At 70.6% G+C, this 54,546-nt stretch carries 60 protein-coding genes (2 of these 60 only partly in view); 38 read left to right on the plus strand and 22 right to left on the minus strand.

What is annotated here, in order from left to right; genetic code table 11:
- Together IEY88_RS23800 and IEY88_RS23805 are read right to left on the minus strand one after the other, a co-directional pair.
- On the minus strand, positions 1 to 266 hold the 5' end (the start) of the coding sequence (locus tag IEY88_RS23800) for a phosphatase PAP2 family protein (protein ID WP_229693679.1). The gene continues 565 nt to the left of window position 1, outside the view; the window shows 266 of its 831 coding nt (coding positions 1-266); the start codon lies at positions 264 to 266; its stop codon lies off the left edge, out of view.
- Positions 267 to 481: 215 nt separating this feature from the next.
- A complete protein-coding gene (locus tag IEY88_RS23805; RefSeq protein ID WP_189157013.1) occupies positions 482 to 871 on the minus strand; it encodes a hypothetical protein in 390 nt (129 codons plus the stop codon).
- 95 nt (positions 872 to 966) lie between these two features.
- Here IEY88_RS23805 and IEY88_RS23810 point away from each other — a divergent pair, with 95 nt between their 5' ends.
- The gene (locus IEY88_RS23810; protein WP_189157014.1) at positions 967 to 1,791 is read left to right on the plus strand and encodes a class II glutamine amidotransferase; all 825 of its coding nucleotides are present in this window, start codon (positions 967 to 969) and stop codon (positions 1,789 to 1,791) included.
- An 87-nt stretch (positions 1,792 to 1,878) separates the two neighbouring features.
- On the plus strand, positions 1,879 to 2,457 hold the full coding sequence (locus IEY88_RS23815) for a DUF4360 domain-containing protein (RefSeq protein WP_189157015.1): 579 nt from the start codon (positions 1,879 to 1,881) through the stop codon (positions 2,455 to 2,457).
- Here the strand turns inward: IEY88_RS23815 and IEY88_RS23820 are convergent.
- Positions 2,402 to 3,685: a glycosyltransferase 87 family protein gene (locus IEY88_RS23820; RefSeq protein ID WP_229693724.1), complete on the minus strand. Its 1,284-nt coding sequence runs from the start codon at positions 3,683 to 3,685 to the stop codon at positions 2,402 to 2,404. The two genes, IEY88_RS23815 and IEY88_RS23820, sit on opposite strands and share 56 nt — an antisense overlap.
- 104 nt (positions 3,686 to 3,789) lie before the next feature.
- Here IEY88_RS23820 and IEY88_RS23825 point away from each other — a divergent pair, with 104 nt between their 5' ends.
- From IEY88_RS23825 to IEY88_RS23835, 3 genes are read left to right on the plus strand one after another with little or no spacing between them, the layout of a single operon-like run.
- On the plus strand, positions 3,790 to 4,830 hold the full coding sequence (locus IEY88_RS23825) for an acyltransferase family protein (RefSeq protein ID WP_189157017.1): 1,041 nt from the start codon (positions 3,790 to 3,792) through the stop codon (positions 4,828 to 4,830).
- A gap of 50 nt (positions 4,831 to 4,880) precedes the next feature.
- A complete protein-coding gene (locus IEY88_RS23830) occupies positions 4,881 to 5,417 on the plus strand; it encodes an RNA polymerase sigma factor (protein ID WP_189157018.1) in 537 nt (178 codons plus the stop codon).
- Positions 5,410 to 6,438, plus strand: a complete 1,029-nt coding sequence (locus IEY88_RS23835; protein WP_189157019.1) for a hypothetical protein — start codon at positions 5,410 to 5,412, stop codon at positions 6,436 to 6,438. The genes IEY88_RS23830 and IEY88_RS23835 overlap by 8 nt, the downstream gene beginning before the upstream one ends.
- A gap of 4 nt (positions 6,439 to 6,442) precedes the next feature.
- Here the strand turns inward: IEY88_RS23835 and IEY88_RS23840 are convergent, their stop codons facing one another.
- Positions 6,443 to 7,207, minus strand: coding sequence for a hypothetical protein (locus IEY88_RS23840; protein WP_189157020.1), 765 nt, complete (start codon positions 7,205 to 7,207; stop codon positions 6,443 to 6,445).
- 67 nt (positions 7,208 to 7,274) lie between these two features.
- Here IEY88_RS23840 and IEY88_RS23845 point away from each other — a divergent pair, with 67 nt between their 5' ends.
- Positions 7,275 to 7,718, plus strand: a complete 444-nt coding sequence (locus IEY88_RS23845) for a cupin domain-containing protein (RefSeq protein ID WP_189157021.1) — start codon at positions 7,275 to 7,277, stop codon at positions 7,716 to 7,718.
- A gap of 42 nt (positions 7,719 to 7,760) precedes the next feature.
- On the opposite strand, the gene IEY88_RS23850 is transcribed toward IEY88_RS23845, so the two are convergent.
- Positions 7,761 to 9,485: an L-aspartate oxidase gene (locus tag IEY88_RS23850; RefSeq protein ID WP_189157022.1), complete on the minus strand. Its 1,725-nt coding sequence runs from the start codon at positions 9,483 to 9,485 to the stop codon at positions 7,761 to 7,763.
- Between the two features lie 111 nt (positions 9,486 to 9,596).
- Here IEY88_RS23850 and IEY88_RS23855 point away from each other — a divergent pair, with 111 nt between their 5' ends.
- Positions 9,597 to 10,193 carry a phosphoribosylanthranilate isomerase gene (locus IEY88_RS23855; RefSeq protein ID WP_189157023.1) on the plus strand — a complete coding sequence of 199 codons (597 nt, stop codon included), beginning with the start codon at positions 9,597 to 9,599 and terminating at the stop codon, positions 10,191 to 10,193.
- On the opposite strand, the gene IEY88_RS23860 is transcribed toward IEY88_RS23855, so the two are convergent.
- Positions 10,190 to 10,552, minus strand: a complete 363-nt coding sequence (locus IEY88_RS23860) for a DUF4406 domain-containing protein (RefSeq protein ID WP_189157024.1) — start codon at positions 10,550 to 10,552, stop codon at positions 10,190 to 10,192. The genes IEY88_RS23855 and IEY88_RS23860 overlap by 4 nt on opposite strands.
- Positions 10,553 to 10,601: 49 nt before the next feature.
- Here IEY88_RS23860 and IEY88_RS23865 point away from each other — a divergent pair, with 49 nt between their 5' ends.
- A complete protein-coding gene (locus tag IEY88_RS23865) occupies positions 10,602 to 11,351 on the plus strand; it encodes a DeoR/GlpR family DNA-binding transcription regulator (RefSeq protein ID WP_189157025.1) in 750 nt (249 codons plus the stop codon).
- Here the strand turns inward: IEY88_RS23865 and IEY88_RS23870 are convergent.
- Positions 11,341 to 12,480 (minus strand): HEAT repeat domain-containing protein, encoded by a 1,140-nt coding sequence (locus IEY88_RS23870; protein WP_189157026.1) that lies wholly within the window; start codon positions 12,478 to 12,480, stop codon positions 11,341 to 11,343. The two genes, IEY88_RS23865 and IEY88_RS23870, sit on opposite strands and share 11 nt — an antisense overlap.
- A 49-nt stretch (positions 12,481 to 12,529) precedes the next feature.
- On the opposite strand from IEY88_RS23870, the gene IEY88_RS23875 reads away from it, so the two are divergent.
- The 7 genes from IEY88_RS23875 to IEY88_RS23905 all read left to right on the plus strand — a co-directional run bounded on the left by IEY88_RS23875 (position 12,530) and on the right by IEY88_RS23905 (position 20,183).
- Positions 12,530 to 13,891 carry a cytochrome P450 gene (locus IEY88_RS23875; protein WP_189157227.1) on the plus strand — a complete coding sequence of 454 codons (1,362 nt, stop codon included), beginning with the start codon at positions 12,530 to 12,532 and terminating at the stop codon, positions 13,889 to 13,891.
- 129 nt (positions 13,892 to 14,020) lie between these two features.
- On the plus strand, positions 14,021 to 15,067 hold the full coding sequence (locus IEY88_RS23880; RefSeq protein WP_189157027.1) for an alpha/beta hydrolase: 1,047 nt from the start codon (positions 14,021 to 14,023) through the stop codon (positions 15,065 to 15,067).
- A 143-nt stretch (positions 15,068 to 15,210) separates the two neighbouring features.
- Positions 15,211 to 16,926: a S8 family peptidase gene (locus IEY88_RS23885; RefSeq protein ID WP_229693681.1), complete on the plus strand. Its 1,716-nt coding sequence runs from the start codon at positions 15,211 to 15,213 to the stop codon at positions 16,924 to 16,926.
- Positions 16,927 to 16,994: 68 nt separating this feature from the next.
- Positions 16,995 to 17,636, plus strand: a complete 642-nt coding sequence (locus IEY88_RS23890) for a hypothetical protein (protein WP_189157029.1) — start codon at positions 16,995 to 16,997, stop codon at positions 17,634 to 17,636.
- 16 nt (positions 17,637 to 17,652) lie between these two features.
- The gene (locus IEY88_RS23895) at positions 17,653 to 18,555 is read left to right on the plus strand and encodes a LysR family transcriptional regulator (protein ID WP_189157030.1); all 903 of its coding nucleotides are present in this window, start codon (positions 17,653 to 17,655) and stop codon (positions 18,553 to 18,555) included.
- Positions 18,556 to 18,624: 69 nt separating this feature from the next.
- Positions 18,625 to 19,620, plus strand: a complete 996-nt coding sequence (locus IEY88_RS23900) for a YeiH family protein (RefSeq protein ID WP_189157031.1) — start codon at positions 18,625 to 18,627, stop codon at positions 19,618 to 19,620.
- Positions 19,621 to 19,649: 29 nt separating this feature from the next.
- A complete protein-coding gene (locus IEY88_RS23905) occupies positions 19,650 to 20,183 on the plus strand; it encodes a cysteine dioxygenase family protein (RefSeq protein ID WP_189157032.1) in 534 nt (177 codons plus the stop codon).
- Here IEY88_RS23905 and IEY88_RS23910 read toward each other — a convergent pair.
- Complete coding sequence (locus IEY88_RS23910; RefSeq protein ID WP_189157033.1) at positions 20,170 to 20,784, minus strand: TetR/AcrR family transcriptional regulator; 615 nt, start codon at positions 20,782 to 20,784, stop codon at positions 20,170 to 20,172. The two genes, IEY88_RS23905 and IEY88_RS23910, sit on opposite strands and share 14 nt — an antisense overlap.
- Positions 20,785 to 20,858: 74 nt before the next feature.
- On the opposite strand from IEY88_RS23910, the gene IEY88_RS23915 reads away from it, so the two are divergent.
- The 8 genes from IEY88_RS23915 to IEY88_RS23950 are packed head-to-tail and all read left to right on the plus strand — an operon-like array spanning position 20,859 to position 28,035.
- Complete coding sequence (locus IEY88_RS23915) at positions 20,859 to 21,524, plus strand: 3'(2'),5'-bisphosphate nucleotidase CysQ (protein ID WP_189157034.1); 666 nt, start codon at positions 20,859 to 20,861, stop codon at positions 21,522 to 21,524.
- Positions 21,521 to 22,408 carry a sulfate adenylyltransferase subunit CysD gene (gene cysD, locus IEY88_RS23920; protein ID WP_229693682.1) on the plus strand — a complete coding sequence of 296 codons (888 nt, stop codon included), beginning with the start codon at positions 21,521 to 21,523 and terminating at the stop codon, positions 22,406 to 22,408. Before IEY88_RS23915 ends, cysD begins: the two co-directional genes overlap by 4 nt.
- On the plus strand, positions 22,408 to 24,183 hold the full coding sequence (cysC, locus tag IEY88_RS23925; protein ID WP_189157035.1) for an adenylyl-sulfate kinase: 1,776 nt from the start codon (positions 22,408 to 22,410) through the stop codon (positions 24,181 to 24,183). Before cysD ends, cysC begins: the two co-directional genes overlap by 1 nt.
- A 59-nt stretch (positions 24,184 to 24,242) precedes the next feature.
- The gene (locus IEY88_RS23930) at positions 24,243 to 25,298 is read left to right on the plus strand and encodes a DUF1214 domain-containing protein (protein ID WP_189157036.1); all 1,056 of its coding nucleotides are present in this window, start codon (positions 24,243 to 24,245) and stop codon (positions 25,296 to 25,298) included.
- Complete coding sequence (locus tag IEY88_RS23935; protein WP_189157037.1) at positions 25,295 to 26,443, plus strand: sulfotransferase family protein; 1,149 nt, start codon at positions 25,295 to 25,297, stop codon at positions 26,441 to 26,443. The genes IEY88_RS23930 and IEY88_RS23935 overlap by 4 nt, the downstream gene beginning before the upstream one ends.
- Entirely contained in the window at positions 26,443 to 27,222 is a 780-nt protein-coding gene (locus IEY88_RS23940) for an SDR family oxidoreductase (protein WP_229693725.1), read from the plus strand. The genes IEY88_RS23935 and IEY88_RS23940 overlap by 1 nt, the downstream gene beginning before the upstream one ends.
- Entirely contained in the window at positions 27,219 to 27,677 is a 459-nt protein-coding gene (locus IEY88_RS23945) for an SRPBCC domain-containing protein (RefSeq protein ID WP_189157039.1), read from the plus strand. The genes IEY88_RS23940 and IEY88_RS23945 overlap by 4 nt, the downstream gene beginning before the upstream one ends.
- Positions 27,678 to 27,720: 43 nt before the next feature.
- A complete protein-coding gene (locus IEY88_RS23950) occupies positions 27,721 to 28,035 on the plus strand; it encodes a hypothetical protein (RefSeq protein ID WP_229693683.1) in 315 nt (104 codons plus the stop codon).
- Here IEY88_RS23950 and IEY88_RS23955 read toward each other — a convergent pair.
- Positions 28,032 to 28,670 (minus strand): TetR family transcriptional regulator, encoded by a 639-nt coding sequence (locus IEY88_RS23955; protein ID WP_189157040.1) that lies wholly within the window; start codon positions 28,668 to 28,670, stop codon positions 28,032 to 28,034. The genes IEY88_RS23950 and IEY88_RS23955 overlap by 4 nt on opposite strands.
- A gap of 72 nt (positions 28,671 to 28,742) precedes the next feature.
- On the opposite strand from IEY88_RS23955, the gene IEY88_RS23960 reads away from it, so the two are divergent.
- Together IEY88_RS23960 and IEY88_RS23965 are read left to right on the plus strand one after the other, a co-directional pair.
- Positions 28,743 to 29,957, plus strand: coding sequence for a cytochrome P450 (locus IEY88_RS23960; protein WP_189157041.1), 1,215 nt, complete (start codon positions 28,743 to 28,745; stop codon positions 29,955 to 29,957).
- Complete coding sequence (locus IEY88_RS23965) at positions 29,954 to 30,148, plus strand: ferredoxin (RefSeq protein ID WP_189157042.1); 195 nt, start codon at positions 29,954 to 29,956, stop codon at positions 30,146 to 30,148. The genes IEY88_RS23960 and IEY88_RS23965 overlap by 4 nt, the downstream gene beginning before the upstream one ends.
- Here IEY88_RS23965 and IEY88_RS23970 read toward each other — a convergent pair.
- Positions 30,145 to 30,618 (minus strand): cupin domain-containing protein, encoded by a 474-nt coding sequence (locus IEY88_RS23970; RefSeq protein WP_189157043.1) that lies wholly within the window; start codon positions 30,616 to 30,618, stop codon positions 30,145 to 30,147. The genes IEY88_RS23965 and IEY88_RS23970 overlap by 4 nt on opposite strands.
- A 69-nt stretch (positions 30,619 to 30,687) precedes the next feature.
- Positions 30,688 to 32,292: a serine/threonine-protein kinase gene (locus IEY88_RS23975; protein ID WP_189157044.1), complete on the minus strand. Its 1,605-nt coding sequence runs from the start codon at positions 32,290 to 32,292 to the stop codon at positions 30,688 to 30,690.
- A 45-nt stretch (positions 32,293 to 32,337) separates the two neighbouring features.
- Here IEY88_RS23975 and IEY88_RS23980 point away from each other — a divergent pair, with 45 nt between their 5' ends.
- Positions 32,338 to 33,810: a tannase/feruloyl esterase family alpha/beta hydrolase gene (locus IEY88_RS23980; protein WP_189157045.1), complete on the plus strand. Its 1,473-nt coding sequence runs from the start codon at positions 32,338 to 32,340 to the stop codon at positions 33,808 to 33,810.
- 47 nt (positions 33,811 to 33,857) lie between these two features.
- Here the strand turns inward: IEY88_RS23980 and IEY88_RS23985 are convergent, their stop codons facing one another.
- From IEY88_RS23985 to IEY88_RS24000, 4 genes are all read right to left on the minus strand, one after another.
- Positions 33,858 to 34,700: an alpha/beta hydrolase family protein gene (locus IEY88_RS23985; protein ID WP_189157046.1), complete on the minus strand. Its 843-nt coding sequence runs from the start codon at positions 34,698 to 34,700 to the stop codon at positions 33,858 to 33,860.
- Positions 34,701 to 34,734: 34 nt separating this feature from the next.
- Entirely contained in the window at positions 34,735 to 35,025 is a 291-nt protein-coding gene (locus IEY88_RS23990) for an antibiotic biosynthesis monooxygenase family protein (protein ID WP_189157047.1), read from the minus strand.
- A gap of 113 nt (positions 35,026 to 35,138) precedes the next feature.
- The gene (locus IEY88_RS23995; RefSeq protein ID WP_189157048.1) at positions 35,139 to 35,609 is read right to left on the minus strand and encodes a MarR family winged helix-turn-helix transcriptional regulator; all 471 of its coding nucleotides are present in this window, start codon (positions 35,607 to 35,609) and stop codon (positions 35,139 to 35,141) included.
- Positions 35,610 to 35,643: 34 nt separating this feature from the next.
- Positions 35,644 to 36,198, minus strand: a complete 555-nt coding sequence (locus IEY88_RS24000; RefSeq protein ID WP_189157049.1) for an EF-hand domain-containing protein — start codon at positions 36,196 to 36,198, stop codon at positions 35,644 to 35,646.
- A gap of 164 nt (positions 36,199 to 36,362) precedes the next feature.
- Between IEY88_RS24000 and map the strand changes: the two genes are divergently transcribed.
- Together map and IEY88_RS24010 are read left to right on the plus strand one after the other, a co-directional pair.
- Positions 36,363 to 37,154 (plus strand): type I methionyl aminopeptidase, encoded by a 792-nt coding sequence (map, locus tag IEY88_RS24005; protein ID WP_189157050.1) that lies wholly within the window; start codon positions 36,363 to 36,365, stop codon positions 37,152 to 37,154.
- A 98-nt stretch (positions 37,155 to 37,252) separates the two neighbouring features.
- Positions 37,253 to 37,552 carry a helix-turn-helix domain-containing protein gene (locus tag IEY88_RS24010; RefSeq protein WP_189157051.1) on the plus strand — a complete coding sequence of 100 codons (300 nt, stop codon included), beginning with the start codon at positions 37,253 to 37,255 and terminating at the stop codon, positions 37,550 to 37,552.
- Here IEY88_RS24010 and IEY88_RS24015 read toward each other — a convergent pair.
- From IEY88_RS24015 to wecB, 5 genes are all read right to left on the minus strand, one after another.
- Positions 37,484 to 37,816, minus strand: a complete 333-nt coding sequence (locus tag IEY88_RS24015) for a S26 family signal peptidase (protein ID WP_189157052.1) — start codon at positions 37,814 to 37,816, stop codon at positions 37,484 to 37,486. The genes IEY88_RS24010 and IEY88_RS24015 overlap by 69 nt on opposite strands.
- Positions 37,816 to 39,597 (minus strand): ABC transporter ATP-binding protein, encoded by a 1,782-nt coding sequence (locus IEY88_RS24020; RefSeq protein WP_189157053.1) that lies wholly within the window; start codon positions 39,595 to 39,597, stop codon positions 37,816 to 37,818. The genes IEY88_RS24015 and IEY88_RS24020 overlap by 1 nt, the downstream gene beginning before the upstream one ends.
- A complete protein-coding gene (locus tag IEY88_RS24025; RefSeq protein WP_189157054.1) occupies positions 39,594 to 40,529 on the minus strand; it encodes a TlpA family protein disulfide reductase in 936 nt (311 codons plus the stop codon). The genes IEY88_RS24020 and IEY88_RS24025 overlap by 4 nt, the downstream gene beginning before the upstream one ends.
- Before the next feature lie 57 nt (positions 40,530 to 40,586).
- Complete coding sequence (locus IEY88_RS24030) at positions 40,587 to 40,748, minus strand: hypothetical protein (protein ID WP_189157055.1); 162 nt, start codon at positions 40,746 to 40,748, stop codon at positions 40,587 to 40,589.
- A gap of 126 nt (positions 40,749 to 40,874) precedes the next feature.
- The gene (gene wecB, locus IEY88_RS24035) at positions 40,875 to 41,966 is read right to left on the minus strand and encodes a non-hydrolyzing UDP-N-acetylglucosamine 2-epimerase (protein ID WP_229693684.1); all 1,092 of its coding nucleotides are present in this window, start codon (positions 41,964 to 41,966) and stop codon (positions 40,875 to 40,877) included.
- A 124-nt stretch (positions 41,967 to 42,090) separates the two neighbouring features.
- On the opposite strand from wecB, the gene IEY88_RS24040 reads away from it, so the two are divergent.
- From IEY88_RS24040 to IEY88_RS24080, 9 genes are read left to right on the plus strand one after another with little or no spacing between them, the layout of a single operon-like run.
- The gene (locus IEY88_RS24040; protein ID WP_189157057.1) at positions 42,091 to 42,921 is read left to right on the plus strand and encodes a hypothetical protein; all 831 of its coding nucleotides are present in this window, start codon (positions 42,091 to 42,093) and stop codon (positions 42,919 to 42,921) included.
- On the plus strand, positions 42,918 to 43,859 hold the full coding sequence (locus tag IEY88_RS24045) for a polysaccharide deacetylase family protein (protein WP_189157058.1): 942 nt from the start codon (positions 42,918 to 42,920) through the stop codon (positions 43,857 to 43,859). The genes IEY88_RS24040 and IEY88_RS24045 overlap by 4 nt, the downstream gene beginning before the upstream one ends.
- Positions 43,850 to 45,022 (plus strand): O-antigen ligase family protein, encoded by a 1,173-nt coding sequence (locus IEY88_RS24050; protein ID WP_189157059.1) that lies wholly within the window; start codon positions 43,850 to 43,852, stop codon positions 45,020 to 45,022. Before IEY88_RS24045 ends, IEY88_RS24050 begins: the two co-directional genes overlap by 10 nt.
- A complete protein-coding gene (locus IEY88_RS24055; RefSeq protein WP_189157060.1) occupies positions 45,004 to 46,035 on the plus strand; it encodes a glycosyltransferase in 1,032 nt (343 codons plus the stop codon). Before IEY88_RS24050 ends, IEY88_RS24055 begins: the two co-directional genes overlap by 19 nt.
- The gene (locus IEY88_RS24060; RefSeq protein ID WP_189157061.1) at positions 46,032 to 46,883 is read left to right on the plus strand and encodes a YveK family protein; all 852 of its coding nucleotides are present in this window, start codon (positions 46,032 to 46,034) and stop codon (positions 46,881 to 46,883) included. Before IEY88_RS24055 ends, IEY88_RS24060 begins: the two co-directional genes overlap by 4 nt.
- Positions 46,880 to 47,734: a hypothetical protein gene (locus IEY88_RS24065; RefSeq protein ID WP_189157062.1), complete on the plus strand. Its 855-nt coding sequence runs from the start codon at positions 46,880 to 46,882 to the stop codon at positions 47,732 to 47,734. Before IEY88_RS24060 ends, IEY88_RS24065 begins: the two co-directional genes overlap by 4 nt.
- Positions 47,731 to 48,981: a glycosyltransferase 87 family protein gene (locus IEY88_RS24070; RefSeq protein ID WP_189157063.1), complete on the plus strand. Its 1,251-nt coding sequence runs from the start codon at positions 47,731 to 47,733 to the stop codon at positions 48,979 to 48,981. Before IEY88_RS24065 ends, IEY88_RS24070 begins: the two co-directional genes overlap by 4 nt.
- Positions 48,978 to 50,378: an oligosaccharide flippase family protein gene (locus IEY88_RS24075; protein ID WP_189157064.1), complete on the plus strand. Its 1,401-nt coding sequence runs from the start codon at positions 48,978 to 48,980 to the stop codon at positions 50,376 to 50,378. The genes IEY88_RS24070 and IEY88_RS24075 overlap by 4 nt, the downstream gene beginning before the upstream one ends.
- Complete coding sequence (locus IEY88_RS24080; protein ID WP_189157065.1) at positions 50,375 to 51,442, plus strand: glycosyltransferase; 1,068 nt, start codon at positions 50,375 to 50,377, stop codon at positions 51,440 to 51,442. The genes IEY88_RS24075 and IEY88_RS24080 overlap by 4 nt, the downstream gene beginning before the upstream one ends.
- A 13-nt stretch (positions 51,443 to 51,455) precedes the next feature.
- Here the strand turns inward: IEY88_RS24080 and IEY88_RS24085 are convergent, their stop codons facing one another.
- Positions 51,456 to 52,685, minus strand: a complete 1,230-nt coding sequence (locus IEY88_RS24085; RefSeq protein ID WP_229693685.1) for an RNA-guided endonuclease InsQ/TnpB family protein — start codon at positions 52,683 to 52,685, stop codon at positions 51,456 to 51,458.
- A 158-nt stretch (positions 52,686 to 52,843) separates the two neighbouring features.
- Here IEY88_RS24085 and IEY88_RS24090 point away from each other — a divergent pair, with 158 nt between their 5' ends.
- Positions 52,844 to 53,941, plus strand: a complete 1,098-nt coding sequence (locus IEY88_RS24090) for a glycosyltransferase family 4 protein (RefSeq protein ID WP_189157066.1) — start codon at positions 52,844 to 52,846, stop codon at positions 53,939 to 53,941.
- On the opposite strand, the gene IEY88_RS24095 is transcribed toward IEY88_RS24090, so the two are convergent.
- Positions 53,922 to 54,546: the 3' portion of a putative glycoside hydrolase family 15 protein gene (locus tag IEY88_RS24095; RefSeq protein WP_189157067.1), read on the minus strand. Its footprint extends 503 nt past the window's final position; the window shows 625 of its 1,128 coding nt (coding positions 504-1,128); the start codon falls outside the window, past its right edge; its stop codon occupies positions 53,922 to 53,924. The genes IEY88_RS24090 and IEY88_RS24095 overlap by 20 nt on opposite strands.

Raw genomic sequence — 54,546 nt, forward strand, 5'->3', positions numbered from 1 at the left:
CCGACCGCCGCGACCGTGAGGTCCCAGCGCTTCCTGAGCACGCCGACGAGCGCGACCACCACCACCGCGGCGGCCAGCGAGTACACGGTGATCTGGCCGAGCGCGTTCCAGGCGGCGTCCGACTCGGAGACGTCGTCCTGGTCCGCGCCGCGCAGGGCCGCGTTCTCGATGGTCTGGCCGGCCCTCGTGAGCACCGCGAGGACGTACACGACCGCCGCGAAGACGAAGCCGGACGCCGCGACCACGGGCCACCGTCGAAGGTTCACGCTTGCCCACTCTGCCGCCGTTCGGCCCAGCGCGCAGGGTGAAGATCAACGGGACGTGCTGTCCGGCGCGGGCGGCTGGTGCACCTCACGCGGGCGGCAGGTCTGGCCAAACCGCGGACCGCTGCTCCGGACCTGTGCGGGTAGGTACCGCGGTGGCTCGCCCGCAGGTATCCCTGCGACGCGGTGGTGCACCAGGAGACATTCTGCCGCAGTGGTCACCGGCGCCGGTCGGTCGTCCCCCACCCGGGCGGCGCGATCCGCTCCGTCGCCTCGGGATCGACGGCGTGCCGGGCCACGTGCCGGCCGGGCTGCGGCTTCTTGCCCATCAGCATGAGCGTCACGGCGACGATCAGGCCGAGGGTGGCGAGGCCCGCAGCCACGGCGCGGGCGGCCGGGTGGTCGAGGATCAGGGTGCAGATCGTGAGGGCGAGCACGAGAGCGGCGATCGGGCCGATGACGGCGAGGTCCGAGCGGTCCTCGGGCTCCTGGACGGGCTCGGGCTTGGGTGGTGGCACCTGGGCGACAGGCGCGTAGACCTCGATCGTCTCGAAGTTCCCGCGCGGCTGTTCGTAGGGCGGCTGCCGTAAGCCGGGAGGGACCGTCACCCACGCCATGCTGCCCGAGGAAGGCGCGTCGCCGCAAACCTCCCATCGCGGTCTGCTAGGTGTTCCCATGTAGCACTGGGTTCGAGGAGGTCGTCATGTGCCGGTGGCTCGCGTATTCCGGTTCGCCGGTGTTGCTGGAGGAGTTGCTCTACGCGCCGGAGAACTCGCTCGTCATGCAGTCGAAGCACGCCCGGCTGGGTGCGACGGCGGTGAACGGTGACGGGTTCGGGATCGGCTGGTACGGCAGCACGAGCGCTCCCGGTCTCTTCCTGAGCACCGAGCCCGCCTGGAACGACCGCAACCTGCGGGAACTGTCCGCGCAGATCACCGTCGACCGGGTGTTCGCGCACGTGCGGGCGTCCACGGGCGGGGCGGTGCAGCGGTCGAACTGCCACCCGTTCCGGCACCAGAACTGGCTGTGGATGCACAACGGGCTGATCGCGAAGTTCCCGCTGGTGCGGCGCGAGCTGGTGCTGGCGATCGACCCCGTGCTGTTCCCGCTGATCGAGGGGTCGACGGACTCGGAGGTCATGTTCTACCTGGCCGTCAGCTTCGGGCTGGAGCAGGACCCGCCGGCCGCGGTGGCGCGGATGGTCGAGTTCGTCGAGGACGTCGGGCGGCGGGCCGGGGTGGAGTACCCGGTCCAGATGACGGTCGCGGTCACGGACGGGTCGACGACCTGGGCGTTCCGGTATTCGAGCCGAGGGAAGTCGCGCAGTCTCTACCACAGCACCGACGTGTCGACGTTGCGTCGCCAGTACCCGGACAACCCGGCGCTGCACCACCTCACCGACGACTCGCGGCTCATCGTGTCCGAGCCGCTGGCCGACCTGGTCGGGGCGTGGCAGGAGGTGCCGGAGTCGACGTGCGTGGTGGTCAGGACCGGCGTCGAGGAGGAGTTGCTGGCGTTCAAGCCGTGAATCGTCAGGTGACCGTCAGTTGACGAACCGCGATTCGTCGTAGCGTCTGGTGCTGCCGCCGCCACGGACCCCTCGGAGAGGTTCCTCATGCTCACCACGGCAGCGGCAGCACTCATCGCACTGTCCGCCCTCGCACCGGCGCAGGACGAAGCACCCGTCCTCGAGGTCGTGACCGTCAACGGCTCGGGTTGCGCGGCGGGCGACGCCGACGTCAAGACCGACGGCCGGACGTTCACCATCGGCTACCACACGTTCCTGGCCAGGGCGGGCAACGGCTCGTCACCGCTCGACGCGCGCAAGAACTGCCAGATCAGCCTGCGGGTGAACGTGCCGCAGGGCTCCACCTACGGGCTCGCGAGAACCACCTACGAGGGCTATGCGCACCTGCAGAGCGGCGCTACCGGGCTCAGCCGGGTCAGCACCTACCTGCAGGGCACCTCGCCCACCGCGAGCGTGAGCCAGCCGTTCACCGGGCCGTTCAGCGGCAGCTGGCAGACCCGCTACCGCCCGGACTCGGACGAGATCCAGTGGGCGGCGTGCGGGGAGAGGCGGAACATCAACGTCAACGCCGAGGTCCGCGTCGTGCTCGGCGACGCGGACCCCGAGCGGCTCAGCTTCGCGAACGTGGAGTCCAGCCGCGGCGCGGTGCGCGTGCGGCGCTGCTGAGCTCCGGCCTGGTGGCGGTGAACGCCGCCGTCACCAGGCCGATGATCGCGACCCACGTGTACGCGTCCCCGTAGACGTGTTCCTGCCAGGACCACAGCATCTCCTTGTCACCGGTGCTCGGCAGCCAGGTGAAGGGGTGCACGAGGAAGATCACCAGCAACGCGCCGAGCGTCGGCCACGCCCAGCGCGTGCGCGTGAAACCCAGCGCCAGGAACGCCGGCACGCACCAGACCCAGTGGTGCGACCAGGACACCGGCGAGACGAGCAGGCCCGCGGTGGCGATCGCGGTCAGCGCCGCGACCTCGGTGCGCGCCCGGTACGCCGCCACGACCGCGAGCGTCACGACGACCAGCGACAAGCCCAGCCACAGCAACGACTCCGCGTGCTCCCCAGGGTTGATCCGGTGCAGCACACCGCGCAACGACTGGTTCGCCATGTACGCGAGACCACCGGCACGGCCCGGGTCGAGCAGCGCGTGGAACCAGAACTCCGCGGAGTCCTTGGCTGCGAACAGGAAGCCCAGCACAGCCATGCCCGCGAACGCCACCAGCATCATCGCCGCCGCGCGCCATTCCCTGCGCACCAGGAAGTACAGCAGGAAGACCAGCGGCGTCAGCTTGATCGCGGCGGCCACTCCGACCAGCAGGCCGCGGAACCGCGGATCGCGCACCGCGAGGCAGTCCACCACCACGAGTGCCATCAGCACGAGGTTGACCTGCCCGAACAGGAACGTCGAGATCACCGGCTCCAGCGCCACACCGAGGACCGCGACGGCGGGCCCGACGGTCCACACGACGTTCGCCCGCCCGGTCAGCCGCGCGGTGACGAGCACGCTGACCACCGACAGGCACAGGAAGTTCACGACGACCACGAGCGAGTTCGCCGCCCACACCGGCAGGAACGTCAGACCGCTGAAGATCACCGCGGCGATCGGCGGGTAGGTGAACGGCAGGCGCGGACCGTCCAGGGAGCCCGGGAAGTCGACGTAGAGCGCGTGCCCCTGCAGCCACGCCTCCCCTCCCGTGCGGTAGACCTGCAAGTCGAGGAAGTAGAAACCCAGGCCTGCCAAAGAGATCGGCACCGCGGCCAGCGCCACGAACCACAGCACGCGCACCACCTTGCGTGCGGCCACCCAGCGATTCCGGGCCAGCAGACGTTTTCGGCCCGACTCGAACGCCTCGACGGACATCGGCGGGATCTCGTCGGCGAGCCGGCTGATCAACAGCATCTCGTTCACGCTGACTTCTTGACCGCAGCACGCTTTGCCGTTCCCGCAAGGGGATGTGACAGTCCTCATGGGAACGCGGACGCGGTCATCGGTCAAGGAGGAGCATGACCCACGAGCAGTTCCTTGCGCTGAAGCGCTTTCCCGCGCTGGACGGTGTGCGCGCCATCGCCGCGCTGATGGTCGTGTTCTTCCACTACGGCGGGCCGGGGTTCCTGCAGGGATGGCTCGGGGTGCAGGTCTTCTTCGTGCTGTCCGGGTTCCTGATCACCACGTTGCTGCTGCGCGAACAGGCGCGCACCGGGCGCATCAGCCTCAAGGACTTCTACCGCCGCAGGGCGTTCCGCATCCTGCCGGTCTACTTCGTGGTCCTGTTCGTGACGGCGGCGGGCCTGCTGGTCGCCGGGCAGTTCCGGCAGAACCCGCTGGGCCAGGACTTCCCGCTGTACCTGACGTTCCTCAACGAGTTCGGGCACGGCGGCGCGTACGGGCAGTCGTGGTCGCTGGGCGTGGAACAGAAGTTCTACCTGGTGTGGCCGTTGCTGGCGTTCGCGCTGCTGCCCCGCTGGCGACCTGCCGTCACCGCCGGGCTGATGGCGCTCGCGCTGGCCGTCGTGCCGTTCACCGTGTCCTCCGACCCCAAGGGCTGGTCGGTCCACTACTTCACGGTTCTCGTCGGGTGCGCGTTGGCGTTGCTCATGAACGACAAACGGGGGTTCGCGTTGATCAGGCCGTTCACGACGCCGTGGGTGATCCTGCTGTTCCTGGGCGTGCACCTGTCCGTCCCGCTCATCTCCGGCGCCCTGGACGGCACCGTGCCCGGTTTCGTGTCGGTGGTGCCGATCTACGCCGTTGCCACCGGACTGGTGCTGCCGGCGCTGCTGGCTCCAGGCCGGCTGCAGCGAGCGTTGTCCACTCGCCCGATGGTGTGGCTCGGCGAACGGTCCTACTCGATCTACCTGGTGCAGGCGATCGCGCACTCGATCGTGCTGCTGACGGGCGCATCGGGCCTGGTCATGGCTTTGGCGACGACGGTGGTGGCCATCGGGATCGCCGACTTCTCCCACCGCTTCGTCGAGCTGCCGATGATCCGGCGAGGCAGGTCACACCGATCAACCGGGAATGCATTGGCGCCCATCGGCCAATAAGTTCCGTAAGCACCGAGACTGCGCCACCGGCGCGAACAGGAGGGCCGGGGGTGACGAAGCCTCTGGACAGGGATGCCTGGGTCGAGCTCTACGACCGGCACGCCCGCGACCTGCACCGCTACCTGGCGCTGCGGGTGGACGCCGCCATCGCGGACGACCTGGTGTCCGAGACGTTCCTCATCGCCTGGGAACGCCGTGAGAGCTTCGACCCGGCCCGCGCGAGCGTCAAGGCGTGGCTGTTCGGGATCGGGACGAACCTGCTGCGCCAGCACGTGCGCTCCGAGGGCCGGCGCCTGCGGGCGTGGGCGCGCGATCACGGCAGACGCGCGGTGGCCGACCACGTCGACGACCGGACGGCGTCGGTGGTGGACGCCAAGTCGCTGATGAGCGACCTGAGCGAGGCGCTCGCGGACCTGCGGCCCGAGGAACGGGACGTGCTGCTGATGGTGGCGTGGGCCGACCTGAGCGCGGCCGAGGTGGCCGAGGTGACGCGGACGCCGGTGGCGACGGTGCGGACCCGGTTGTTCCGGGCGCGGGCCAGGCTGCGGGCGAGGATCAACGGACAGGAGGGTGACGACGATGCGTGACGAGACGCGTCAGGTCGAGGACGAGACGGTCAAGTGGGCGATGTCGGACGTCGCCCCGATGAGCGATGAGGCGTTCGAGCGGGGACGCGCGGCACTGCTGGCGCGCATCGACGCCGAGCAGTCCGGCGAGGTCGTCCCGCTCGCGTCCCGGCGCCGGCGCCGGATCCCGGTGGTGGCCGCGGCCGCCGCGATGGTCGTGATCGCGGGCGCCGCCCTGGTCGCGCCGTCGCTGATGTCGCGTGACAGGGGCCCGAGCGTGGGCAGCGCCGCCGCGGCCGAACTGCTCCACCAGGCCGCGACCCACACCGGCGACGCGGAGTTGGAGCCGGGCCAGGCCCTCTACGTGCTGCAGTACGCCCGCTGGTCGGTGACCGAGGCCGGGCACAGGTGGATGTACCTGCAGGACCAGACCCTGCAGACGTGGATCCCGTCCGACCGCTCGGGCACGTGGCTCTACCGGCACGGCAAGACCGGCGAGAGGCAGTGGCTGATCGGGTCGGAGGCGGGCAACGCGCGGGACGTGCCCGAGGGCCTGCACACCGACGGCGACTTCACCTCCACCGGCGGGCCCGCGTTGCACGACAAGATCGAGCCGAGCTTCCGCGACCCGTCGCCCGAGTACCTCGCCTCCCTCCCCCTCGACCCTCGCGAGCTGTACCGGAAGCTGCGCGACGAGGTGGCGGGCAACGAGGGCCTGACCTTCCTGCAGATGATCAACGACGGCCTGGACACCGGTGTGTACCCGGCGCAGGTGCGGTCCTCGGTCTACCAGGCCCTGAGCTACCTGCCGAAGCTGGAGATCGTCGAGAAGGCAGCCGTGATCGACAGTCGCAGCGGCACCGCGTTCGGCGTCACCGAGAACGAGACGACCGAGCAGATCGTGATCGACCAGACGACCGGTGAGTACCTCGGGTCGAGGACCGTCCTCGCGAAGGACGCGTGGGGCCTGAAGCAGGGCCAGGTCATCGGCACGACCTCCGTGACGACGCGGGTGGTGTCCGCTGTGGGACAGCCCTTCTGACCCGTCAGCGGGTGACGTCGCGGTACAGCACGACCCAGACCTCGCCAGGCCGCTCCGTCGCGCCGGGGAACCACCTCGGCGCGACGGCCTCGGCGAGTTCGTCGGCGCGGTCGAGCAGCGTGCTGACCGCGGGTTCCCCGACGACCACCACGGCGGACCAGTCGACGTGGGCCAGCATGAAGTCCCGCGTGACACCGAACTTCTCCTCCAGCACGGTCATCAGCTCGTGCGGGCTGTCCGGTCCGGCGTCGACCTCGTTGACGTCCGGCACCTCCGCCTCGGTCGCCGGTGCGCGTTCTTCTTCCTCGCGCTGCTCGGACCAGACGTGCTTGCTCAGCGAGTAGATGCTCGACGTGAGGTCGTCCGCCTGGTCCTCGGTGAGGATCAGCGTGATCGAACGGCCGTCGGTGAGCGTGAAGGTCAGCTCGGCCTCCGGCACCCCGCCCGATCCCGGCACGGTGTCGACGGACCCGGCCACCTCGCCGGTCAGCACGTGGTCCGCGTGCGTCTCGGTGCCCATCCGGAACGACGGCAGGTTCGCGACGGTGTCCACGACGAGCCGGGCGGCGGTGAAGAACGCCTCCCTGTCGCGGAACTCCTTGCGGCTGCGGGTGAGCGTGCGCCCGATGCCGGCGGGCTCGACGTACGCCTCGACGGTGCCGGCGCCCTCCCACCGGGCGTGGACGGTGACGCCGTTGGCCAAGCGCTTGCGGTAGCTCTCCCGGTCGCCGTGACGGGACAGCTCCCAGCCCGCGATCTCCTCGGACAACGGTCTTCCTTCCGGCGGGGAAGCCCGACGCTGTCACAAATCGGTGAGCTGCGTGGTCTTTTCTGACATGAGCCACGAACACAGCCATCACCTGGACAACCCCGACGAAAGCGGTCCGCCGCCGAACATCGAGGTCATCGGCACCGTGCCGGGCGCGCCCCAGATCCCGGACGGCGCCGAGGCCATGACGCTCCTCGTGACGCTGCCGCCGTCGAGCCCCGGAGCGCCGCCGCACCGGCATTCCGGTCCTGCCTACGGTTACGTCGTCAAGGGCGCCATCGTCTTCGAGCTGGAGGGCGAGCCGGAACGGGTCGTCCACGCGGGCGGGACGTTCTGGGAGCCGGGCGGCGACGTCATCCACTACCAGGACGGCAACCACCTGACCGATGAGGAATCCGCTTTCGTCGTCACGATGTTCTGCGCTCCCGGACAGCCGATGCTGACCGTGGTGGAGCAGGACGAGCTGGAAGCGCGCAAGCACCTGCGGGCGCAGCACGGCGAACGTCCTTGATGGACGCGAGGGGGCGGGAGTGTCGACTCCCGCCCCCGTTCGTCACTCGACCAGCTTGCCGGCGGTGTCGACGTCCCGCATCAGCGACGCGATCTCCTCTGGCACCGCGGGGATCTCCTCCCGCTCGATCCGGCCGGGACCCGACCACACGAGGTTCACCTGCTGCGCGGGGTCCATGTCCGGGTGGTCCGACCGGTTGTGGCAGCCGCGCGTCTCGCGGCGTTCGAGAGCGCACTCCAGGGTCGCGCGGGCGGAGAGCGCCGACGACTTCAGGTCGAAGGCGTGGGCGAGGTCCTGGAACCCGGCGAGGTCGGGGTGCACGCCGACGTCGCGGATGCGTTCCTCGATCTCGTCCAGTTCGGCGAGTCCCTTGCGCAGCCCGGTTTCGTCGCGGACGACGCCCGCGTGCTCGGTCATGGTGTTGCGCAGCGCGCGTTGCAGGGCGCGGACGTTCTCCTGGCCGTCGGCGGCGAGCAGGTCGTCCACCTCGGACCGCGCCTCGTCGAGCGCGCTGTGCGAACGTTGTTGCGCGCTCAGGGAAGCCGAGTACTCGGCCGCCGCCTCGCCGACGATCCGGCCGTACACCAGCAGTTCGATGAGCGAGTTGCCGCCGAGCCGGTTCGCGCCGTGCAGGCCGCTGGACGCCTCGCCGATCGCGTACAGGCCCTCCACGCCCGTCGAGTGGTCGGCGGGTGACACCCACACACCGCCCATCGAGTAGTGCGCGGTCGGGGCGATCTCGACGGCTTCCCGCGTGATGTCCTTCATCTGCAGTTCGAGCAGCGTCTGGTACACCCTGGGCAGCCGCTGCATGATCTGCTCGCGCGGCAGGTGCGACACGTCGAGCCACACGCCGCCGTTCGGGGTGCCGCGGCCTTCCTTGATCTCGGTGTACGCGGCGAGCGCGATCCTGTCGCGAGTGGACAGTTCCATGCGCTGCGGGTCGTAGCGGGCCATGAACCGCTCGCCCGCGTCGTTCGTCAGGATGCCGCCCTCACCCCGCGCGGCCTCCGACACCAGCGTGCCGGCGGCGTTCTCCGGTTCGATCAGGCCGGACGGGTGGAACTGCACGAGCTCGGGGTCGCGGATCCTGCCGCCCGCGAGCACGGCCAGGCGGAACGAGTCGCCGGTGTTCTCGTCGCGGCGGCTCGACGTGCGGCGCCAGATCCGGGTGTGCCCGCCCGCCGCGAGGATCACGACGTCCGCGTGGAACACGTACCGCTTGCCGGTGTCGAGGTCGAACCCGTACGCGCCGAAGACCACGTTGTCGCGCACCAGGATCCGCGTGATGTAGCAGGTGTCGTGGATCGGGATGTCCAGCTGCGCGGCCCGGTTCACGAGCGTGCGCTGGATCTCCAGACCCGTGTAGTCCCCGGCGAACGAGGTGCGGCGGAACGTGTGCGCGCCGAAGAACCGTTGCGAGATGCGGCCGTCTTCCTCGCGCGCGAACGGCATGCCATAGCGTTCGAGGTCTTCGATGCCCCGTGCGGCGTGCTCGGTCACCACCCGCACGATCTCCGGGTTGGCGAGCAGGTAGCTCTCCTTGATGGTGTCCGCGGCGTGCTGCTGCCACGTGTCGGAAGGGTCCATCGTCGCCAGTGCCGCGTTGATGCCACCGGCGGCGAGCGCGGTGTGCGCGTCGGCCTTGGAACGCTTGCCGACGACCAGCACGTCGACGCCGCGTTCGGCGAGTTCGATGGCGGCGCGCAGTCCGGCGCCACCGCTTCCGATCACCAGAACCGATGTGGCGATTCGCTGTTCAGTCATCACGGCCTCCGTTGCCCGTCTCTTCCATTAAGTAGGACCGGACAGCGCGCTCGCTTGTGACTGTTAGCTGCGTGACAGTGCGTTCGTGGCCACATCAGTAGGATCGGTGGTGTGTTCGTGAAGCTCTGCGGTCTGCGCACCGAGTCCGATGTCGCCGTGGCGGTCGAGACCGGCGCCGACGCCGTCGGTTTCGTGCTGACCACCAGTCCGCGCCAGATCGACGTCGACCTGGCGCGGCGGCTCGTGGCGGAGGTGCCCGAGCACGTCCTCACCGTCGCCGTGGTGCGCGGCATCACGGCCGCCGAAGCCGGCGAGCTGGCGCTGAAGACGGGCGTGCGCGCGTTGCAGCTGCACGGCGACTACCCGCGCGATGCCTTCGACGAGCTTTCGGCTCTCCCGTTCGGGTTGGTCAGGGCCACCGCGCTCGGGCCGGAGACCGACGTGCGCACCGGGGCGTTCGGCGAGGAGCTGCTGCTGATCGACTCCCCCGTCGCGGGGTCGGGCGAGCAGTGGGACATCACGCGGCTCGCCGAGAACCCGCCCACCGGCCGGTGGCTGCTGGCGGGCGGGCTGTCGCCGGAGACGGTCGCCGAGGCGATCGACGTCGCGAAGCCTTGGGGCGTGGACGTGTCCAGCGGCATCGAGTCGAGCCGCGGCGTGAAGGACCACGGCCGGATGCGCGAGTTCGTCGCCGCCGCACGGGGCTAGGCGGCGCGGTAGCCAGGGACCTCCTCGACCCGGTGGTAGACCGGAAGTCCGCGCTCGCGGGCGATCCGCACGTCCTCGTCGGCACCGGTCGACTCGCCGGGCAGCCGCAGCACCGCCTCGCAGTGCTGGAGCAGGCGCTCCGCGGTCGGGTACATGATCTCGGACGCGATCGGGTCCGCCGGCGAGCTGCCCCCGGCGCCGCGCAACACCGGCAACGCCACCCACTCGCCGATCATCGGCACGTGGCCGCTGCGGAAGAGCGGCCACGCGGCCTCTTCCAGTCGTTCGAGGTTGCGCGCCATCAACTCGGGGTCGTCCCCGGTGCCGGATCGGTAGGGCCCTGCGATCAGAATCAGCATGCGACCGACCATAATGTGCAACACTCGGCAAAAACAAGGAGAAACGTGCATGTTGGCTGCCCAACGCCGTGACCTGCTGCTCGAACGGCTGCGTACCGACGGCCGGATCGTCGCCAAGGACCTCGCCGTCGAAGTCGGCATCTCCGAGGACACGATCCGTCGTGATCTGCGCGATCTCGCGGCGGCGGGCCTCTGCCAACGTGTGTACGGCGGCGCACTGCCCGTATCCCCCGCTATCGCCGACTACGCCACGCGTCAGAGCGTGCAGGTCGATGGCAAGCAACGGGTCGCACTGGCGGCCGCCGCGTTGATCGAACCGGGCAGCACGGTGATCCTCGACGGCGGCACGACCACTCTCGCCGTCGTGCGCGCGCTACCGCTCGATCTGCACGCCACGGTCGTCACGCACAGTCCGACGATCGCGAGCGCGCTCGAAGAGCATCGGGACGTGGACGTCTACGTGATCGGCGGTCGGCTCTTCAAGCACTCGATGGTCGCGTGCGGCGCCGCAGCCGTGGAGGCCGCACGGGGCGTGCACGCGGACCTCTTCTTCCTCGGCGTCACGGGCGTACATCCCGAAGCGGGCCTCACGACCGGTGACGCGGACGAGGCCGCGATGAAGCGCGCGCTCGCCCACCAGGCCGCGGACACCTACGTGCTGGCCAGTTCCGAGAAGATCGGCACGGCATCACGGTTCTCCGTGCTGCCGTTCACCGAGGTCGCCGGAGTCATCACGGACGCGGACAACGAGACCGTGCGCGCGTTGGAGGTGCCGGTGATCCACGCCCTCACAGGATGACCTGCAGGTAACCCTTGGGAGAGCCGTAAGTGCGGCCGCACTGGGTCAGCGCGAGCACGCCGTGGCCCTCGACGTCGCCCTCGAAGTAGCGGGGGTCGACCGACAGTTCCTCGGCGACGTCGGTGGCGTAGATGTCGTCGAGATCGTCGTTCTCCTCGCTGAGGTCGTGCGGCAGGCACCAGCCGTCCTCGACGTCGAGCGCGCCGATCTGCTCGTCGGCCTTGAACGCGTCGTAGTAGCGGACGATCTCGCCCTGCCGCGCGACGCACCACGCCGTCCAGCCGTCACCGCAGCTCTCGCCGTAGTAGTGCGCCTCGCCGAAGACGGCGCTCAGCACCGCGCAGATCTCGGTCACCGGACGGGTTCCGTGCTCGAACGGCTCGCCGAACACCAGCGTCCAGCCGTCCCACGCGCCCGTCACGTACACCCTCGCGCACCGGACGTGCTCGTCCTTCGACCACGCGTGGTGGTCGTTGTTCCACGCCTGGGCGCCGAGGACCTTGGTCACCGGCACCGGGTCCTGCAAGCCGCAGACGCTGAGGACGGCCGCCTGGTCGTCGGTCCTGATCGCGTACCAGCCGCCGCAGAGGTGCATCTCGTCGACGCTGTACAGGTCGTCCTCGAGCTTCGAGCGGATGAACCGGTCGACCACCCTGCGGTCCTCGGGCGAGAACCCGTCGGGTCCGGCGACCTCGGCGATGCCGACCAACGCACCCCTGCGCAGCGCGCCTTTGGCCGTGCGGCGGGTTTCTCGCAGCAACGGCAGCACGTCCGGGCCCATGGTTCCGAACGCCCACAACGCTTCCCTTTGCGCGTAATGGTCCTCGTCGGCGAGAAGCGGCAGCAGTTCGTGCGCGTACCTCAGCGCGTCCTCACCGCGGAACATGCTCGCCGCCGCCTGGCGAACGAGGTGATGCGGGTGCCCCAGCAGGCCGAGGTAGACCTCGTCGTCCGCCTTCACCAGGGAGAACACCCGGTAGCCCTGCCGCACGACCCCGCCGTCCTCCGCCGTGGTGATCAGCTCCACCAGCTCGCCGAACGTCGTGATCGCCTGCTCCCGCGCGAAGTCCTCGACCTCGGTCCGCCAGCGGTCGTCGTCCATGCGGTCGAGCAGCGCCCGGATCTCCATGGCGCGGCACGGTACTAGTTGGTCCCAAGTGGACTTCGCATTCGACCGGATGGCCGAGACCTTGACTCACGGCGGCGCACTGGGCACGCTGCGAACCGTGACGAGCCTGGCTGAGCAGCACGTCAAACCGGCGGTGCGCTGGAGCATCGGCCACGCGTTGCCGCGTGCCGTCCTGCGCCTCGCCGCCCGCCGCGGCGACCTGCAGGGCCGCATCACCGTCGAGGCCTCCACCGGCGCAGACCTGACGGGCCTCTTCGACGAGATCCGCGCCCGAGGCCCGCTCGCGGCGACGAAGATCGGCCACACCACGACGCGGCACGAGGTCGTGAAGGCGGTCCTGTCCGACGACGCGTTCGTGACGGCCCGCCCGCGCTTCGGCGCCGGCATCCTCGGCAAGCTCGCCGCCTGGTCCGCGACCGAGGTGATGCACCCGGTCCAGCCGCCGTCGCTGCTGGCCGTCGAACCCCCGGCGCACACGCGGTACCGCAAGCTCGTCACTCGCGTCTTCACCGCCCGCGCCGTCGAACAGCTGCGCGTGCGCACCCAGGAGATCGCCGACGAGCTGCTCGACGGCCTCGACCCGGCCAACCCGGTCGACCTGATCGAGACGTACTGCGGCCTGCTGCCGGTCACCGTGATCAGCGAGATCCTCGGCGTGCCACCGCGAGAGCGCTCCACCGTGCTGGCACTGGGCGCGGCCGCCGCGCCGAGCCTCGACCTCGGCCTGTCCTGGCGGGTGTTCCGCGACGTCGAGACCGGGTTGAACTCGTTCGACACCTGGCTCTCCCGCCACCTCGACGCCCTGCGCGCCAATCCGGGCGACAACCTGCTGAGCCGCCTGATCACCGCCCGCGAGGACGGCGAGGGCCTGTCCGAACGCGAGTTGAAGGCCACCGCGGGCCTGGTGCTCGCCGCCGGTTTCGAGACCACCGTCAACCTCCTGGGCAACGGGATCTCGTTGCTCACCGAGCATCCCGGGCAACTCGAAGCCCTGCGCGCGCAACCGTCGCTGTGGGCCAACGCCGTGGACGAGGTGCTCCGGTACGACCCGCCGGTCCTGCTGACGGGCCGCATGTGCGCCCGCGACACGACGGTCGCCGGCATCCCGGTGCGCCGCGGCCAGCTCGTCACGACCGTGCTGGCCGGGGCGAACCGCGACCCGGAGGTGTTCGAGCACCCGTCGGTGTTCGACGTGAGCCGCCCGAACGCCCGCGACCACGTGTCGTTCGGCGCCGGCCGCCACTACTGCCTCGGCGCCCAGCTCGCGCGCATGGAGGGCGAGATCGGCCTGCGCACGATCTTCGACCGCTTCCCCGACCTGGCCCCGCTGCCCGGAGCGCGCCGCCGCCCGACCCGCATCCTGCGCGGTTTCGAACGCCTGCCGACGAGCCTCACCACGATCGGCGGATGAGCACGGACTCTGCCGCACGCACTTTGACGACAAGACGTGCCTGATCTGCCCAGGACTGTGACCGACCGGCCAGTTATGGCCGGTCTCCTGGCCTGGTCCTCCCACCAGCCCGAACACCATGATCAAGGCATGGCAGCCCGATTGCGCGCGATCGCCGCCCTCACCACCGTGATGGCGTTGTCCAGTCCCCCGGCCCAGGCCGACGAGGCACCACCGCACCTCACCGACGGCTTCGGCCTCACCGTGACCAGCCAGCCGCGGTGGGTCGACGAGAACCGCCGCACGTTCGTCTTCAGCGTGTCCACGGACCAGGTGCCGACGCCGACCCTGCTGGCGGGCCAGGAGCCCGGCAGGCACGCCATCGTCGTCACCCTGCCGTCCGCCTACAGCACGACCAAGCGCTACCCGGTCCAGTACTACCTGCACGGCCACCCCGACCGGCCCGACTCGCAGTGGAACCAGCGCGTGGTCGAGAAGGCGACGGAGAACGCGGAACTGATCACCGTGCAGCCCAACGGGAGCGGGCGCGGCTGGTACTCGAACTGGGTCAACCCCGGTGCCGCCGGACCGCAGAACTGGGAGACGTTCCACCTGGAGCAGGTGATCCCGTTCGTCGACGCCAACCTGCGCACCAAACCGGACCGGGCGAACCGGGCCATCGTCGGGCACTCCATGGGTGGCTTCGGGGCGTTGCACTACGCCGAGCACCGGCCCGAACTGTTCAGCCACGTCGGAAGCTTCTCCGGTGGGCTGGACCTGCGGAACTCCGAGATCCGCGCGGCCATCACCTCCACCATGATCAGTCCCGGGTCCGGCACCCCCACGGTGAACGCCGACGCGGTGTTCGGGTCGCCGTTCTGGCCGTTCGACGGCGTCTGGAACGCGCAGAGTCCGGCGCACAACACGCACACGCTGCGAGGCATGGGCATCGCGCTGTACACCGGCAACGGTGGTGACCTGACGGTCAACCCGATCCAGGCCGTCCTGGAGAACCGTGCGAGGGAGACGACGCTCGTGACGGCCGCGAACCTGCGGGCCAACGGCATCCCGTTCCAGCTGCACGACTACGGGGACGGCAGCGGCTGGGCGCCGGGCTGCAGCGGGAAGCACGCGGACGAGGCGTGCGTGCAGGCCGACATGAACCACTTCGTCAGCCTTCTCGCGCCCCGCGCCTGACGTGCGACGTTCGTCGTGAGCCGAACGGGGCATTTCTCGAAGCAGGCGTCCCGAATCACGCGGAACGTCCTCTAATGACCTGACGGGCCCCTGCACCCGCGCGAAGTGCGCGGGCATCGCCCGCTGAGCAGTTGGAGGAATCCGTGTTCCTGGGTTCACGATCTCGCCTGCGCGCCGCGGTCATCGCCGCGGCCGTGGGCGCCGGTGCGCTGACGGCGGCCACACCCGCCGCGGCGGCACCTGCCGCGGGTACGCGTGCTTATCTGGTCATCACGGCGCCGGGAGCCACTTCCGGCGCCGCGACGGCCGTGAGCGGCAACGGTGGTTCCGTGTGGACGAGTTACGACGCCATCGGCGTCATCGTCGCGCACTCCGGTGCCGCTGACTTCGCCACCAAGATGCGTGCCGTGTCCGGTGTGCAGAAGGTCGGCGCCACCCGCACGACCGACGTGCCCGCCGAGTCGGCCAACCCGCCGATTCCCGCCAACCCCTCTCAGGCGACGCCTGCCACCGGTGAGCCGCTGCGCTCGGACATGACGCAGATCGGCGCCGACAAGGCGTGGGCGGTCAACACGGGGTCTTCCAGCGTCACGGTCGGTGTGCTCGACACGGGTGTCGACGACCAGCACGCTGACCTCAAGCCGAACTTCGACTCCGCCAACTCGGCGTCCTGCGCCTACGGCAAGCTCGACACGCGTGCGGGTTCGTGGCGTGACACCGACACGCACGGCACGCACGTCGCCGGCACGATCGCGGCCGCCAAGAACGGCAGCGGCATGGTCGGTGTCGCCCCCGGCGTGAAGATCGCGTCGGTGCGCATCGCCGAGAAGCCGAGCGGGTTGTTCTTCCCCGAGAACACCATCTGCGCCATGGTCTTCTCCGGTGACCGCGGCTTCGAGGTGACCAACAACAGCTACTACACCGACCCGTGGCTGTTCAACTGCCCGGACAACGCCGACCAGGACGCGATCCTCGAAGGCGTGAAGCGCGCGGTGGCCTACGCCGAGGGCAAGGGCGTGCTCAACGTCGCGGCGGCGGGCAACGAGAACTACAACCTCGCGAACAAGTCCCGTGACGCGACCAGCCCGAACGACTCCACTCCCGTGACGCGCACCGTCACCAACGCCTGCCTGAGCGTCCCGACCGAGGTGGCCGGCGTGGTCAGCGTCGCGTCGATCAGCTCGACGAACACCAAGTCGTCGTTCTCCAACTTCGGCACCGACAAGATCCACATCGCGGCGCCCGGCGACAGCGTCTACTCCACGGTCCCCGGCGGCCGCTACGGCTCGAAGTCCGGCACGTCGATGGCCTCCCCGCACGTCGCGGGTGTCGCCGCGCTGCTCAAGTCGACCAACCCCACCGCCACCCCGGCCCAGCTCCGCACGTTGCTGGCCGGCCAGGCGGACGACCTGAACTGCACCGACAGCCGTTGCTCCGGCACCACGGCGAAGAACAACTTCTTCGGTGAGGGCCGCGTCGACGCGCTGGCCGCGGTCGGCACGGGCACGCCTCCCGGCAACTCGTTCGAGAACACCGCCGACGTGAACATCCCGGACAACGGCGCGGCCGTGACCAGCCCCATCACGGTCTCGGGTGTCACCGGCAACGCCCCGGCCACGCTCAAGGTCGACGTCAACATCGTGCACACCTACCGCGGCGACCTCGTCATCGACCTGATCGCCCCGGACGGCACCGCGTTCCGCCTCAAGAACTCCGGCAGTGATTCAGCTGACAACGTCGTGGCGACCTACACGGTCAACGCGTCGGGCGAGGTCGCGAACGGTACCTGGAAACTGCAGGTCAAGGACGTGGCGGCGCAGGACACCGGCTACGTCAACTCCTGGAAGCTGACCTTCTAGGACGGCATTCGGAGGAACCTCGGCGCCCGCGGCTAACTCTGGTCCCCGCCTGCAGCGATAGCAGTGACGTGGAACCCGATCTGTGGTCGTCGGCCGCCGAGGCCCTCGACGAGCACGAACACGCCCTCGTGATGGCACGGCTGGCAGGCACGATCGTCGGCCCCGGCCAGACCGAGCGGCTCGCCAGGGGCGAGCGCGACGTCGTGTTCCTGCTGCCCGACCGCCTGGTGCTCGTGCGGTCCGACCCGTTCTGGGCCGGCTCGTACGACCGCGGGCAGATAGTGCGCATCATGCTCGCCGCCGGGCACGTCCAGTTCGACGTGACCGGCGGCGACAGCCTCGAGTTCTGGATCGACACCGACCTCTCCCCGGCCGAGCCGTTCGTCGAGCAGGCGCAGAACTGGCTGGCCCCGCGCAAGAGCTCCGCGAGCGGCGCGGTCATCGGGTTCGGTCTCGCGATCATCCTCGCGTTCCTGTTCGTGCTCGGGCCGGTGGACCTCATGCCGTCGGACGACCGGCTGACCGTCCGGTCGAGCTGCGGCGACTTCCTGCGTGCGGGTCTCGACGAGCAGGTCGAGCTGCTCAGGCGGCTCTTCGGGCAGGTCGGCAGACCGGACGAGGCGGAGAAGCCGATGACGCTCGACGCCTCCCGGCGGCACTGCGGCGAGCACAACGGCGCGACGCTGGACTCGCTCGTCACCGGGAAGTGACATCTACAGTGCGGGAATGTTCGACACCCGCCAGCTCGAGGTCTTCGCGACGGTGGCCAGGACCGGATCGTTCAGCGCCGCCGCCCGGCTGCTGCACTGCACCCAGCCCGCCGTCAGCCAGCAGATGCGGACGCTGGAACGGCAGGTCGGCGGGCCGCTGTTCGTGCGGACGGGCCGGGGCCTGCACCTCACCGAGGCCGGCCGGATCCTCGCGGAACGCGGGTCGGAGCTGCTCGACCAGCTGGCGACGACCCACCAGCAGGTCAGCGCGATAGCCACGCACGACATCGGCACGATCCGGATCTGCGCGTTCCCGAGCGCCAACGTGTCGCTGGTGCCCGCGGCGGCGGCGATCCTCGCCGAGGAACGGCCTCAACTGCGGCTCGAGCTGGTCGAGGAGGAGCCGCCGGACTCGTTCGCGCTGCTCCGGCGCGGGGAGGTCGACCTGGTGCTGAGCTTCAGCTACCTCGACGAACCGCAGGACGAGGCCACGGTCAACGGCATGCTGAGCGTGCCGTTGCTGCGCGAGCCGCTGGCGTTGCTCGTACCTGCGGGACATCGGCTCGCCGGACGGGAGCGCGTGTCACTGGCCGAAGCGGCTGAGGAACGCTGGATCGCCGGTTGTGTGCGGTGCCAGCGGGCGCTGCACCAGGCGTGCGACAAGGCCGGCTTCGTCCCGGACATCACCTGCTCCACCGACGACAACCTGGCCATCCAGAGCCTCGTCACCGCAGGTCTGGGCGTTGCGCTGGTGCCCAGGCTGCTGCTGTCGTTCCTCCAGCACCCCGGTCTGACCGCCGTCGAGGTGGAGTCCGCGGCGCAACGGCTGACCGCGCTGTACACGTGGCCGGACCTCATCAAGCTGCCCATCATGCGCGCGACCGTGGACGCGCTGATCTCCGCGTCGGCCAACGCATAAGTGCGCCTTATAGGCCCCCAAGAAATGGCCGTCTACTGCACATAGCCCGCACTGGTCATCGTTGATGACATGGGCATCGTCAGGACGACTCCGCGCACGGCCGACTCGCTGGTGCCCGGCCTCGCGCTGGTCGCGGGCGGCGTCGCGGTCGCGATGGTCGTGTCCTGGCTGTACCCCTCGGTCAGCGCGCTCACCGTCGCGGTGCTGCTCGGCGCCGTCGTGGCCAACGTCGTGACGCTGCCGCAGTCGGTCTCCCCCGGGATCAAGCTCGCCGGACGACGCCTGCTGCGCCTGGGCGTGGTGCTGCTCGGGTTGAAGCTGGTCTTCCAGGACGTGCTCAAGCTCGGTTACGAGATCCTGATCCTCGCGGTCATCGCTGTGGTCGTGACGTTCGTCGTCACGCGGTGGCTCGGGCGGGTGCTCGGGGTCAGCGAAGGCCTGTCGTTGCTGATCGCGACCGGGTTCTCGATCTGCGGCGCGTCCGCGGTGGCCGCCATGAACAGCGTGCGGCAGCAGGACGAGGAGGACGTGGCGAAGGCGCTCGGCCTGGTCACGCTGTTCGGCACCGTCGCGATGTTCGGCCTGCCCGCGTTGTTCCCGCTGACCGGCCTCACGCCCTCGCAGTACGGGGTGTGGGCGGGCGGCAGCGTGCACGAGGTCGCACAGGTCGTCGCCGCCGCCGGGCCCGTCACCGGAGCATTGGCGATCGCCGTCGCGGTGAAGCTGACACGGGTCGTGCTGCTCGCGCCGATGCTCGCCGCCGTGAGCTTCGCCGAACGCCTCAAGTACCCCACTTCCGGCCAACGCCCGCCGATCGTGCCGTTGTTCGTCGTCGGTTTCCTCGCCATGGCGGCGGTGCGGGCGACCGGTCTGCTGCCCGACGTCGTGCTGTCCACGGCGACGTTCGTCGACAACGTGCTGCTGGCGGCGGGCATGTTCGCGCTCGGCACGGCGGTGCGCCTGCGTTCCCTGATCCGCTCCGGCCCCGCGGTCCTGCTGCTGGGCCTGCTCTCGACCACGGTGATCGTCGTCCTCGTGCTGACCGGCACGGCGCTGATCGGCTGATCTCCCTTCCTCAAAGGAGGAACCCGCTCATGACGCACAGCCTGCTCTCCCCCACGGCCACGCTCCTGGTGGGCTCGCTCCGCGCCGCGATCGCCCGTGGTGGCGACGACGCGGCCGTCGCGGCGCGCGTGGCGAGGACGCTCGAAGGGCACCTCACCGACCCGTTCCTGCTCAGCGCCGCGCAGCGGGAGCCAGACCCGGACGCCTACCGCCAGCACGTCCTGCACGTCGAGCCGGACGGCAGTTTCTCCGTCGTCGCACTGGTCTGGTTACCCGGCCAGGAGACCTGCATCCACGACCACGTCTCGTGGTGCGTCGTCGGCACGTACGTCGGCGAGGAGGAAGAGACCACCTACCGGCTGCGCGGCGATCGGCTGATCCCGTTGCGGGTCAACAAGACCCCGGAGGGCGTGGCGGCCTACCTGGTGCCGCCGGGTGACATCCACAAGGTGTGCAACAACTCCAGCTCCGTGGCGATCTCGATCCACGTCTACGGCGCCGACGTCAGCATCCTCGGCACGAGCATCCGGCGCCGCTACGACCAGCCCGTCAGCGGGCGATGATGCCGCGTTCGATCGCGCCGGTGGCGAACTCGACCAGCTGAGCCGGCTTGACCCGGTTGATCCGCGCGCCCTGCAGCAGCAGGTCGTCCGCGAGGCCGATCAGCGAGTCCCAGACCCAGTGCGGCAGCGCGGGGTCGTCGATCAACCGGTGGCCCGAGGCCTCGGCGGTCTCGCGCAACGCCTTCGCGAGCGCCTTGAGGGTCTTGCGGTAGTCCTGGGCCGAGTCCGCGACCTCCTTGCCCCGGCGGCCGCCGGAGAGCACCTTGGCCTCCCACTGCGCCGCTGACCGCCCGAACCGCCGCCAGAACTCGGTGATCTGCGGCTCGATCTCCCTGAGCACGCCCGCGACGCCCAGCCCGCGGTCCACCTGGGCGAGGGTGCGTTGGAGCTCGTCCAAGCGACGTTCCATCAGCGCCGCGAAGACGTCCTCCTTGCCGGAGAAGTACTGGTACACGGTGCCGGAGCTGACGCCCGCGCCGACCGCGATCGCGCGCATGGTCAGGCCCGCGTAGCCCTGCTGCTCGAGGATCAGCTCGGCGGACGACAGGATGTCGCGCCGCCTGCCCTCCGCGTCACCCCAGGCCGTTTGCTCGGTGCTCACGGCGTTCAGCCTAACTTGAACAACGTTCAGAAGCATATTGAACGTTGTTCGGTTTGGCCGCTAACCTCGGGTGCATGGCGGAGACCGATGCGGAGCTGGCGAGACGACTGGCCACCGAGACGGGCCGGTTGCTGGTGAGCGTCAGACCGAGCGGCGGTGACCACGTCGCCCAGCTCTTCCTCGCCGCGCAACTGGGCGAGCACCGGCCGGACGACGCGGTGCTGTCCGAGGAGGCGCCGGACGATCCGCGCAGGCTGGCCGCCGACCGGGTGTGGATCATCGACCCGCTGGACGGCAGCCGCGAGTACGCCGAGCCCGGCCGCACCGACTGGGCCGTGCACGTCGCCCTGTGGGAACGCGGTGACCTCGTGGCCGGAGCGGTCGCGGTGCCCGCGTTGCTCCCGGCTCCACGCACTTCCCACCGCCGCCCCAGGATCGTGGTCAGCCGCACCCGCCCGCCCGCGTTCGCCCAGCGGGTCGCCGAGGAGCTGGGTGCCGTGCTGGTGCCGATGGGCAGTGCGGGCGCGAAGACGATGGCCGTGGTGCGCGGCGACGCGGACGCCTACCTGCACGCGGGCGGCATGTACGAGTGGGACTCCGCCGCGCCCGTCCACGTGGCCCGCGCGGCCGGCCTGCACGCCTCCCGCGCCGACGGCCGCCCGCTCGTCTACAACCAGCCCGATCCGTGGCTGCCCGACCTGCTGATCTGCCGTCCGGAACTCGCGGGGGTGCTCACGTGAACCACCTCGACCAGCTCGAAGCCGACAGCATCGACATCTTCCGCGAGGCCGTCGCGGAGAGCGAGCGCCCGGTGCTGCTGTACTCGATCGGCAAGGACAGCTCGGTGCTACTCCACCTGGCGCGCAAGGCTTTCCACCCGTCGAAGCCGCCGTTCCCGCTGCTGCACGTCGACACGACGTGGAAGTTCCGGGAGATGATCGCGTTCCGGGACTCGACCGTCGCCTCACTGGACCTGGACCTGATCGTGCACCGCAACCCGGACTGCGTGGCCGCGGGCATCAACCCGTTCGACCACGGCTCCGCGCGGCACACCGACCTGTGGAAGACCCAGGGTCTGCGGCAGGCGATGGACGAGCACCGGTTCGACATCGCGTTCGGCGGCGCACGGCGTGACGAGGAAGCCTCGCGCGCCAAGGAAAGGGTGTTCTCCTTCCGCACGGCGCAACACCAGTGGGATCCGAAGAACCAGCGCCCGGAACTGTGGCGGCTCTACAACACGCGGGTCGCGCCCGGCGAGAGCATCAGGGTGTTCCCGCTGTCGAACTGGACCGAGCTGGACGTCTGGCGCTACGTCGAGCGCGAGCGGATCCCCGTGGTGCCGCTGTACTTCGCGGCCCCGCGACCGGTGGTCGACCGCGACGGCGCGCTGATCATGGTCGACGACGACCGGATGCCGTTGGCCGAGGAGCCGCGCGTCGAACTGGTCCGCTTCCGGACGTTGGGCTGCTACCCGCTGACGGGCGCGGTGCGCAGCGAGGCGCGCACGGTCGCGGAGATCGTCGAGGAGATGCGGGCCGCGACGACGTCGGAACGGCAGGGGCGGGTGATCGACCACGACCAGAGCGGGTCGATGGAGCGCAAGAAGCGGGAGGGGTACTTCTGATGGAGCTTCTGCGGTTCATCACCTGCGGCAGCGTGGACGACGGCAAGAGCACGCTGATCGGCCGGCTGCTGTACGAGTCGAAGCTGCTCTACGCCGACCACCTCGCGGCACTGGAGGCGGACTCGAGGCGCGTGGGCACGCGGGGCGGCGAACTGGACTTCGCACTGCTGGTGGACGGGCTGGCCGCCGAGCGCGAGCAGGGCATCACGATCGACGTCGCGTACCGGTTCTTCGCGACCGAGGCGCGGCGGTTCATCGTCGCGGACACCCCGGGGCACGAGCAGTACACGCGAAACATGGTCACTGGGGCTTCCACGGCCGATGCGGCGGTTCTGCTGCTCGACGCGCGCAAGGGCGTGCTCGCGCAGACTCGCCTGCACGCGCGGATCGCGTCGTTGCTGGGGATTCGGCACGTCGTCGTGGCCGTGAACAAGCTCGACCTCCTGGGGTATTCGCAGGCGGTGTTCGACGAGGTCTGCGGGGAGTTCGCGGAGCTGGCCGCGGGGTTGGACTTCACCGAGGTCACCTGCGTGCCGATGTCCGCGACCGAGGGCGTCAACGTGGTGGGGCGCAGCGAGCTCACGCCCTGGTACGACGGGCCGACCCTGCTGCAGTGGCTGGAATCGGTCCGGCCCGCGCCGAGACGAGACGTCTCGTCTCGTTTCCTCGTGCAGTGGGTGAACAGGCCCGATGCGACCTTCCGAGGCCTGTCCGGGCGCGTGCTGGCAGGCAATCTGAAACGAGACGAGACGGTCCGTCTCGGCAACCGGACCACCAGGGTCGCCCGGATCGTCACGATGGACGGCGACCTCGACGAGGCCCCGACCGGCAAGTCGGTCACCGTCGTGCTGGCGGACGACGTGGACGCCAGCCGGGGCGACGTGCTGGGCGCCGCGGACGACCCACCGGGGATCGCGGACTCGTTCCAGGCGAAGCTGGTCTGGCTGAACGAGACCGGACTGCTCCCCGGCCGCCAGTACCTCGTCAAGATCGGCGCGCGCACGGTCGGCTTCACCGCGACCAAGGCGTTGGGGCTCAACGAGATCGGCGTCGACAACGTGCACTTCGACGCACCCGTGCCGTTCGAGAGCTACCGGACCAGCCGCGACCTCGGGTCGTTCATCGTGCTCGACCGGCTGTCCAACGCCACGGTCGGCGCCGGGATGATCGACTTCGCGCTGAGCCCGTCGAACGTGCGCTGGCAGACGCTCACGGTCGACAAGCGGGCCCGGATCGCGCGCAACGGGCACCGGCCGTGCGTGGTGTGGCTGACCGGGTTGTCCGGGGCGGGCAAGTCCACGATCGCGGACCTCGTCGAGAAGGCGCTGCACGCCGAGGGCCGGCACACGTTCCTGCTCGACGGCGACAACGTGCGGCACGGGCTCAACTCCGACCTCGGGTTCACCGACGCCGACCGCGTCGAGAACATCCGGCGCATCGCCGAGGTCGCCGCGCTGATGGTCGACGCCGGTCTGATCGTGCTGGTCTCGTTCATCTCGCCGTTCCGGGCCGAGCGGGCGCTCGCCCGGGACCTGGTCGGCGAGAACGAGTTCTGCGAGGTCTTCGTCGACACACCGCTGGCCGTGGCGGAGCGGCGCGACCCGAAAGGCCTGTACCGCAAGGCTCGCCGCGGTGAGCTCGCGAACTTCACCGGCATCGACTCGCCCTACGAACCGCCCCTGGAACCCGAGGTCCGGCTCGACACGACGGCGTTGGAACCCCAGGCCGCGGCCGAGGTCGTACTGCAGCGGCTTCGCGCGCTCGGCGTCTGTTGAACGTTGTCCAAAATCGTGTAGCTTCAGCTAGAACACGTTCTAGATTCGGGAGGCGTTCAGTGCCGGACCAGGCGTGGTCGCAGTTCTGCCGGGCGTTGGAGAAGGCCGGCGAGGTCGTGCTGTCAGACGGGGCGCCGGACACCCCGCTCGACCGCGCTGAGGGGTACCGGTACCTCGCCCGGCTGACGCGCGAGATGTTGTACTCCTGCCTGGACAACGCCGATCCCGACTTCCCGCGCTTCCACGAGCTCGACCTCGTGAAGATCGGCGCGGACAACCCGGACAACGTCTACCTGTCCGCGAACGTCCGCGGCGACCGGAACTACCGGATCACCGGCACGCGCGGCACCATCGCGTACTTCAGCATCGGCTCGAAGGCCAACCGGTACGCCAAGGACGGCACGATGGCGTCGACCGGCGAGCTGACCGACGCCGGCCTGACGATCGCCCCGGACGGCACGGTGGAGATCATCGCGAGCGCCGATCCACAGCCAGGCAACTGGTTGCCGCTCGCTCCCGACTCCACCGGTCTCGTGGTGCGCCAGACCTACCTCGACCGCACGACCGAGGTTCCCGGTCAGTGGCAGATCGACCAGATCGGCGGGCCGGCCGAACCCGCTCTTCTCACCCCTGAGTTCCTCGCGAAAGCGTTGCAGCGAGCGGCTTTGTCGGTGCACGGCACCGCGGCCACGTTCGCGCACTGGACGCGGACGTTCATGGCGCGCCCCAACGAGCTGCCCGACTTCGGCCAGGAGATGTTCCAGCGGGCGGGCGGCGATCCGGAGATCTTCTACCTGCACGGGTACTGGGTGCTGGAACCCGGTGAGGCGTGGGTGATCGAGACCGACGTGCCGGACTGCCCGTACTGGAACTTCCAGCTCGACAACTGGTGGATGGAGTCCCTCGACCACCGTCGCAAGATCACCGTCAACAAGCACACGGCGACGGTGCGGGACGGCCGGCTGACGATCGTGGTCGCCGCCGAGGATCCCGGTGTGGGCAACTGGATCGACACCTGCGGCCACAGTTCCGGCACCGCGTTGCTGCGCTGGCTCGGCGCGTCGGAACACCCAATTCCGAAGTGCCGCGTGGTGCCCCTGGAGGAGGTTCGATGACGGTCACGACCGCGCTGAACGTCGCGGAACTGCTGGAGAAGGCCTCCGCCAAGACCGGGCTTTCCGACTTCGGCGACGACTGGTTCCGCGAGCCGCTGGACGTGCTCGTGCGCAGCCTCAACACCGAGGCGGCGTTGTCCCCGTTGGGTTTTGAGCTGACCAAGCACCGGCTGACCGCGTTGCTGTCCGACCGGTTGCGGCTGCGCGCGTTGCAGCGGGCGAACCCTTCCGTGCTCGACGTCGAGGTGAGCGTGGCGGCCGAGATCTGCGGTCTGCCGCGCACGGGTTCGACGTTGCTGCACCGGTTGCTGGCCGCCTCCCCGCAGGTGACGTCCACGCTGTCGTGGGAGGTCGCGTACCCGCTGCCGTTCCCCGGCGAGAGCCCGGAGGCCGAGCAGCGCAAACGTCGTGCGCAGGAACGCATGCAGGTGTTCTCGCAGCTCTCCCCCGACTTCGGCGACCTGCACACCGTGGTGTGGGACGGGCCGGAGGAGGACGTGATCCTGCTGGACCGGACGTTCGTGTCGATGAGCTTCGACTCGTTCTACCGGGTGCCCTCCTACGGCGACTGGTTGCGGTCGGCCGACCAACGCCCGGCCTACCGCGAGCTGCGCGAGTGGCTGCAGGTGTTGCAGTGGCAGAACCCCGGTCGTTCGCTGCCGTGGGTGTTGAAGTCGCCGCACCACCTGACCGCGGTCGACACCGTGCTGGACGAGTTCGCGGACTGCAAGATCGTGATGACGCACCGTTCGCCGGTCAACGCCGTGCCGTCGTACGCGTCGATGGTGCGCGCGATGTCCTCGCAGTACAGCGAGAACGTCGATACCGTCCACATCGGACGGTACTGGTCCCGCAGGTTCGCCACGACGCTGCAGGGCTTCGCGGCGGCCCGGTCCGCGCGTCCCGGCCGGTTCGTGGACGTGCGGTTCGCCGACACCGTCAGCAAACCGCTCGAGGTCGCCCGTCAGGTGCTGGACGCGCTGGGCCTGCCCGCCGGTCCCGCCGACGACGCGGCGTTCGAGGCCTACCTGGAGCAGAACCGCACCGAACGGCACGGCTCGCACTCCTACGCACCACAGGACTTCGGGCTCTCCGAGGACCAGCTGGACCGTGACTTCGCCTTCTACTCGGAGGTCTACCTGTGATGCTGCAAGACGAGGTCGTGGTGATCACCGGCGTCGGCCCCGGCCTGGGCTCGAAGCTCGCCGTCCGCGCCGCCGCCGAGGGCGCGAAGGTCGTGATGGCCGCGCGGTCCGCCGACGTGATGAAGCAGGTGGAGAAGGACGTCGCGGCCGCCGGTGGCGAGGCCGTCGGCGTGCGGTGTGACGTGCGCAGGCCCGACGAGGTGGCTCGGCTGGTCGAGACGGCCGTCGACCGGTTCGGCACGATCACCGGCCTGGTGAACTCGGCGTTCGGGCACCCCGGCTGGTTCGACCTGCTGGAGACGCCGGAGAAGGCGGTCCGCCGGTCGATGGACATCATCCTGTTCGGCGCGCTGAACGTGACGCGCGAGGTGGTGCCTCACATGAAGGCCGCCGGGCGCGGCTCGATCGTCAACGTCGGCACGATGACGACCCGCAAACCGATGCGTGGCGAGGGCGGTTATGCCGTGGCGAAGGCCGCGATGGCGACCGCGACCCAGTTCCTGGCGCTGGAACTGGGCGAGCACGGCATCCGCGCGAACCAGGCCGTGATGGGCTGGCTCGACGGACCGGGCGTGCGCTTCTACCTGAAGTTCACCGCCGAGGCGCGCGGGATCACCGAACAGGACGTCTACGACGAGATCGCCGCCCGCAGCCCGCTGGGCCGCGTCCCGACCGACGAGGCCTGCGCCGGTGCGGTCCTGTACCTGTTGTCGCGCCACGCTTCCGAGGTCACTGGCGCCGTTCTGGACGTCAACGGCGGGGAGTACATGCCGGCATGAGCGAGCACCTGATCGAGTCCGTGGTCGTGGAAATCGACGCGCCCGCCGCGTTCGTGTGGGACGTGCTGCTCGACTACCCGCACTATCCACAGTGGAATCCCTACACGCGGGCGGTCGCGACGACACTGGCCGTCGGCTCGCCGATCGACCTGACCCTCCCGAAACCGGACGGCGGTGAGGGCACCTGGGTGAGCCGGGAGTACATCCGCGTGGTCGAGCCGCCGCGGCTGTTGCGCTACGACACCGGGGACACGTTCCCGGGGCTGCTCGGGGTGCGCGACCAGGTGGTCACGCCACTGTCAGATGACCGGTGCAGCTACCGGACGTTCGAGACGTTCACCGGCAAGTACGCGGACGCCGTGTTCGCGGCGCAGCGCGAGTACGTGAAGAACGGCTTCGACTCGGTGGCACACGCGCTGCGCGAACGGGTCGAAGGGCTGCTCACGGCTGAGTAGTTGTACCGATGCCGCCACTCACCAGTAGCGGCACTCTCGACGTGTGACCGAAATCGACCGTGGCCGCCTCGCCGCACTGGCCGGGTTCGCCACGTCCGCCGTCCTCCTCGTGCTGACCTTCACCGCCTTCCTGACCGACGCGATGCGATCGCTCGGCTGGCAGGGCGGCGAGTACGCCTACTCGTTCGTCTGGATCGCGCTCGGATCGCTGGTCGTGGGCGGCGTGGTGAAGACGGCGGCGCCCGCCCCGTGGCGGTCCGCCGGATCGGGCCTGCTGGTCGCGGGCGCGGTCGGTGTGCTGATCGTGTTCGCGCTGATCGTGACGTTCATCGTGGCCCTGACGAGCCTGAGCCTCTAGAGCATCCGGGAGAGGCCGCGCAGGGCCGCCGCGATCTGCTCGCGGTGGCCTTCCAGCGTGTCCCTCGTGACGCCGCCGGCCGCCGCCCTCGCCACGTCGTCGGTGGCGACCTTGAGCACCGCGCTCATGGCGGCGGCCTGCACGCGCACCTCGATGGTGTCCTGCGGCAGCCCGGCCCGTTCGGCCAGGACCTCCGCGAGCGCGTCCTCCGCCCGTTCGCGCAGCATCAGGTAGGCGGCGCGCAACGCCTGTTCGCCGTGGGTGAGCCGCACGACGGCGAGGACGGCCTCGATGTCCTCGTCGGACGCCGCGTCCAGCAGCGGGCTGTAGGCCTCGCGCAGGTGGTCGATCAGCTCGAGCTCGCGCGGCCAGGCCCGCACCACGGCGCAGAAGGCGTCGACCATCTTGGTGAGCAGCGGTTCGACGCAGCTCTCCTTGTGCGGGAAGTAGCGCCAGAACGTGCGTTCGGAGACGCCCGCCGCGTGCGCGATCTGCTCCCCCGACGTGGCGGCGACGCCCTGCTCGGCGAAGAGCCGGACCGCGTGGCGGGAGAGGTCGAGGCGTTGACGCTGACGTTGCTCGTCGCTGACCGGCGGCCGGCCACGGCGAGGCTTTTCTGTCGCAACGTCCGTCATCGGGTGATTCAAGCACGTCACCCGTTCGGATCTTTATTGGCACCAACTGCCATTAAGCGCTACGGTCGGTGCATGAGCATTGACGCAGAGCGCCTGAAGCTGCCACTGGCCAGGCCGAACGTCCTCGATCTCGCTCCGCTCTACGAGGTGCTGCGACGAGAGGCTCCGATCGCGCCCGTGACGACGCCCGCGGGTGACCCCGCCTGGCTCGTGACGCGGTACGAGGAGGTCCGCCTCCTGCTGGGCGACAAGCGCTTCGGCCGCTCCCACCCGGAACCGGACAAGGCCTCCCGCATCTCGACCTCCGCCGTCCAGGACGGCCCGACCGGCGAGTACGCGACCGAGGAGGCCGACCACACGCGGATGCGCCGCCTGCTCACGCCGGCGTTCTCGGCCAAGCGCATGCGGTTGCTGGGCGAGAACATGGAGCGGCTCGTCGACGCCTGCCTCGACCAGCTGATCGCCGAGCACGAGCAGACCGGCGTGGTCGACCTGCACCGCGGGCTCGCGTTCCCGTTGCCCGTCGCGATGATCTGCGGGCTGCTCGGCGTGCCGGAGGAGGACAACGAGCTGTTCGCGTCGCTGTCCGAGCGCATGGCGAGCACCGAGATCGGCGAGGAGGCGCACGCGGCCCGCGAGGAGTTCTTCCGCTACATGGTCGGACTCGTCGAGGGCAAGCGCGGGCAGCTCGGCGAGGACGTCATCTCCGACCTCGTGCGCGCGCAGGCCGAAGACCCGTCGTTCGACTACGTGCAGATGGTCCGGCTGTGCGTCGGCCTGCTGTTCGCGGGCCACGAGACCACGGTCAACCGCATCGGCCTCGGCGTGCTGTTCCTGCTCACGGAGCGGTCGCGCTGGGACGCCCTCGTCGCCGACCCCGACGGCCGCGTCGACGCGGTGGTCGAGGAGGTCATGCGCCTCGGCGCCCCCGGCGACCTGGGCCTGCTGCGGTACGCGAAGGAGGACGTCGACCTCGCGGGCGTGACGATCCACGCCGGTGACGCGCTGGTCCTGTCGATCAACGCGGCCAACCGCGACGTGACCGTCTACTCCCACGCCGAGGAGTTCGACCCGGACCGTCCGGAAAGGACACACCTCGGGTTCGGCCACGGCGCGCACTTCTGCATCGGCGCGTCCCTGGCCCGCACGGAGCTGCGCGTGGTGTTCGCCGCGCTGGCCAAGCGCCTGCCGCAGATGCGGCTGGCGAAGGAACTCGACCAGCTCCAGGTCCGCGCGACGCTCACCGGCGGCGTGGCCGAGCTGCCCGTCACCTGGAGGTCGGCGTGAACATCGTGGTGGACCAGGGGAAGTGCGTCGGGGCCGGGCAGTGCGTGCTGGCCGCGGACGACGTGTTCGACCAGCGTGACGACGACGGTCTCGTGGACCTGCTGGACGCGAGCCCGCCCGCGGAGCGCCTGGCCGACGTCCGGCACGCGGCGGCGGTGTGCCCGGCGTCGGCCATCGAGGTGCGGGTCTAGTCCTCCACGAAGTACGAGTCGTGCTTGTCCAGGAACGCGGCGCGATCCTCCGCCGCGACCTGGCCGAGCCGCTCGAAGTACTCCTCGCGCGGCGCACCGGGCGTGAACAGCAGCAACATCTCGGCCGGTGCGTCGGCGTCGTTGCGGAAGGCGTGCAACCCGCCCTGCGGCACGTGCAGGAAGTCCCCCGCCCCCGCCTCGATCCACTTGTCGCCGTTGTACAGGCGCACGGTGCCGTTGAGGATGAAGAACGACTCGGAGATCGTGCGGTGGAAGTGCGTCCTGGGCCCGCCCGCCCTGGGCTTCATCATGACCCGGTACAGGCCGAACTCGCCGCGCGTGGTCTCGGTGGTCGCGAGGTAGTGGATGCCGTCGCCCTCACGGCCGGTGTCCGGTGGGCTGTCCGCCGGACGGTAGTGCGCGTTGACCTCGCCGGTCGATCCGAAGTAGACCTTCTCCGGGTAGGACATGTGTTCGTCTCCTCGTCTTGGTGGTTTCCTCACCATCTAAGACAAGACTGCCCGACGCTTTGTGACCGCTCAGTTCTTCATGAGCGGCTCGGTCAGCTTGGCGCCGTCGGCCTTGCCCACGAAGCAGTGGATGAGGCGGTCCGAGCTGCGGTACCCGTTCTCCGTCTTGACCTTCCACGCTTGGGCGGTCGGGATGATCACCCAGTACCGCAACGTTTTCTCCTTGTCCTGCCCGTTCACCTTGGCGGACAGGAACGTGCGCGTGCACTCCGTGCCACCGACCTTGGTGAGCTGCTCGGCGCCGGGATACGGCACGTCCTTCTCGGTCTCGGTGTCGGCGAGGACGGTGTCGAGCAGTTCGACGTCGTGCTCGGCGTAGCAGCCGACGCGGTCCTTGCTCTGGATCTTCGGGGCGTCCTTCGCGGGCAGCCAGGTGAGGCAGGAGTTCCGGAACGCCATGGACAGCGTGTCGTCCTTCAGGTCGCCGTCCGGGCCGATGGTGAGGACCGGTTGCATGGCGGCGGTGCTCGCGGGGCCGTCCGGCACGCCCAGGCCCCAGCTGGTGAACATCGGCTTGAACACCGTGAGGTACAGCAGGACCAGCGCGCCCACAAGGAACAGCGGGACCAGTGTCGCGGAGAGGATCAGGCCCACCGAGCGCTTGCGGGCAGGCGGGACGGCGACGGCCGGGGCCGGGCCGAACTGGCCGATGGAGATCGGGCCGGACGTGGGTGCGAACGGTCCGCTGGGCAGTGTCACCGTCGGAGTGCCGTCCACCACGGGACCGGTGACGACCTGTGGCCTGGCCGGGTAGACCTCTGCGGTGGCCAGAGCGTGCTCGATCAGCCTGTGCGCCTGGGAAACCCCGAGGCGGCGGGCGGGATCGGGGTCCATCAGGCCGGTGATCAGCTCGCCGAGCGGGCCGGCCACGCGGGGCACCGGGCGTTCGTTCATCACCGCGAGGATCGTCGCCGAGGTGGTCGGGCGGTCGAACGCGCCGTGGCCCTCCACCGCGAAGAACAGCGTGGCCCCCAACGCCCACAGGTCCCAGCCCGGTGAGGCGTCGCCGCCCGCGAGGCGTTCCGGGGACATGTAGGCGGGTGAGCCGATCAACGTGCCGGTGGCGGTCAGGCGCGGGTCGTCGAGCGACTGGGCGATGCCGAAGTCGGTGAGCTTCGCGGTGCCCCTGCCGGGCACCATCACGTTGCCGGGCTTGACATCGCGGTGCACGACGCCGGACGAGTGCGCCGCCTCCAGTGCGCCGAGCAGTTGCCGGGCCAGCGTGGCGGCCTCGCGCGTGCCGAGCGGTCCGTCGAGGTCGACCGACTCCTCCAGCGTCGGGGCGTTGATCAGTTCCATCACGATGAACGTCTGGTCGTCCTCGGAGACGAGGTCGTAGACGGTGACGACGGCGGGGTCCTGGAGCTGGCTCGCGGTGCGGGCCTCGCGCAGCACCCTTTCCCGGTACACGGCGCGTTCCGCGGCCGGCACTCCCGCGGGCAGCAGCAGTTCCTTGACGGCGACGTCGCGGCCGAGGACGGTGTCCTCACCCAGCCACACGGCCCCCATGCCGCCGCGCCCCAGCTCGCGGACCAGCCGGTAGCGTCTGTTGCCCACCTCGCGCATGCGCGGCAGTCTGTCACCCGGTCCGGTGACGTACACGGGCAGCGTCATCTGACGGGCGCGACCGTCCGACACCCCCGCCTAACGTCGCGCGGCGTGAGACGACTGACGAAGCTGTTGGCCACAACCCTGCTCCTGACCGGACTGGCGCCACTCGCGCCGGCGTCGGCGAGCACCCCGAACTGCGCCGCGGTCGCGGTCACCGCACCGGCCGGCGCGAAGATCGAGTCCGTGGACGCCGTGAGCCGCGACGCGCACTGCGAAATCACCGTGACGCTCACGCACACCGACGACCACGTGAAGGTCGTCGTCGGCCTGCCGCAGAACTGGACCGGCCGGCTGCAGGGCGTCGGCGGCAGCGCGTACGCCGCCGGGGACACCGGAGCGCCGTTCGCCCAGGCACTGCGGGACGGCTACGCGGCCGTGACGACCGACGCGGGGGTGCTGGACGGCCTGAACACGAGCTGGGCCGTCAAGAACGGCGAGGTCGACCAGACCCTGCTGACGAACTTCGCGAGCAGTTCGGTGCACGAGGCGGCGGGCATCGCGAAGCAGGTGGTGCGCAAGCACTACCAGCGTTCGGTCACGTACTCCTACTGGAACGGCTGCTCCACCGGCGGCCGCCAGGGATACCTGGAGGCACAGAAGTTCCCCGACGACTACGACGGCATCCTCGCCAACGCGCCCGCCGTGAACTGGTCCCAGTTCGCCGTCGCGACGCTGTGGCCGCAGACCGTGCAGAGCAATGACGGCCATGTCGTCAGCAACTGCGTGCTGGACGCGTTCCGCAAGGCGGCCGTGGAAGCCTGCGACGCCAACGACGGTGTCACCAACGGCATCGTCGACCGCCCGGACCGCTGCAGCTACGACCCTCGTCAGCTCGTCGGCAGGAAGATCCTGTGCGAGGGCAACGAGATCGTCGTGACGAAGGCCGACGCCGACGTCATGCGCAAGATCTGGGACGGCCCGACCGACGAACGCGGCCGCACCCTCTGGCCCGGTCTGCCGAAGGGCGCCGACCCGGTGTGGCTCGCGGGCACGCTGCCCGGCGCGTCCGGTCCCGGTTTCCCGGTGGCCGCGCTCTGGGTGCAGAACTTCCTGTTGAAGCAGCCCGGTTTCGACACCTCGAAGCTCACCTACGCGCAGTTCCGCGACCTGTTCCGGCAGTCGGTGCGCGAGTACGACGGCGTCATCGGCACCTCGGAGACCAACCTGTCGGCGTTCCGGCGCTCGGGCGGCAAGCTGATCACGTTCGTCGGCACGAACGACCAGCTGATCCCGCACGGCGGCACGCTGAAGTACCGCGACGCGGTCGAGCGGCGGATGGGGTACGTGAACGACTTCTACCGCCTGTTCACCGCTCCCGGCGTCGACCACTGCTTCGGCGGCGACGGCGCGCAGCCCACCAACGCCCTGGGCCAGCTCGTCGACTGGGTCGAACGCGGCAAGGCACCGGCGACGCTGACCGCCGCCACCGCCGACTCGACCCGTGACCTGTGCGCGTACCCGAGGAGCTCGCGGTACGTCCACGGCGACCCGAAGGCCGCGTCCAGCTACCGCTGCGTCTAGAAGTCCAGAAGTCTCGAAGGCCCGGTCTGCCCGACCGGGCCTTCTCTTCAGGAAAGCTTGTCCACCAACCACTTCCGCGCGATCGTCCAGGCGTGCCCGTCGGGCTCGATCACCTGGAAGTGGTCGGCCCCTGGCGATTCCACGAACTCCGCCCGCGGGTGCCGCTCCGCGTACCTCCGGCTGAAGTCCGCGGGGATCACCTCGTCCGCCAGCCCGTGGACCGCCAGCACCGGCACCCCGCCGTCCGCCATCTCCACGGGTGACGTCACCGCGTACAGCTCGGGGTCCTCCACCGCCGAGGCCCCGAGCAGGAAGCGCGTCATGCCGCGCCCGACCCCGGCGGCCACGATCGGCCAGTGGTCCGGTCCGGACGGGCCGGGCGCGCCCCGCGGCGGTTCGCCGTCCAGATCGGCCAGTTCGGTGCCGAGCTGAGCGTTGTCCGCGGCGACCAGGTCCAGCACGCCCGCCAGCGACACCACGCCGACCAGCCGCACGGAGGGGTGTGCGCCGACGACGTCCGGCGGCAGCGCGGCCCGGTGCGCGGTCCAGGTGGCGAGGTGGCCACCGGCCGAGTGGCCCACGACGGCCACGCGCGAGAGGTCGAGGGGCGCGTCGAGTTCCGCCACCAGGTCGACGGCACGGGCGACGTCGGCGAAGGTCCCGGGCCAGCCGGCACCCGGCTCACCCATGCGGCGGTACTCGACGCTCCACACCGCGCAGCCCTCCCCCACCAGGTCGGAGATGAGCGGCTGCACGGCCGTGTCGTCCCACATCGCGGCCCACCAGCCGCCGTGGATCATCACCACGACCGGGAACGGGCCGTCCCCGACCGGCAGGTGCAGCTCACCGTGCTGGGACGGTTCGGTGCCATAAGCGATCTTGCGAAACATCGGGATCCTCTTTCAGGCGGGGATGTGCCGGGCCCTACGCGGAGAGCACGCCTTCCTCGGCGCTGACGAGCGAGTCGATCGCGTCGAAGAACGCCTTGACGCCGGGCAGGTTCGGGCCCTTCCGGCTGGACGCGGCGTAGTCCTGCGGGGAACGCCACTCGACGATGTCGAGCCATTCGCCGTCCGGCAGCCGCACGAGCCGGGCGCCGAGGAACCCCGCCCGGTCGGCCTCGAAGTCGGCGATCATGCGCGGACGGGCGGCGAGCAGCGCCTCGACGTTCTCCGGCGCCACCCGGAAGCGGGTCAGCTCCACTGAAGTAGTCATGAACCCATGATAGTCATGATTCGTGACTAAATACAGGGCGTCGGCCGACCGTGGCGAGGAACACGGTAATCGCGGCCCGTCAGCACGCGCCACCCGGCCGGGTGAGGGCTTGATCAGTCCCGCGCGGGCCGGCCGGCCAGGCGCTGGTGCTCGGTGATGTCCACCAGCATGCGCTTGAAGCGCGCGTACTCGTCCTCGCCGACCCGTTCGGCGTGCCGGTCCTGCATCGCGGCCATGATGCGGTCAGCGGCCTGCATCTGTGCGAGGCCGCGGCCGGTGGGGCGGACGAGCTTCGCCCGGCGGTCACTCGGGTCGGGCTGGCGCTCGACGTAGCCGAGCGCCTCCAGCTCGTCGATCAGCGTTCCGATGATCTGCTTGTGCTGCCCGGAGAGCTGCGCGAGGTCCGTCGCGCGCACGCCTTCCGGGTCCAGGTACGCGAGCACCGCGCCGTGGCGGTGCTTCAGGTCGCCGAACCCCAGCCGGGCGAGGGTCTCGAAGAGCTCGCGCTGCACCGCGAACAGCAGCCGGCCCGAGAGGACTCCCAGGTCGGGGTTCGAGGCGTTGCGTTCCGCGCGGGTGACCATCGGGCCACCCTAGCCGCGGTGCGCGTGGTACCGGTCAGACGCGTTGCAGCGCCTTGGGGTACAGCCAGCTGCCGGGGGTGTCCTCGGCCGGGTTCGTGTAGTAGTCGCGGACGGCCTCCACGTACTCCCGCACGCTGATCGCGCCGTCGCCGTCGGTGTCGAGGTGCGAGAACGCCCTGCCGCAGTCCGCCGGGGACAGGCCGCGCGCCGTCAGCAGGACCTGGAACTCGCCGGCGTCGACCCGCCCGTCGCCGTTCGTGTCCATGAGGTCGAGCAGGGACTGGACGACCTCGAGGAAGTCCATGTTGATCGGGCCGCCCTCGACGAACGCCTCGATCATGGCGTCGCGGTACTCCACCGGGCCGATCTTGCCGTCGCGGTCGGTGTCGCAGTGGTCGGCCAGCATCTCCCAGAAGCGGTCGTAGGCCTCCACGAGCTCGCGGCCTCGTTCCGAGGACGCCGGCTCGCCGAACGCCTGCAGCAGCCGGTTGGCCAGCGCGTAGACGTCCGCGAGTTCGATGACGCCGTTGCCGTTGACGTCATAGTGGGCGAAGGTCGAGTCGATCCTGTGCTGCAGCACCTGCTTCATGACCACCGACCATGGTGAGGCCGTCCCGCGCGCGCAACGCGCGTCCCCCTGACGAGTGGTGATCTTCAGCCTCACGGTGTCAGGACCCACGTCCGCGGCCCTTGCTCGCCGACACCCCGCGTAGGCGGTATAGTTATACCGGAACCCGTTCATGGAGGAACACGTTGATCGAGCTCAAGTCCCCTACCGAGATCGAACGCATGCACGTCACCGGCCAGTTCATCGCGGAGGTGCTCGACGAGCTCTCCGCGAAGGCCGCGGTGGGCGTGAACCTGCTCGACCTCGAACACCACGCCCGTCACATGATCGAGGAGCGTGGCGCGGTGTCCTGCTACTGGGACTACTCGCCGTCGTTCGGGCGCGGCCCGTTCCGCAACGTGACTTGCCTGGCCGTCAACGACGCGGTGCTGCACGGCCTGCCCAAGAGCTACGTGCTGCAGGACGGCGACGTGCTCACCATGGACATCGCCGTCCTGATCGACGGCTGGGCGGCCGACTCGGCCATGACCGTCATCGTCGGCACGCCCCGCGAGGAGGACCAGCGCCTGGTCCGCGCCACCGAGGTGGCGCTGGCGGCCGCGATCGACGTCGCACAGGTGGGCAACAGGCTGGGCGACATCTCCGCGGCGATCGGCGAGGTCTGCCGCGAGTTCCGCTACAAGACCAACCTGGAGTTCGGCGGCCACGGCATCGGCCGGACCATGCACGAGGCCCCGCACGTGGCGAACAACGGCAAGCGCGGGCAGGGCATGAAGCTCAAGCCCGGCCTGACGATCGCGATCGAGCCGTGGCTCGCCGCCACGACCGACCGGATCATCTACGACGAGGACGGCTGGACGCTGCGTTCGGCCGACGGCTCGCGCACGGCGCATTCGGAGCACACCGTCGCGATCACCGAGGACGGGCCGCTGGTGCTGACCCGCCGCAAGAGCGAACTGCAGGCGCGGACGCCCTAGGTCCTGGTCCTGAGGCCAGTAGCGAACTCGCGCACCAACGGGTAACCATGCAGTGGGCTGGAGGAGAGGGACCAAGCACCCACTACACGGGAGTCCGGATGACCTCAGGGGGCAAGACCGAGATCGCCATCGACCTGGACGATCTCCGTCTGCTGGTCGGTTTGTCCTACCGCGAGCTGGCGCGCCGCACGGGGTGTGCCCGCAGCACGTTGCACGACGCGTTGACCGGCCGCCGGTTTCCCCGGCTGGACACGGTGCTCGCGATCGCGCGGGCGTGCGGCGGGGACACGACGCGCTGGCGGTTGCGCTGGGTCGCGGCGTGCAAGCGCTCACGTTCCCCGCACCGCACCGACGACGTCGCCGCAGTCGACCAGTCCGAGCTGACGGGAGTCCTGTGAACGCGGGTTGTCCCCCACCACGACGACGAACCCGTCCGGCACGCGGGAGAGGCCCGGCAGCGTGGCGGCCAGCCACGACGGCACGGGATCGCCCGCTACCGCCGCCACCCTCTTGACCCGGTGCGGCAGTTCGGGGTCCGGTACCCGGAACACGATCACCTCACCGTCGCGTGGACGCCGGAAGAGCCTGCGCACCAGCAGCTTCTGCCCGTCGTGCAGGGTCGGCGACATGCTGTTGCCCCGCACGGTGACCCTGACCCACATCAGTTGACCCCCACGTCCTGGTAGCCGTCCGCCTGCAACCGGAACAGGCGGGCGTACTCACCACCGGCGTTCATCAGCTCGTCGTGGTCACCCTGTTCGGCGATCCGCCCGCCGGCCAGGGTGACGATGAGGCCCGCACCGCGCAGCGCGGCCAGCCGGTGCGAGATCAGCAGCCGCGTCCGGCCCTCCGCGTGCCGCCGCACGGTCTCGTGCACCCGGTGTTCGGCTTCGGCGTCGAGACCCGACGTCGGTTCGTCGAGGATCATCAGGTCGGCGTCGGTGCGCATCAGGCACCGGGCAAGCGCGACCCGTTGCCACTGCCCGCCGGACAACGTGACGCCCGTCCGCTCCTCGTCCGCGTGGGTCCTCGACAACACCGTGTCGTACCTGTCCGGCAACGCTTCCAGAGTGTCGGCGACCTGGGCCTCCCGCGCCGCCGCAACGATGCGCGCCCGGTCGGCGAGGGCGTCGACCCGCCCGATGCCGATGTTCTCCGCCGCGGTCAGGTCGTAGGTCATGAACTCCTGGAACACCACGCCGATCCGGGCCCGCAGCGCCACGACGTCGAGGTCGCGGAGGTCCACGCCACCCCAGGTGATCGACCCCCGTTGCGGGTCGTAGAACCGGCACAGCAGCTTGACCAGCGTGCTCTTGCCCGCGCCGTTGACGCCGACCAGCCCTACCGCGGCGCCGGCGGGGATGGTCAGGTTCACGCCGCGCAGCACCCACGGGCCGTCGTCGGAGTAGCGGAACCAGACGTCCCGCAGCTCGATCGCCGCCACACCAGGGGCTTCGGCACCCACGGGCAGATCGTCCGGGGTACCGATCACGTCGAGGTAGTGCCCGAACAGCCGGACCGCGCGCCCGGCCTCTCCGAGCTGCAGCACCACTCCGGACAACCCGGTCTGCACCCCGGCCACCGCCCCGAGGAACAGCACGAGATCACCGACGGACGACCGGCCCGCGGCGACGTTGAGCGCCACCACGACCGTGCCCGCCCCGGCCACCACCGCGCCGAGCAACGCCAGCGCGCTCTGCACCACCGTGCCCCTGCGCTGCGCCGCCAGCCGCGCGCCGCTGACCGTGGCCAGCGAGTCGACCATCCTGGTGTGCAACAGCGAGCCGAGGCCGAACAGCCTGATCTCCTTGGCCGCGCGCACGTCCGTGAGCAACGCGCGGTAGAACAGCCGCCGCCGATCCGTCGCCACCCATGCTTCCTCCGTCGACGCCTCGCGCCGTGCGGTCGCCAGCCGGGCGAACACCGCCGTCACCACGGAAGCCAGCAGCAGCAACGTCATCGGCGGCCACACCACCAGCAGCGCGCCGGTGAAACTGGCCAGCAGCACGACCGAGCGCACGACCTCCTGGGTGAACTGCGAGATCGTGCCGGGCGCCTCCTGCGCGGCCTGCTCGGCGAGCCGCAACCGGTCGTGGAACGCGGGGTCCTCGATCCGCGCCAGCCCCGGCAGCGTGGCGATGCGCCGGAACAGCCTGCTCTCGACCGTCACCGCGACCCGTTGGCGCACCACCTCGCCGAGATGCCCGCAGAGGTAGAGCAACGCGATGGCGACACCGCCGACGAGCGCCGACGCGACCGCCAGGAACGCGGCCCGCTCCGCACTCGCCGTGCGCGACGTCAGCTCGTCGACCAGCAACATCGTCAGCCAGGCGCCACTGGCCGGCGCGGCACCGGCGACGACCGTGAGCGCGAGGGTCCCACCGGCGAGCAGCGGCGCGGCCTTGAAGGGCAACGCCAGCGCCGCCAGGGCGTTGCGGATCATGCCACCGGCGCCGGAACGCCGGCGAAGTCGGCGAGCTTGATCCCGGACGCCGTCACCACTCCCCCGTGCGTGTGCAGCAACGTCGGGTAGGCCATGACCTCGAACGCGGACAGCACCGGATCGTCCGTGCCGACCACGGCCACCCGTCCCAGCGCACTCACCTTCCCGGTAAGCCGTGCGGTGGCCCCGGGATCACTCGGGTCTCCGTCCACAACGGACACGAACCGGGCGGCGGGCGGATCGGCGATCAGGGCGTCGGTCAGCGTCCGGCAGGGCCCGCAGCCGACCGAGAAGAAGCCGACGTGCACCGGTCCGTCGAGGTCGGCCTCGGTGAACGGGACGCCTTCGGTGTCCACGACCGAGAACGGCTTGACCACCATGCCCGGACGGGGCAGGTTCGACTCGCGCTGGGGCGCGGAGTTCTCCTGCAGCTCCCGGACCCTCGCCACGAGTCCGTACGTGAACAACACGTGCAGCGCCACCACCACGGCGAGCAGCACGACGGCGATCGTGAGCAGGGTCAACGGTTCCTCCCAGGAGACAGGCGCCGGCACGAACGCGCCGAGCGCGGCCACCGCGACGAGCGCTCCGTTGCGCACGAGGTGCCGGGGGCCGAGCACGTCCCCGCCCGCGCCGAAGCACTTGCAGCGCACCGGCTTCCGGCCGGTGACGGCCAGCACGATCGCGCCGCAGAACGCCACGAGCAAGGCCGTGACGACGCCGTACCCCAGCCGCGTTCCGGGAACAGCGAGCAGCACGACCGCCACCGCCTCCCCCGCGAGCACCACGACGGCGACGGGCAGAGCGGGCAACGGCACCAGCGCGGCGATCGAGTCGCGGAACTCCGCGAACCCCCGCCGGGACCGGACCTTGCCGGCGAAGGCCGCCACGAACACGACGGCGAGCAGCACACGAGCGAAGAGATCGAGCACGTCAGCCCCCAAGCAGCAGGCGGGGTGCCGGCGACGGATCGCCGGCACCCCGTTGTGTCACTTGCAGGAGCTGCTCACGGACGAGCAGATGCCGTTGCAGTTGAAGCGGTAACCCTTCCTGCAACACTGCCCGTGCTCCGGCACGCAGGCACCGGCATCGATCTTCGGCAGCACGAGTCCGACGAGCCGTTCACCGGCCAGCTTCGCGAATCGCTTCACGGGTCCGCTCCTCCCAGTTCGACCAACACCAACGCGGTCAACGCTGGTCTGCCGGAGTCGTGAGCGGAAGACGGGTCGGACGATCTCGGACAGGCTCGGACTGCGAGGTGCTCCGGGCCGGACAGGTCAGAGCAGCCGGGCGCGCACGGCCGCGGCGATCAGCTCCGACGGCGAGCCCGTGCCGTACGGCGACGGGATCTCCCGCAGTGCGGCGCGATGCCCCTCCACGTCGTCCAGCCACGCCAGCACCGAGCTGCCGACCAGCGGGCCGGGGGGAACGAGCGTGCCGAACGTGCCCTCGATCTCCGGGCGTTCGGTGCTGCGCCGCACGACCACGACGGGCCGCTTGAGCACGCTCACCTCCTCCTGGATGCCGCCCGAGTCCGACACGATCACGGCGGACCCGTGCGCCAGGGCCAGGAACGCGCCGTACGACTGCGGTTCGACCACCTGCAGCCCGTGCAGCAACCTGTCCAGGCCGAACGCGGTGATGCGCTGCGCGGTGCGCGGGTGCAGCGGCAGCACGACCGGGAGCGGCAACGCGCCGAGCTCACGCAGGACGATCTCCAGGTTGCCCGCGTCGTCGACGTTCTCCGGGCGGTGGATCGTGGCCAGGACGTAGCGGTCGCGCTTGAGGCCGAGGTCGCCCAGGACCACTTCTTCTTCGTCCGCGCTCGGCAACGCGTGCGCCAGCGCCTCGACGACGGTGTTGCCGGTGACGGCGATGCGGCTGTCCGCGACGCCCTCGCCCAGGAGATTGTCGCGGTTGAGCGGCGTCGGCGCGCAGCACAGGTCGGAGAGGTGGTCGATGAGCACGCGGTTGTGCTCCTCCGGCATCGCGCGGTCGTAGCTGCGCAGGCCCGCCTCCACGTGCACCAGCGGCACGTCGCAGGCGTTGGCAGCCAACGCTCCCGCGAGCGCGGAGGTCGTGTCGCCCTGCACGATCACGGCGCCCGGCCGGTGCGCGGCCAGCACCTCGTCCACGGCCGAGACGGCACGGCCGAGCTGGTCGCCCCGGCGCAGGCCGCCGAGCCGCAGCTCGTGGAAGGCGCCCGGTTCCGGCACATCACGGCGGATGAGCGAGTACATCGAGCGGTCGTAGTGCTGACCGGTGTAGATCATGGTGCACGCGCTGCCGAAGTGTTCGACGAGCGGCGCGAGTTTGATCAGTTCTGGCCTGGTGCCGCAGACGATCGTCACGCTGTTCGTTTCCCGCACCGCGGCAAGGTACTTCATCGATCCGGACGAATCCGGGGAAATCCCGCAGACGTTCACTCGAAAGAGTTGCCTGGGACATCGCTCGAAAGTGTTGCGGCACAAGCGTGTCGTAGTGTCCGCGCTCATGTCCGGTCATCTGGCACTTGCGGTGTCCACTGTGCTCTACGGCCTGGGGATAGTCGCGCAGACCGTCGCCGCGCGGAGGGCCGACGAACGTCCCGGTACCGGGGTGGGGCTGCTCGCCCGCCTCGCGTCGGACCGGGTGTACCTGCTGGGTTTCACCGGTCAGGTCGGCGGTTTCGGGTTCGCGTTCCTGGCGCGTGAGGACCTGCCCCTCTACCTGGTGCAGGCCGGTTCGTCGTGCGCGGTCGGCCTCGCCACCGTGATCGGCGTCGTGGCGCTGGGCTGGCGGATCCGGCGCGTCGAGATCGCGGTGCTGGTGGTGATGGCGTGCGGGTTGCTGCTGCTGACGGGGGCCGCTGCGCCGTCCACGGCCCGTGAGCTCCCGCTGGTGCCCGCGCTGGTCGTGCTGGGGCTGCTGACTCTCGCGGTGCTGCCGCTGGCGCGGACGTTCAAGGCGGTGACGCCGGTGCTCGCCGGCATCGCGTTCGCCGTGGTCGCGGTGGCCGCGCGCAACGTCGCCGGAAAGCCCTTGCTCGACCTGGTGCTGCACCCGCTGACCTGGGTGATGGTGCTCGCCGCGTTCGTCGGGCAGGCGTGTCTCGCCTCAGCGTTGCAACGGGGTTCGGCGACGTCCGCGGTGGCGTCGATGGACGCGACCACCGTGGTGATCAGCTCGGCCGCCGGGCTCGCGCTGATGGGCGACCAGATCGCGGCGGGGCGTGAGTGGTGGGTCGTGCTCGGTGTGGTGCTGGTCGTCTCCGGGGTGCTGGTGCTCGGGTCCACCGCGCGCAAGCCCTCCGCCGACCTGGTGACCGCCGGAGGTGAGCGGTGAAGCCCGTCGCCAGTGTGTCGCTGGACCTCGACAACCTGTGGGCGTACCTGCGCACGCACGGCGATCCCCGGTGGGAGGGCAGGCCGAGCTTCCTGCCGTCGGCGGTGCCGCGCCTGCTGGACGTCTTCGGTGAACAGCGCCTGACCACCACGGTCTTCGTGGTCGGCGCGGACGCGGAACGAGACGACGGCGCCGAGGCGGTCGCGTCGATCGTCGCGGCCGGGCACGAGATCGCCAACCACTCGTTCTGGCACCAGCCGTGGCTGCACCGGTTCTCCGACGAGGACGTCGAGAAGGAGGTCATGCGGGCCGAGGAGGCGATCATGGCCGCCGGGGCGCCGCGGCCGGTCGGCTTCCGCGGACCGGGGTACAGCGTCACGCCCGCGCTGCTGGACGTGTTGCGGCGGCGCGGTTATCTCTACGACGCCAGCGTGCTGCCGACGTGGATCGGGCCGCTGGCCCGGGCCTACCACAACCGTTCGGCCGGTTCGACGGACGGCGGCGAGGACCTGTTCGGCGGGTTCGGCAAGGTCCGTGCGCCCAACACGGCGTACCGCTGGCGGGACGGCCTGGTCGAGCTGCCGGTGACGACGATGCCGTTGCTGCGGGTGCCGATCCACGGCGCGTACCTGTTGCAGCTGCACCAGATCTCGCCCCGCCTGGCTCGCGGGTACTTCCGCACGGCGTTGCGGTTGTGCTTGGCGCGCAAGGTCTCCCCGTCGTTGCTGCTGCACCCGACGGACGTGCTCTCGGGCGCCGAGGCGCCGGGGATGGAGTTCTTCCCCGGCATGGCCGTGCCCGGCGCGGAGAAGGTCGAGCTGCTGGGCTGGGTGTTGTCGTCGCTGCGCGAGCACTTCGACGTGGTCGGCACCGGCGAGCACGTCGCGCGGATCTCCGGTTCCCCGTTGCGCGAACGGGATCCGGTCGCATGTGGCTGACGGTCCTGCTGCGCGTCCTCGCCTGCGGGACGGTGGCGCTCGCGCCCCTGGAGGGGTACCTGCTGGAGGTCCACGGGCAGTCGGCCAAGGTCGTCCCCGCGCTGCTGATCGGTGTGTGGCTGTTCTCCCTGTGGAGGCACCGGCGTTTGCCGTCGCCGCACCCGTTGCACCTGGTGGTCGCGTTGCTCGCGGTGGTGCTGCTGGCGACCTCGGCGGTGCACGAGGCCGAGCCGTTCACGCTCGAGTACCTGGTGCGGTGGGTGCCGTTCCTGGTGATCGCGGTGGTGCTCGCCGACGTGGCCGCGCGGGAGGTGCCGGTGCGGGCGCTGCTCGCGGCGACGGTCGCCGGTGCCGTCGTGGCGGCGGCGGGCGGGCTGCTCAGCGTGGCCGGCGGTTCGTTGCGCGCCACCGGGCCGTTGGAGGACCCCAACGACCTCGCGTTCTTCCTCGTGGCGGCGTTGCCGTTGCTGGCCGCGCTGCCCGCTAGGGGCACGTCGCGGATCGTGTTGTTGTTGCTGGGCGCGGTGCTGGTGGCCGGTGCCGCGGCGACGTTCTCGCGCGGCGGCGGGATCGCACTGGCCTGTGCGCTGGTGTGGCTGATCGTGCGCCGGGCTCTGCCGGTGCGCGCGGTGGTCGTGACGGCGGCTGTCGCCGGGGTGGCGGCGTTGGTGTTCGCGTCGGCCGCACAGGCTGAGCTGTCCCGTGCGTTGCAGGAGAAGAGCCACATCGCGGGCACCAACGCCGACACGCGGATGCTGCGCTGGCAGGCGGCCTCGCGGATGCTCGCCGACAACCCGGTGCTGGGCGTCGGGCCGGGCGGGTTCCGCCAGCAGTACGCGTCAGCCGGGCACAACGCGGAGATCGACGAGCAGACCCCGGTGGCGCACAACCTGTTCCTCGAGGTCGCGGCCGAGCTCGGGGTGCCGGGGTTCACGCTGCTCGTCGCCTTCGTGGCGGTCGGGTTCGTGGCGAGCGAACGGGCGTTGCGGCGCGTGGCGGACCGGCGTGAGGCCGTGGCCGTGCAGGCGGCGCTGATCGCCGTGCTGATCGCCTCGATCTTCCTGTCCGAGCAGTACTACCTGCCCCTGTGGTCACTCGTCGCCATCGCTGTCGCGATCGAGCGGCGTTCAGTCGAGGAGCCCCGATGCGCGTTCTCCACGTGATCAGCGAGATGGGCGCGGGCGGCGCGGAGGCGCTCGTGTCCGGCATGGCCCTGGCGGGCGGCGACGTCGGCTGGGAGTCCGCGGTGGCGTGCGGTGGCGGGTTCCGCGTCGAGTCGTTGCGCGCTGCCTCGGTGCCCGTGTTCGACGTACCGGTGGCACGCCGTTCGCCGTTGGGGGTGGTGCGCGCGGCCAGGGCTGTGCGGAGGGCGGTGCGCTCGTTCCGGCCGGAGGTCGTGCTGGCGCACAACGTGTCCGCGTCGCTGGTCGCCCGCATCGCCACGCCACGACGTCCCGTGGTGACGGTGTTCCACGGTGTCGCCGAGGCGGACGTGCCCGGAGCGGTCCGGGTGCTGCGCCGGGTGTCGACGAGCGTCGTGACCGTCGCCGCGGCTGCCAGGACACGCCTGCTCGACGCCGGACTCGACTCGGTGGTGATCCCGAACGCCGCCTTCCCGTCGGTGCCCACGGCGGATCGGGCGACGGTGCGTGCGCGGCTCGGGACTCCTGCCGGGGTGCCCGTCGCGCTGTGCCCGGCCCGGCTGGAACCGCAGAAGCGGCACGACGTGCTGCTCGCCGCGTGGGCACAGGTCCCCGGCGACTGCGAACTGTGGCTCGCGGGCGACGGCAGCCTGCGCGCCGAACTGGAGGAGCGCGCGGACGGCAGGGTCCGGTTCCTCGGCACCCGCACCGACGTGCGCGACCTCTTCGAGGCGGCGGACGTCACCGTGCTCACCAGCGACTGGGAGGGCATGCCGATCGCGCTCCTCGAGTCGCTGGCGGCGGGCCGCCCGATCGTCGCGTCCGATGTGGACGGTGTGCGGGAGGTGCTGGCCGGCGGTGGCGGCGTCATGGTCCCCCGCCGCAGCCCCGAGCAGACCGCGAAGGCGTTGCGCGGCCTGCTCTTCTCCCCCACCGCGCGTTCGGTGGCCGCGTCCCACGACGGCTCGGCCGGCGCGCACACCCTGATGAAGTCCTACGACGAACTGCTTCGTACCGTCCTGGAGGGACGATGAAAGATCGCAGAGCTGTGCTGGAAGGCGTGCTGGCCGCCGTGCTGGTCGGCGGGGCCGTGCTGCTGGCCGTGGCGATGCGCGACGGCGTGACCGAGGGCAGGCTGACCCTGCTCGCCACCCCGTCCGCACCGGACAGCGCCCAGTTCGGCGAGGTCACCTCGCTGGCGGCCCCGGCGGTGGTGCAACTGGTCCGCAGCCCGTCCGTGCTGGACGCGGCGGCGAAGGCGGCCGGCACCACGCCGGACCGCCTGTCGGACGCCATCGCCGTCGAACTCGTCCCGGCCTCCGGCGTGGCCCGCATCTCGGTCCGCGCGGACTCGGTGCCGCACGCCGCCTCCGCCGTGACGGCGGTGGCGCGGGCCGTGATCGAGGCCGACCTGCTGGCCCCGGCCGCGAGGTTCCGGCTCGTCGACCCGCTGCCGGAGACCACCCAGGTCTCACCGGACTGGCGCCTCGCCACGGGCCTCGCGCTGGTGGCCGCGGTGATCGCCGGTGTCGCGGTGGTGGCGTTGCGCCGGGTGCGCGGCAACGTCGGTGCCGCCCTGTCGACCGCGGGCATCCGGCACCCCGTCGTCGTGGCTGCCGACGACGATCCTGAGTTGACCTCGCGGCTCGCGGCGTTGTGCGTGGCGGCGGCTCGGCCCGTGCGGGTGCTGCCGGTGAGCCCGTCGCTGGTGGAACGGGCGGAGGAACTGGCGCGGGCGTTGCCGGACAAGGCTTCCGAGCCCGCGGACGGGACGGCGGTGATCGCGGTCGCGTCCGCCGACAGGGCTCGGCGCAATGATCTGGCGACGGCGCTCGCGGTGCTGCCGGCCTCGTCGGTGCTGGTGGCGGTGGTGCTGGCGTGAGCACCCCGGCCGCACGTCCTGGCCCCGCCGGTGCTGCCGGTGCCGCCGGCGCGGTTGAGCACCCCGACCTCGTCGGTGCTGCCGGCGGTGGTGCCGGCGCGAGCATCCCGGCCGCACGTCCTGGCCCCGCTGGTACTGCCGGCGCGGTCGAGCACCCCGACCTCGTCGGTGCTGCCGGCGGTGGTGCCGGCGCGAGCATCCCGGCCGCACGTCCTGGCCCCGCTGGTGCTGCCGGCGCGGTCGAGCACCCCGGCCTCGTCGGTGCTGCCGGCGGTGGTGCCGGCGCGAGCACCTCGGCCGCACGTCCTCGCCCCGCCAGTGCCGCCAGCGCGGTCGAGCACCCCGACCTCGGCACCGCTGCCGGCGATGGTGCCGGCATGAGCACTCCGGCCGCACGTCCTGGCCCCGCCAGTGCCGCCGGCGCAGTCGAACACCCCGGCCTCGGCGGTGCTGCCGGCGGTGGCGCCGGCATGAACACCCCGGCCGCACGTCCTCGCCCCGCCAGCGCCGCCGGCGCAGTCGAACACCCCGGCCTCGGCGGTGCTGCCGGCGGTGGCGCCGGCATGAACACCCCGGCCGCACGTCCTGACCCCGCCAGCGCCGCCGGCGCGGTCGAGCACCCCGACCTCGGCACCGCTGCCGGCAGCGGCGCCGGCGCGAGCACCCCGGAACTGTCAGACCCTCCTGAGACACTGGGAGTGGGGCCCGAGATCCCCCTGGGGGCCGGTGAGTCCGGATCGATTCGGATGGGCACCGTCCTCACCGCTGTCGGTCTCGCCGTGTCCGCCGCCTTGGCCGTGGTGACCGCCGTGGCCGCCATCTCGATCGTCCTGGCGGTGATCCCCGAATGATCACCACGACCAACCGCGCGAGCCTCGCCAAGACCATCGGCGTCGCCCTCGTGGCCGCCGCCGGCGCCCTCAGCGCGTTCCGTGCGCTCAAGCCGTCGTGGGAGGTGCCGCTGCCCACCGGGGCGAACCTCCCCGAAGAACGCATGCAGGACTTCCGCGACGCGCTCTACTTCCCGATCCGCGAGTTCCTCGGCGGCGGCAACCCGTACGACCCGGCGGTGATGTTCGAGCACTGGCCCGTGCGGCAGAACTTCAACCTCTACCAGCCCTACCACCTGGTGCTGCACCTGCCGTTCGCGCTGCCCGAGTACCGGGTGGGCGCGGTGGCGTTCGTGCTGGCGTGCCTGGTCCTCCTGATCGGGCTCGCCGTCATGGCCGCCGGACGCGCACGTCTGCCGCTCGTCGCGGGCACGGTCGTGATCAGCACGCTGCTGGTCACGAGTCAGGTCGGCAAGGCCCAGATGTACGTCGGGCAGGTCAACCCGCTGATCGCGGTCGGTGCGGCCGGGGCGTTGCTGTTGCGCACCAAGAGTCCCGCGTGGGCGTCGGCCGCGCTCGCGCTGGCCTGGTTGAAGCCGCAGTTCGGGCTTCCGCTGGCGCTGCTGCTGTTCGTGCGCGGTGATCGGAAGGTCGCGTTGCTGGGCACGGCCATCGCGGCCGCGGCAAGCCTCCCGGTGGCCGCGCTCCTCGTCGTGAGGGGCGGCGGGGTCGGTGAGTTCCTCGACGTCATCTCGCGGAACCTGGAATGGGCGAGCAGCACCGGGTACGGCGCGGTCGACTCCCTGACGGCGCAACGGGTCGACCTGCCTGCGGTGTTCTTCCGGACCACCGGGTGGCTGCCGCCCGCCGCGGAACTGGTGGCGCTGTGCGGAGTTCTCGCCACCACCGCTCTGCTGGCCCGCAAGCTCGACCGCACGGCGAACGGGGCCGAGGCAGCCGATCTGCTGACCTGCCTCGGCATCGTGGTCGCGCTCGTGCACCAGCCGGGCGACGTGCTGATCGCGGTGCCGGCGATGGTGGCGCTGGCCGTCGTGTGCTGGCGACGGCGCAAGGACAGCCACTGGCGGTGGGCCGGCGTGGCCACCCTGTTGCTCGTGGTTCCGTTCGCGCATCTGTACTTCGTGGACACGGTCATCAGGAACACCCTGGGAGCGCGGGCGAGCGTCACGCTGGACGGGGTCGCGGTCGTGGCCGCGTGGATCGCACTCGTGGTGTTCGCCGTGCGGCACGTCCGGCGCGCCGCATGACAGACGTGGCGGTGCGGGGGTCGCTCTGGCTCTTCGCGGTCAACCTGGTGAGCAAGAGCAGCCAGGTCGTGGTGACCCTCGCGCTCGCCCTGTTCCTCACGGAGGCCGACCTCGGCGCGGTGGCGCTGGTGGTGTCGGTCGTCAACATCGGTCAGGTCGTCCAGGCGATGGGCGTCTACGACATCGTCAGCCGCACCGCATTGGACCCGGTGAAGACCGCCGGAACGGTGCTCACGATGAGCGTCGCGACCGGGGCGGTGCTGGCGGTCACCATCATCGCCGCCGCGAACCCCGTCGCCGCCGCGCTCGGGGCACCGGACGCGGCGGGCATGCTCCGGCTCGCGGCGCTCACCCTGCCGTTCACGGCGGCGGGCGGCGTGCAGATGGCGTTGATGCACCGCAACCTCGACTTCCGGCGGCGCATGCTCCCCGACGCGGGCGGCATGCTGATCGGCGCGGCGGTCACCGTCACGCTGGCGGCACGGGGAACCGGGCCCGAAGCGCTGGTCGTCGGCCTGCTGTGCACCGCGATCGCGCAACCCGTGCTCGCCGCCGTCGCCGGAGCGCGGATCCGGCCCACCTGGAACCGTGAAGCCGCAACGGAAGCGGCGAGGTGGCTTGCCGTGGTGGGCCCCGGCGCGTTGATCGCCGTGCTGCTGATCAACGTCGACTACCTCGCGATCGGGCACGTCCTCGGGCCCGGGGCGGTGGGCGGGTACAGCCTCGCGTTCCGCATCGCCTGGGTGCCGTACATCCTGATCGCGGTCGTGCTGGGCGGGGTGCTGTTCCCGATCTGCGCCGAGCTGGTCCGAAGTGGACAGAGCAGCGCACTGCCGGACACCCTGCGGAGGTTCACCGTCGCGACCCTCGTGGTCACCGGCGGCCTGTACACGGCGGTCGCGCTGTCCGCGCACGGGATCGTGGTCCTCGGTGAGCAGTGGGCCGGTGCCGCCGGGCTCCTGGTCCTGCTGTGCGGCTACGGACTCGGCCTGGGCCTGCTGCACGTCTGGTACCAGGTGATCAGAGCCGCCGGGCACGCCCGCCAGTACCTCGCCCTCGAAGCCACCCACCTCGTCGCCCTGCTCACAGCGCTGGTCTTCACCACCGAACGCGGCCCGGCGGCGGTCGCCCTCACCCAGCTCATCGTGGTGTGGCTCCTGGTGCCGGTGACGTGGCTGGTCCTGCGGCGCAACGGGCTCGCGTTCCCCCTGCCGCTCCGCGCGATCGGCAGCGTCGCCGGAGCCGCGGGCGCGTGCCTCGCCGTCGACCTGGTCCTGCCGGACAGCACCGGCGTCGCGGGCCTGGTCGCCACCGGCCTGCTGCTGCTCGCCACCTACTGCGCGATCGCCCTTCCCCTCAACCGCAGCGTCCTCATCGGACTGAAGGAGCGCGCGTGAAGATCGTCCACGTGACGCAGCCGGTCGAGGCCGGGGTCGCCGTCGTGGTCCTCGACCTGGCCCTGGCACAGCGACGACAGGGCTGGGACGTCAGCATCGCCTGCCCGCCCACCGGCTGGCTGCCGGACGAGGCCACCAAAGCCGGCGTCCCGGTGCACGCCTGGCACGCCACCCGGACGCCCGGCCCGAACACCGCCCGGGAACTCCGCTCACTCCGCCAGATCCTCAAAGCGAACCGCCCGGACGTCGTGCACCTGCACAGCTCCAAGGCAGGCCTGGCCAGGCTCGTCCTGCGCGGCCGCACCCCGACGATCTTCCAGCCCCACCTGTGGTCGTTCCGCGTCGCCACCGGCCTGCTCAGCCGGGCCTCCCGGTTCTGGGAGGCCCAGGCCTCCCGCTGGACGACCCTGCTCCTGTGCGTCAGCGACGACGAGCTCGAGGCCGGCCGCAAAGCAGCCGTCACCGCGAAAGCCGTGGTCGTCTGCAACGGCGTCGACACCCGGCGCCTGAGCCCGCGGCCCAAGTCCCACGACACCCCCACGGCGTTGTGCGTAGGACGGCTGGCCCACCAGAAGGGCCAGGACCTGCTGCTCGAAGCCTGGCCCCACGTGCTCGCGAAGGTCCCAGACGCCGAACTCCTGCTCGTCGGCGACGGTCCGATGGCCGGCCGGCTCCAGGCCACCGCACACCCGAACACCCGCTGGCACGGCCACAGCGACGAGGTCGAGAGCTTCTACGCCGAGGCCGACGTCGTGGTCCTGCCCTCCCGCGCCGAAGGCATGGCGCTGGTGCCGCTGGAAGCCATGGCCTGCGGACGCTCCGTCGTCGCGTTCGACGTAGAAGGCGTCGCGCAGAGCCTTGGCGACGCGGGCGAGGTGGTCCCGGCAGGAGACACGAAAGCCCTGGCGCAAGCGATTGCGCTGCGCCTGTCAGACCCGGAGCTCGCGGCCGCTGAAGGCAAACGGGGCCGGCACAGGGCCGAGACGCTGTTCGACCGCCACCGCATGACCGACCAGATCCTGACGCTCACCGCGAAGCTGGTCACCGAGGAAGGACGACGTTGACTTCCTCCCCCTCCTAGGGAGGGGGATTCCCCATCGGGCTCGCGCCCGACAGTTCCTGTTTCTTCCCCTCGGAAGGGGGTTTCGACAGTTGCCTCGCCGACTGGTGCCGGGTTGGTCTGACACCGTCTCCGCAGGCTGTGACCGCGAGCCCCGCGGCCAGGATGGTGCGGGCCGCGTTGATGTCGCGGTCGTGGACGGTACCGCAGCGGCAGGTCCAGGTCCGGATGGTCAACGGCAGCCGGTCGAGCAGGTGCCCGCGGGCCGAGCAGGTCTTGCTGCTGGGAAACCAACGGTCGATCGCCACGAGCCGACGGCCGTACCACCGGGCCTTGTAGTCCAGCATCGCCCGCAGCTCGGCCCAGCTCGCATCGCTGATCGCGCGGGCCAGCCTGGCGTTCTTCACCATGTTCCGCACGGCGAGGTCCTCGATCACGATCGTTTGGTTCTCACGAACGAGTCGGGTGCTGACCTTGTGCAGGTGATCACGGCGGCGATCGGCGACGCGGGCGTGGACCCGAGCGACCCACAACCGGGCCTTGATCCGGTTCCTACTGCCTTTCTGCTTGCGCGCCAACGCTTTCTGGGCTTTCGCGAGCCGTGCCCGGTCTCGGTCGCCGTGCTTCGGGTTGGTGATCTTCTCGCCGGTCGACAGGGTCAGCAGTGTCGTGATGCCCGCGTCGACACCGACCGCCGTGGTGGATGGCGGCAGGTGCTCGACGGTGGTCTCCACCAGGATCGAGACGTGCCAGCGGCCGGCCGGGTCACGCGAGACCGTCACCGTGGACGGCTCCGCGCCCTCGGGCAGCGGACGCGACCAGCGAATGTCCAGCGGCTCAGTCATCTTCGCCAGGGTCAACTGCCCATCACGCCACCGGAACGCCGACCGCGTGTACTCCGCCGAGGCCTTGCCGCGCTTGCGGGACTTGAACCTGGGGTACTTCGCCCGCTTCTCCCAGAACGAAGCGAAAGCACCCTGCAGATGCCGCAGGCACTGCTGCAGAGGCACGCTCGACACCTCGGTGAGGAACGCGTACTCGCCAGACTTCGTCCACCCCGTCAGCAGTGCCGACGTCTGGACGTAGCCGACCCGTTCCCGCCGCTGGGACCACGCCTCAGTCCGAACCTCCAGCGCCCGGTTGTACACCAGCCGAACACAGCCGAACGTGCGCAGCAGCTCCTGCTCCTGCGCGGAAGTCGGATAGAAGCGGTATTTGAACGCCCGCTTCACCACAGACTCCGCCATGCCTCACATGTTACTCCAGGTAATTGTGAGCCTGCGGCGAGTGATACAGGAACACGGCGAGTCAACCTTGACCGCTGATCACCGCACCATGCCCCTGCTCCGCAGGAGCTCATTTCCTCCCCGGCCTGAAGACCGGGATCATCTACGAAGGAGGCCTGATGACACGGATCGCCTACCTGCTCACCCAGGACAGCGGTGGCCCGGTGGACGTGACGGTGCGCCTGGCCGCCGCGCTGGCCAAGTCGGGTGACGCCGAGGTGCGCGTGTTCGGCCCGCGACCGAGGCGTGGCGCCGAGCTGATCGACCCGTTCTTCGAGGAGACCCTGGTGATGCGCAAGGGGGACGTGGCCGCCGCACGCCAGGCGCGCGCCGCGATCAAGGCGTGGCACCCGGACGTGGTGCACGCCCAGGACCGCCGCTCCGGACTGGTCAGCGCTGGCCTCGCGACCACCGGCACCAAGATCGTGCACACCTACCACGGCGTGCCCGACGAGGTGGCCGAGCCGTGGTTCCGCAACGTCCGCGGCGCCACCCCTCCCCCGGCCTACACCAGGGCGGTGCTGGCCGCCGACGCCGCCGTCGCGCGGGTCGTGCACCGGACCGTCGTCCCCGCCAGGGAGATGGGCCGGTTCCTGCGCGAACGGCTCTACGTGCCCCCGCACCGCATGACGCACATCGACAACTGCGTCGAGGTCGGCGCCGCGAGCCCGCCCGCCGAGCCGGTCCGCAAGATCATCTTCGTGGGTCTCCTGGTGGAGCGCAAAGGTTTGTTGAACCTGCTGGACGCGCTGGAGACCGCGATGCCGGAGGACGCCACGCTGACGGTCGTCGGCGACGGTCCGCAAAGGCTTCAGGCGGAGGGCAGGGTCACGCGCAGGGGCCTCACGAACAGGGTGGAGTTCCTGGGCTTCCGCAGCGACGTCCCCGAACTGCTGCTGGAGCACGACGCCCTGGTGCTGCCGTCCACAATGGAGCAGCAGCCGCTCGTGGTCGCGGAGGCCATGGCCGCGGGCAAACCCGTGATCGCCACGGACACCGGCGGTGTCGCGGACATGCTGGGCATCCCCGGCGACGACTGCCCGAAGCCCGGGGACGTGCCCGCGCTCGCGGCACGGCTGGCAGCGCTGTTCGCCGACCCCGATCCCGCGAGCACCGGCGACCGGCTCGCCGCGCGGGCACGGGAGCGGTTCACGCCGGAGGTCTGCGCCCGCAGGCACCTCGACCTCTACCGCAAGCTCACCGCCGCGGGCCGTTGACCAGCACCACCGCGTCGGCCGCCGGCAGGTCGAGCTTGGTGGGAGCCGCCTCGCCCCTGAGCGTCACGAGGCCCGGCGGAGGCGTCAGCAGCACGGACGTCTTCGTCGGGTTCACGGCCACCCAGCCTCCCGAGTAGCGGCGGTGCCACACGCCACTGGGCAGGCGGTTGGCCGTCTCGACGGCCTCGCCGAGCCGCGCGTCCTGGTACAGCGACCAGTACGGGTTCTTGTAGTCGGGCTGAGCCCTGGTCCAGCACGTGTGGGGGCTCGCGAGGAGCGCGGCCGAGGCGTACCCGACGCGTTCCTCCTTCTCCGTCTTCGTGTGCGTGATCAGCAACAGCCAGGACTCGCCGAGCGCGGCCTGGGCGCGCTGCTCCTTGAACTGGTTGCCCTGGAACGTGATCAGCTCACCGGTGCCGTCGTCGCCCCGCAGGCCGAAGTTCTCCTCCATCGCGCCCGCGTACCGGGAGTGCGCCGACCAGCGGCCAGGGGTGAGCTGCGACTCGGAGACGTTGGGGATCAGCATCTTCCCGGCCTTCTCCAGGGCGTCACCGGTGAGCTGGAGCATGCCGTCGAGGCCGTCGCGCAGCAGCCGGTCCGTCCCG

Origin of the sequence: Lentzea pudingi, from assembly GCF_014646255.1 — a bacterium.
Taxonomy (GTDB): Bacteria; Actinomycetota; Actinomycetes; order Mycobacteriales; family Pseudonocardiaceae; genus Lentzea; species Lentzea pudingi.

Coding starts and splice junctions, on each gene's coding strand:
- IEY88_RS23975 (WP_189157044.1), bottom strand. CDS start 32,292: ATGACGCTGCCCGTGTACGTCACCGGACCGGGTGACAGACTGCCGCGC.
- IEY88_RS24075 (WP_189157064.1), top strand. CDS start 48,978: ATGACAGACGTGGCGGTGCGGGGGTCGCTCTGGCTCTTCGCGGTCAAC.
- IEY88_RS23905 (WP_189157032.1), top strand. CDS start 19,650: ATGACGCACAGCCTGCTCTCCCCCACGGCCACGCTCCTGGTGGGCTCG.
- IEY88_RS23935 (WP_189157037.1), top strand. CDS start 25,295: ATGACGGTCACGACCGCGCTGAACGTCGCGGAACTGCTGGAGAAGGCC.
- cysC (WP_189157035.1), top strand. CDS start 22,408: ATGGAGCTTCTGCGGTTCATCACCTGCGGCAGCGTGGACGACGGCAAG.
- IEY88_RS23860 (WP_189157024.1), bottom strand. CDS start 10,552: ATGCTGATTCTGATCGCAGGGCCCTACCGATCCGGCACCGGGGACGAC.
- IEY88_RS24000 (WP_189157049.1), bottom strand. CDS start 36,198: ATGAAGCAGGTGCTGCAGCACAGGATCGACTCGACCTTCGCCCACTAT.
- IEY88_RS24010 (WP_189157051.1), top strand. CDS start 37,253: ATGACCTCAGGGGGCAAGACCGAGATCGCCATCGACCTGGACGATCTC.
- IEY88_RS23870 (WP_189157026.1), bottom strand. CDS start 12,480: ATGGAGATCCGGGCGCTGCTCGACCGCATGGACGACGACCGCTGGCGG.
- IEY88_RS23880 (WP_189157027.1), top strand. CDS start 14,021: ATGGCAGCCCGATTGCGCGCGATCGCCGCCCTCACCACCGTGATGGCG.
- IEY88_RS24015 (WP_189157052.1), bottom strand. CDS start 37,816: ATGTGGGTCAGGGTCACCGTGCGGGGCAACAGCATGTCGCCGACCCTG.
- IEY88_RS23875 (WP_189157227.1), top strand. CDS start 12,530: ATGGCCGAGACCTTGACTCACGGCGGCGCACTGGGCACGCTGCGAACC.
- IEY88_RS24040 (WP_189157057.1), top strand. CDS start 42,091: ATGTCCGGTCATCTGGCACTTGCGGTGTCCACTGTGCTCTACGGCCTG.
- IEY88_RS23960 (WP_189157041.1), top strand. CDS start 28,743: ATGAGCATTGACGCAGAGCGCCTGAAGCTGCCACTGGCCAGGCCGAAC.
- IEY88_RS24055 (WP_189157060.1), top strand. CDS start 45,004: ATGCGCGTTCTCCACGTGATCAGCGAGATGGGCGCGGGCGGCGCGGAG.
- IEY88_RS23995 (WP_189157048.1), bottom strand. CDS start 35,609: ATGGTCACCCGCGCGGAACGCAACGCCTCGAACCCCGACCTGGGAGTC.
- IEY88_RS23970 (WP_189157043.1), bottom strand. CDS start 30,618: ATGTCCTACCCGGAGAAGGTCTACTTCGGATCGACCGGCGAGGTCAAC.
- IEY88_RS24070 (WP_189157063.1), top strand. CDS start 47,731: ATGATCACCACGACCAACCGCGCGAGCCTCGCCAAGACCATCGGCGTC.
- IEY88_RS23945 (WP_189157039.1), top strand. CDS start 27,219: ATGAGCGAGCACCTGATCGAGTCCGTGGTCGTGGAAATCGACGCGCCC.
- IEY88_RS23900 (WP_189157031.1), top strand. CDS start 18,625: ATGGGCATCGTCAGGACGACTCCGCGCACGGCCGACTCGCTGGTGCCC.
- IEY88_RS23985 (WP_189157046.1), bottom strand. CDS start 34,700: ATGTTTCGCAAGATCGCTTATGGCACCGAACCGTCCCAGCACGGTGAG.
- IEY88_RS23940 (WP_229693725.1), top strand. CDS start 26,443: ATGCTGCAAGACGAGGTCGTGGTGATCACCGGCGTCGGCCCCGGCCTG.
- IEY88_RS23895 (WP_189157030.1), top strand. CDS start 17,653: ATGTTCGACACCCGCCAGCTCGAGGTCTTCGCGACGGTGGCCAGGACC.
- IEY88_RS24090 (WP_189157066.1), top strand. CDS start 52,844: ATGACACGGATCGCCTACCTGCTCACCCAGGACAGCGGTGGCCCGGTG.
- IEY88_RS23810 (WP_189157014.1), top strand. CDS start 967: ATGTGCCGGTGGCTCGCGTATTCCGGTTCGCCGGTGTTGCTGGAGGAG.
- IEY88_RS24060 (WP_189157061.1), top strand. CDS start 46,032: ATGAAAGATCGCAGAGCTGTGCTGGAAGGCGTGCTGGCCGCCGTGCTG.
- IEY88_RS24085 (WP_229693685.1), bottom strand. CDS start 52,685: ATGGCGGAGTCTGTGGTGAAGCGGGCGTTCAAATACCGCTTCTATCCG.
- IEY88_RS24020 (WP_189157053.1), bottom strand. CDS start 39,597: ATGATCCGCAACGCCCTGGCGGCGCTGGCGTTGCCCTTCAAGGCCGCG.
- IEY88_RS23825 (WP_189157017.1), top strand. CDS start 3,790: ATGACCCACGAGCAGTTCCTTGCGCTGAAGCGCTTTCCCGCGCTGGAC.
- IEY88_RS24050 (WP_189157059.1), top strand. CDS start 43,850: ATGTGGCTGACGGTCCTGCTGCGCGTCCTCGCCTGCGGGACGGTGGCG.
- IEY88_RS23990 (WP_189157047.1), bottom strand. CDS start 35,025: ATGACTACTTCAGTGGAGCTGACCCGCTTCCGGGTGGCGCCGGAGAAC.
- IEY88_RS23815 (WP_189157015.1), top strand. CDS start 1,879: ATGCTCACCACGGCAGCGGCAGCACTCATCGCACTGTCCGCCCTCGCA.
- IEY88_RS23845 (WP_189157021.1), top strand. CDS start 7,275: ATGAGCCACGAACACAGCCATCACCTGGACAACCCCGACGAAAGCGGT.
- IEY88_RS23865 (WP_189157025.1), top strand. CDS start 10,602: ATGTTGGCTGCCCAACGCCGTGACCTGCTGCTCGAACGGCTGCGTACC.
- IEY88_RS23835 (WP_189157019.1), top strand. CDS start 5,410: ATGCGTGACGAGACGCGTCAGGTCGAGGACGAGACGGTCAAGTGGGCG.
- IEY88_RS23850 (WP_189157022.1), bottom strand. CDS start 9,485: ATGACTGAACAGCGAATCGCCACATCGGTTCTGGTGATCGGAAGCGGT.
- IEY88_RS23915 (WP_189157034.1), top strand. CDS start 20,859: ATGGCGGAGACCGATGCGGAGCTGGCGAGACGACTGGCCACCGAGACG.
- IEY88_RS23955 (WP_189157040.1), bottom strand. CDS start 28,670: ATGACGGACGTTGCGACAGAAAAGCCTCGCCGTGGCCGGCCGCCGGTC.
- IEY88_RS23820 (WP_229693724.1), bottom strand. CDS start 3,685: ATGCTGTTGATCAGCCGGCTCGCCGACGAGATCCCGCCGATGTCCGTC.